This window comes from Nitrospirota bacterium, from assembly GCA_030684575.1.
GTDB lineage: Bacteria > Nitrospirota > Nitrospiria > Nitrospirales > Nitrospiraceae > Palsa-1315.
Map to the genome: position 1 here is coordinate 169,044 of JAUXVD010000008.1, position 57,671 is coordinate 226,714.

Here is a 57,671-nt window from a genome sequence, read left to right on the forward strand (position 1 = left end):
CGTTGTCGGAGGCATGCTCTTCCGCTTTTCGCCTGATGGCTTCCCGTTCTGCCGGAGAGACGGCGGTCCATTCTTGCGTCAAGAGTTGTATGGTCGTGCTGGCTACCGAAAAATACTGATCGAGACTGCGCCGGACCGCCTCGATATCCTCAGGCTCACTGCGCCCGCTCCGTGAGACGCGCAGCCCCGCAGCCGCATACCGGTCTACGGCATGCTGAATTCTCGCGCGTTGTGCGGGCAGGGATTCCGTGATTCGCTCGAAGTCCTTCTGGCTGTTCGCTTCGAGCGCGCGGATAATGGTGTTCCGGTACCGCATGATGTCTGCGGAAATATGGGCAAGGTCGGTGGCCCCGAGTGTGTACTCGGTATACATAATGCGTAAATCCTGATCGACGCTGCTCAGGGCTTGCCCGCTGAGCCATCCCAGGCCGGCCACGAGGAAGCTGATCAATAGTTGTGAGGCGCTGGGACGAAATGATCGAAAAAATGTTGTCAGTCCCACTCTGTTCCCCTACTTAATCGAGAATGATTCGTCGATCGACGTGCGGTGTGAGATTCGGATCGTTCGACACAAAGATCACCGACCAAGGTTCGTCTTTTGAACAGAGCCGTCGCAAGACGGTCTCGCGCATGGCCGGCTGCATATTGTGGATGATGCCGTCAAAGATCAGAATTTGTGGACGGGCGAGAATCGCGCGTGCGAGTAAAATCCTCATGATATGAGTCGGGGTAAGAACTTTCCCGGGGGCTCGGACGTGGGTCTTGAGTCCCTGGGGGAATGCGTCGACGTCGTCTTCGAGCTCGGTAAAGCGCAACGCCCACCGGACGTCGCCGTACGGAATATAGGATCGTCCCAACAGGATGTTGTCCTCGATCGTGCCCTCGAACAGCGAGAGCTGGGAATCGATCATGAACCCTCGACAACGATTGATCGCCTGAAGATCGAGGTGTCGAAGGTCTACCCCGTTATAGCGAAGGACCCCGCCGGTTGGCGCTTCCAGTCCTGCCAAGACTCGTGCGAGTGCCGTTTTGGCTACCGCCGTACTGGCGTAGACGCCGATTTTTTCGCCGGGGGTGACTTCAAGGTTGAAGTGTTCGAAGATCGGTGGCAGCCCTGGGTGGATGACGGCGAGGTCTTTGCTGGTCACGCGAATGCCGTGAATGGTGGGATCCGGCAGTGGGACGGACAGGGTGGCGGAGGCTTGGTCTTTCGGAAGCGAGAAGAAAAAGTCGAGTTCGTTCAAACCGGTGAGGAAGTAATAAATATGTCCCATACGTTTGACGACGGCATCGAAACTCAGGAGGAGCCCGCTGACAACCACCTCGGCGGCTACCAGTTGCCCGAGCGTCAATTGGCCGATGGACAACAACCATCCGGCAGTGGCAAGGAGTCCGCTGTGGGCGATGGCTTGCCAGCCGACCGATGCCAGGTACTGGCGAATCAGAATGCCGAATCGAGTTTGTCTGGTTTCGACGTACGACTGGACTAGCTCATCGGTCCTTCCCGTCAGTAGCGCTTGACTATCCGCGGCTTTGAAGTGCAACAGATTAAACGAGATCTCCTGCAGCCAATGCAGGGTGTCGTATTTTGCATGGGACGTGTTGATGGTGGCCTTCAGCCCTCCATGCGACATAAGAAAAAAGACGACGGTAAACCCTGCCATGAGTAAGGCGTTATACAGCAGGAAGTAGGGATGATAAAAGACCAGGATGGTCATGCCGACCGTCCCGCCCACGATGACATTGATCAGGTCAACGAGGAGGACGGAGAGCGCCCGTTGGATAAAGACTGTCTCCACGAAGTAATTGGCATAGCGGGGCTTAAACCCTGAAATTTGCAGTTGGGGTAACTGTTGGGCCATCCCGAGGGCGACCCGAGCGAAGATCCGGCGCTCCAACACTTCGACGGAGTAGAACTGTAAGGCCCGAAACGCTCCGACGAACATGAGCCCGGCCACCATCACCCCCGCGAGGGTGACAATGGTGATGGGCTGAATGGCGAAGGCAAACGTGTTGACGAGCTCTTGGACTGTGAGAGGGACAATGAGAGAGAAGAGTCCGATGGCGAGTGAATAGGAGACGATCAGGGCGAGGATCCGCCGCTCCAAGCGGAAGAGGACGCCCAGGCATGCGAGCATCGATTGGAATAGATTCTGTTGGTGGCCGACCTGACTTTGCACGGAATCTGCCTTCTTCTTCGGCATGGTCCTGCCTCTCGTTGCACTGCGTGAGAGGGGCAGGACCATGCCGATATAAGGGAATACGCGCGTTATGCGCTCACGCTATCAAAGCAGTGAAAGAAAAGCCACTTCTTCTCAATCAATCTCTTGCGCGATAGGTCACGGGAGTCACAAACGGTGTGGTTCTAGCCCAGGCTCCGATGGCCCATTGGTACAAGGCCTGGGCCTTCTGATAGTCCGCCTTGGCGCGGATGACCTGGACTTCTGAGTCGACCGAATTCCGTTCGCGTAAATTGACGAAGAGGACACTGGTGGCTCCAAGGCTAAACCGGAAACGCTCCCCTTCTTCAAGGGTTTTGGCCAGGCGGAGGGATTCCGCCGCGGTCGCGACACGTTCCTTGGCACGTTCGAGAGCAGAGAGGGCATTATCGACGTCGATGAGCACTTGTTGCTCGCGGAATTGCTGCATGAAGACAAATCGATCTGCCTTGCCTTGCGCTTCCAGGACTTCGCCGCGGCTCTTTCGCTGGAGGATCGGAATCTTGAGTTCCAGTCCAAAGCGGTAGCCGAGCCCCAGCACGAACTTCTCCGGCGCACGGGCGGGCGCTGCCTCAGCATCCAGGCTGGGGAGGAGGTTGTTCTTGGCCAGCTCCAGATCGATGTTGTTGAGTTTAGCTTCGATGCCGATTTCCTTGACCTCCGGCCGATCGACTTTCGCTTGGAGTTTATGGGCAATGATCGTGTCAGGCGCCGGCACGAGCATCGCCGACGGAAAGTTCGGGGCTCGATCCAGAGGCGGCGGGACGGGCGCATTATTATCCCAGAGGAACATGGACAGCTTCAGCTGTTCTTGCTCTACCAGCCGCTGCACGGCGATGGCCACCTCGCGGCGGCGCTGCACTTCCTGATTGGCCTCGACCACGTCGAGCGGCGCGACGGCCCCTGCCTTGGCGCGGCCCTCGACCTGTCGATACCGGTCTTCGGCCACTCCTACGGCCCGGCGCTGCACCTCCGCAAGTTTTACTGCAGTGACCCAATCCCAAAACTGTGTGGCTGCGGCAAGAAACAGGTCCTGTCTCGTTTGAGAGATCTGCACCTCGGCCTTTGGGTCGGCCAGTTCGGATCGTTGGAGTTCGGCATTCTCGGGATTTACCATGAGGCCTCGAAGCAGCGGGATGAAGCCTCCGAGGAGGACTTGGTTGTTGCCTCCGCCGAATGAAAGATCGGGAATCTTGGCATTGCCGATGGCTTCACGGACTCCGGCACTGTAGCGGAAGCCCCAGGGGTGGCGGGCCTCGATAAGCGTGTCGTTGAATCCCACCGTTTGGGTGCCTTTGCCCGGGTTTGAACTGGAGATGAACCGCTCAAGCTCCGTATCGTTGATGAGGGTGGGCTCAAAGGCGCCTAGGGCCTTGAGCATTTTCCCTCGCGCCATGGTTTTCTCTGTACCGGCTCCCCTGAGGAGTGGGTGCGAACGATCGATCCAGGCGTGAATCTCATCGACGCTCAAGGGAATCGGCGGGAGCGATTTCGATTTCATCGGCTCTTCCGCAGAAGTGGGGAAGGGACAGAGCCCGATCGAACCCAGGAGCAGTACGACTGGAAGATAGTGACGGGAATGCATGAGACAGACTCCTTTCGTCAGATAGGCGAGGGACCGCTGCGAGGATTAGACCCAGCGCGGAAGGGCGATGTCGGTTGTGGTGCAGGCATATCGAGACGAGATACCACGTACTGCGTCGAGCTTATTTCGCACCTCGCCCTGCTTTTGGCAAGAGCGTGTCGATGAGGCTCGGTGGGCGTTCTTGATAATCCGGCGGGAAGAGATTGAAGCGCCGCCAGATCTCGTACCACAGGGGGACCCGGTTTAAGATGACCCATCCCATGGCTTTGGTCCCCTGGCGGACATGTTCTTGTGGAGGCCAGGCCCGATCGTCTGGATCCGGGACTACCCAGAAACGAAAGTTTCCCTTGCCGTCGTCGACTTGGTCGATGACCTTGATGACGCCACCATAGGTTCCTGCCATGATCTCCGGCCAAGCTGGGAGAGGAATAGCTGGAATCCCATAAAACAAGACGCGTACCTTCCGGCCTACGTTGAGCAGCGGGGCGTCCATTCCGTCAGCCACCATCTCAAGGGCTTTGTCGGCACTCGCCGGAGAAAGCATCACGAGTTTGTCCCCGGGGCGGACGGTCTCACCGGCACCGGCTTGAGCCATCTTTACCACGGTGCCATCGATCGGGGAGAGGACGTGCCCGGCGAGCCGGCGTTGTTCCGCGTTGGACATCCGCAGTGAGACATCGGCCAGTTGATCGGTGGCTTTTGCTGCTTCGCCGATAGAGGCCTCACGGGCCGCTTCTGCGTCGAGCAATCGTTGCAGGACTTCTGCGCTGACCTGGTCGCGGCCGAATCCGAGAGCCTTCATGGCCTGTTCTGCTCCCTTGAGGTTGGCTTGTGCTCCGCTCAGATCGGCTTTGGTGGCCAGCGCCGATTGAATGGTCAACTCGAGTTCGCGTTGCGACACGAGGCCCTGTTCCGCTAACTGTTTGTGCCGGTCCATATTCAACTCGGCTGTTGCGACCGCAATTTTTGCTGCTTCGACTTTCTGGTAGGCCTCCCGGACCTTATTCTCAGATTCGATCACGCGTGCCTGGGCGGACGGGACCGCGGACTTAACGAGGTTCTGCATCTCCTTGATCCGTTTATCCAATTGTTCGGCGCGGGCGAGCGCCGCCTTGCGACTTTGATCCAATGCCTTGCGTCGTTGGTCTAAGAAGGAGAGGAGGTCCGGAGACATGAAACTGGGGTCGTAGTCCTCCAACTCAAGAATGAGATCGCCTTGCTTGACGCGCACCCCCTCAAAGATGTGCCACTTCTTGATCCGTCCGGTAATCTGCGCTTCAATATACTGCGGACGTTCGGAGGGCGTATAGGCGGAGAGTTGTCCGCTGACGGTAATCGTCTGAGTCCAAGGCACGAAGGCGATGATCAAGAGAAACAGGAGTACGAGTTTGATGGCGAGGCGCGAAGAAAATCGAAGCCGCTCGGGGATTTGGACCGCTTCCCAGGACTGAAGTTTTCTGGAGGTCGCAAGTTCGTCGATGCCGATCTCATCCAGGCCGGTGCCCCGCCTGACGAGGGAGCGAACTTTGTTTCGCAAATCCTGTGTGAAGCGTGCCACCGATTTCTCCTCGACAGAGGCAGAGAAACTTCTATCACGGCTCCATCATAGTGGAAAGCCGATCACCCGGTCAATTTCTCTACGGGAATCGGCTTGTGCTGGTAGGGCCTGCTTGACCATCCTTCAGAGAGTCGATAAGGTGGGGGCTCCGTTGAAAGCCACAAGTCAGAGACCCATGAGAGAAAGGCCCGTGCGACTATGCCTCGTCTCAGTAGAGGACCCCAACGACTATTGCAACTAAAAACGGTGGATCGCTCGCATCCCTTGGTCGGGGTGTTGGGCGGAAGTAAATCCGATTTTCCGATTTTAGAGAAGGCCGTGGCGATGCTGACGGATCTGGGGGTTCCAAGCGAACTCCTGGTTGTCTCGGCGCACCGGACTCCGGATCGCTTGTTCGCCTATGCAGAACAGGCTCCCGACCGGGGGATCGAAGTGATTATTGCCGGAGCCGGCGGGGCGGCCCATCTCCCCGGGATGCTGGCTGCGAAGACGCATCTGCCGGTCATTGGAGTGCCGATCCCGACGGAGAATCTTCGCGGACTGGACTCCCTCCTCTCCATCGTACAGATGCCACGAGGGATCCCCGTCGCCACCGTGGCGATCGGCGGGGCGGAGAATGCCGGTTTGCTGGCGGCGCAAATCTTGGCAGGCCGGTATCCAGCGATTGCCGACCGTGTGAAGTTATTCCGTCAAACACAGACGGACAGCGTACTCCAGTCTCCTGAGGCGAAGGGCCTGGTGGTCAACACGAAAGGCTCAGGCCGCCCGAGTCGCCGGCCGTGAAGGCAGAGGTCGTCGAGCCAGGCTCCGTTCTCGGTGTTCTGGGCGGCGGACAATTGGGCGCCATGTTCACCATGGCCGCTCGCCGTCTTGGTTATCAGGTCGCCGTGTGGGACCCCGATCCAGAGGCGCCTGCCCATCGTTTTGCCACACACAACTTTTCAGTACCCTTTCACGATCAGCCCAGTCTTGTGCGGTTTGCCGACCTGGTCAGCGCCGTGACCTATGAATGGGAAAATATTCCTGCGGAACTCTGTCGTGCGTTGGAGCAGCGGAAACCGGTTCGTCCGTCGAGTGCCGTCCTAAACGTGATTCAGGATCGCCTCGAACAAAAGGGGTTCTTGGCCTCCAACGGATTCCCCGTTCCTTCGTTTGCCACCCTGACAGCACCCGATCAATTAGCGGCAACCGTCCGACAGGTTGGCTATCCCGCATTCTGTAAGACGGCGACGGCCGGTTATGACGGCAAAGGCCAGTGGCGCATTGGTCAGGAGTCCGATGTGCAGGAGGTGGAGCGGGCATTATTGGAATCCGTCCGCCCCGGCATGCGGTGGATCGTGGAGTCGTATGTGCCGTTTGAACGTGAACTCTCGATCCTGGTGGTCCGTGGATCGGATGGGCAGAGTTGTACCTATCCGTTGGCTGAGAATGCACATGAAGAGGGGATACTTCGGACCACCATGGTGCCGGCGTTGACCTCTCTCATTCTGGCCGAACGAGCGGCCGCTCTTGCACGTCAGGTCGTGGATCGTCTGGAAGGGGTCGGGGTCTTCTGCCTCGAATTATTTCAGCTGCCTAGCGGAGAACTGCTCATCAACGAAATCGCGCCTCGGCCCCATAACTCCGGCCACTATACGCTTGATGCCTGCAGTGTGTCTCAGTTTGAGCAACAGGTTCGTACGGCGAGTGGGATGCCGCTTGGTGAAGTGCGTTTGCTGAGCCCTGCCGTTATGGTGAATCTCATCGGGAATGATGTCGCGGCGATTACACATGGATCAGGCTGTCGAGCCTTGCTGGGTATCCCAGGTGCGGTGCTCCACCTCTATGGTAAACGTGAGATTCGTTCCCGTCGCAAAATGGGACATGTCACGTTTCTCGGCGAGACCGTCGGTCTTGCGCTCGATCGTGCGAAACCATTTCGTGACGGCCTGGCGAACGGTTTCCTCCCCTCAGCATAAACACCTTCATGGATCAGTCTGGTTCCTATCCGGCATCAACCGAGAGGATGCTGTCGGGTGAGCCAACATTATCGGCCTCGGTAATCAGGCAACGCCAATCTGAGAGCCGCTTTCTGGCCATCAGGTACCGTTCTATTTTGTGACTTGCTGTAGGGGGATGGATAAAATGGTCCACCTTCTCAGTGCGTCGTTACTGGGAATGGCGGGGTTCTCCTCTGTTGGGGTATCGGTACGGGACTTGCTCCACTCTGAACTGGTTGCAGGAAAACGATGTTGGCACGAGAGGCCACGACCGGTGGACTCGCTCAGCATCCTGTGAGTCTTTGGTATCCCAACAGGAGATGATGCAGATGAGCAGTTGCGCGGTTCCTTCTGAAAATCGTGCTGAGCCGCTGTTGGATGACTCGCGGTACGAGAGTGCAATTTCACGTCCACGATATGTCGTGCTTCAGTCGCTGGTTGGGGTCATGTTGGCCTACCAGCTATTATCAGGAGGAGAGCTTTTCGCAAGCCATGTGACGAGCGAAGTGATGGTCGGCGGGTTGGCGGCGATGGTGCTGTGTCTGTTGTTGGTGCCGCTCTCAATTCTACAGGCTTCATGGTTCAGCGGAGCGCTGATCGGGATCGATACGCTGTTCGTCACTGCGACAATCTACCTGTCCGGTAATGCTCGCTCGGATCTCTATCTGTCGTATTTCCTGCTCATGCTCATTGCCGCTTCGGTGCGGCGGCTCTCCCACGTGATCGCCTTTTCCCTGCTGCTCTGTGCCGGATATGGATTCACCCTCTATCAAGGGGTCGTCCAAACTGGTTCATTGACGGTCGGGCATCTGATGGGGGTGCCGGTATTATTGGTGATGGCAACATTCTACGGACTCGCGTTGCAAACAATTGGGACTGAACGGCAACAGAAGTCATTCTTGATGGAGAGTATCGAGACCTTGAAAGAAACTGAGCAGGCCTTGCAGGGTTCGCGTGACCAGTTGGAGGCCCGTATCAAGGCGCTCAAGGGGGATCTCTCACGAGCGAATGAGCAAGTCCGGCAGGAGCAGCAAGAGCGGCAAGGTCTGGAGACGCAATTACTTGAAGCGCAGAAGATGGAGGCGATCGGTCGAGTTGCCGGTGGGATTGCCAGCGAACTCAATCATCTGGTGTCCGTGATCGGGCGGCAGACGGGCGTTGTCCTCTCCTCTCTCAAGGCGGGCGACCCGCTGTATCGGCCGGTCGATGACATCTTTCGGAGTGGAGGCCGGGCAGCAGCCCTGACGGCGCAATTGTCCGGACTGGGCCTCCATGACGGCCACTTTCGGCAGGTGCTGTCGGTCAAGGCCGTGCTGGAGGAGATTCGTGGGGTGATCAGAGGGTTGCTGCCTGCGTCGATTGAGCTGGATCTAGTCATCGACCATGCACCGATGGATGTCGAGGTTGACCGTGAAGGACTCGAACAGGTTCTGCTGCATCTTGCGGTCAATGCGCGGGAAGCCATGTCACAGGGAGGCCGGCTTCGGATTGAAGCGAAGCCTCTGTCCAGTGGGCATGAGACTGTATCGGTGAGTGGTGAGGGGAGGCATCAGTCCAAGGTGCTGATTCAAGTGAGCGATACGGGAAGCGGGATGAGTCTCGAGACCCAGTCGCACATGTTTGAGCCCTTCTTCTCCACAAAAGAAATGAATGTGGGACTTGGACTCACCGCAGTCTATGGCATCGTGAAACAAAGTGCAGGCCAGGTCGAGGTGGTGAGTCAGCCAGGCCAAGGCACCGTGGTGCGGGTGGTGTTGCCCCGTGCCCCACAGGGTCGGCCGCTCGCGCCATCGCTTCAGCCTCAGGTTTCCGCCAAAGGCCAGGAGACGGTGCTCTTGGTGGATGCAAATGAAATTGACCGCAAGCTCGCACTCTCCACGCTATTGCGGCATCGCTATCAGGTTTTGGAGGCGAGCTCGTCCGTTGAAGCGTTGCTGCTCACGCAGCAACATCCTGGATCCGTCCATGTGACCGTGAGCGATCTCATCATGCCGGAGATTGGTGGGCGTGACTTAGCCACACGGTTGCTGGCGCAACATCCGATGATGAAACCGCTCTTCGTCTCTGGTTATGATGATCAGGCGATGGTATCGCATCGACTCAACCCGAAATACCTCTTGCGGCGCCCCTATCGACAAACTGGGTTGGTGGAAAAGGTGCGTGAACTGCTCGATGCATGAGTGATGGGTGGTTTCTTGGCTCTGTTTGGCTCATCCGGTTTTTCTGGTTGGTTCCGTTCAACCAAATAAACCAGGCTAGTTCTCTCACCCGCTTCTGTCGCTTGCGCCAAAGAAGGGTACGTTCGGGCGCTTGAACAGACCGATCAGCGCCATTCCAGCGAGAAATCCGCCGATATGGGCGAAGAAGGCCACACCTCCACCTGTGCTGCCGATGCTCATTCCGCCACTGAAGAGTTGCATCACAAACCACATGCCGAGGACGAAACCAGCCGCCACCTTCGTGAGACCCAGGCCCGGTATCAACACCAGCACGCGGGCTCGCGGGAACAACAACACATAGGCGCCTAAGACACCGGAAATGGCGCCGCTGGCTCCGACCATAGGAACAGTTGAAGACGGATCGGTTACGGCGTGACTCAAGGCGGCGAGGATTCCGCATGTCAGGTAGAACAGCGCGTATTTCGTATGCCCCATGACGTCTTCGATGTTGTTCCCGAAGACCCAGAGGTAGAGCATATTGCCGATGAGGTGCATCCAGCCGCCGTGGAGAAACATGCTCGTGATCAACGTGGCATAGGGGGGGATGGCCACACTCGTTTCGGAGAGGCCTGCCTGTCCGAACACAAGCGCCGGGATCGCTCCGTACTGGAAGACGAAGGTATTGTCAGGGCCGACAGGAAGGCTGATCTGATAGAGAAAGACGAAGACGCAGGCCGCGATAGAAGTAACTGTGACCACCGGCGTCAGCTCGGTCGGGTTATCGTCGTGCAGAGGGATCACGGTGCCCTTATTGCGAGGGAGGGCGGCGACGGTCGATGACCGATCGGGGCAGTGCTGGATTATCCGGCAAGGTGCCATCGGGGCCCAGCAGGACTGAGAACCCGGCTGCATGGGTATGGCCGCCACCGCCGAAGGACGCGGCAATGGCTCCCACATCCGCCCCGTCTTCTCTCGAGCGCATGCTGTAATAGCGGCGTCCGTCGCGATCGTGCCACATGACGCAGAACGGATGTTCCGCAGACAGGCGTTCACCGATCTGACTGGTCAGGACTGCGCTTTGGACTGACGGGACGACGGCTCCGTGAAAGTCGATCAACATCGCCTGCGCCGCGAGTTTGCTCACGAGTTCGTTTTCATAACGGAGGATGGCTCGACCCTCCTGTTCCAACTCCTTCTGCTTAAAGTTACTCCAGAGCTGGTAGTCGAACGGGTACGACGCCACAGCGGCGCTGATTTCTCGACTGGAAGGGAGCGCCCAGGTCCAGAGGTCTTTGTCTTGAATATAGTTGAGGAGCCAAGGCGCCGGTCGGTCGTGAGCCCATTCCCAGGCCAGGACCGCCCCCGATTTTTTCATGTCGAAATAGGCATAGGGAAGGCCGGTCAGGGCCTTCTCTGCGGTGATGTGATGATCGAGCACGAGGAGCGCCTGCGTCTGTGCGGCCATGATTACCAACGTCTCGCGGGCATAACTGAAATCCACGATGACGACCCGTTGGTCTTCTAGCCCTCCAGGCGGCGGGTTGCCGTGTTTAACGGGAATGAACCGAGCCCTGGGGAATTGATTCCAGATTGCCCAAGCGGCGCCGAATCCATCGGCGCATTCGGCGTGATACAGCACGACCGTGGGTGGCTCACTGAACGGGTGTTGTATACGGGATGCGATCATCGTGGCGAGCATAGCATGAGGCTTTGTCGAGACAAAAGCCTCTTTATGCCGTGCGATCAGAGATTGTTGAGATGGTCGATGAGCTGACGCAGCCGACTGGCGCTTCGGCGGTTGGAGATGAAGGTTAAACGAGATAAGTCCCTCAAGTCCGGTTCGTCGAGTTCTTCGGGAAGTGGACCGCGCAGCTCAAAGGTGCCCTCGGACAAAAGATCGCCGAATGTATCATGAAGGGCGGCCACCTGTTCGGGGGAGATGGCGGTTTGTAACCGCATGGTCAACAAGCGTCCTACATACCGGATGGAATGGAATCGGCGATAGAAGTGTTTGATCTCATCGATGGCCTCGTCCACGGATGTGGTGATTTTGAAGAGGCTGAGATCTTCAGGGTTGATCAGTTTACGAGCCAGCAGTTGGCGTGTGACGAAGCCGTACCAGTCGTCCCAATAGTCGCACCCGGGAGCCTGGAGGCAGACGATCGGCTGAGGGTCGCTCTTGCCGGTTTGGGCGAGGGTCAGAATCTCAAAGCCTTCGTCATGCGTGCCAAAGCCGCCAGGGAACAAGGCAATTGCATTGGCCTCTTTCTGAAAGATCAGTTTGCGCGTGAAGAAGTATTTGAAGGTGACGAGCTTGGGGTCATCGGCAATCGTGGCATTCGGGCCCTGCTCGAAGGGCAGCATGATGTTCACCCCGAAGCTGTTCTCGCGGCCGGCGCCTTCCTGACATGCCCGCATAATCCCGTCAGCCCCTCCGGTAATGACCATGAACCCTTCTTCGACGATCTGACGGGAAAATTGGAAGGCCATCTGATAGTTGGGGTCATCCGAGGCCGTGCGGGCCGATCCGAAGATGCTGATTTTGCGTCGATCACGGTAGTCATGAAAGACACGGAAGGCGTGGCGTAGCTCTTTGACGGCGCGGTTCACGATCTTGAGGTCCAAGGCATCCAGATGGGCATCGTGAAGCCGAAGCGTCCCGGCCAGGAGTTCCTTCATAATTGCGGCTTGCAGATCGTCTTCCGGGCTGTCGAGCAGGAGGCGAATCTGACCGAGCAACTCCTCGTTCGAAGGGAGGGCTCGGGAACGGGTCTGGGAGGTCTTCATTGGGTTATCCATGTGTGGTACTGGCTCCATCCTCGGTCGAGAAAAAATACTACCAGGAGATTCTTGGTTGGTCAAAAGAATGGAGGATATTTGTGAGGTCAGGAACGATCGAGGGAGGGCGGCATGGTCTGAAGCGCCCAGGCCCTGATGCGTGAGAGGTCGGACGACGAGAGATCCGTGAATTGAATATCGACATGCCAGGTACGGGAGCCGCTCGCGGTCTCAGCTGGTTCTGCTTCGAGACTCTCGCTGGCCAGCACTTTTCCTCGAATCGTCAGGGGCGTGTTTTGACCGGAAATGGAAAACGCCAGTACGACGTTCGTTTTTGGTATGAGCTTCGTCGCCGATTCGACTAATGCGCCGACATGGTTCAGTTGGATGATCATGGCATTATAGTTGAGCCCCTGAGCCGATGCGCGTCCGACCACACTCACCACTGAGTGAATTTTCGTGCGGCGCCGGGCCGGCGTGAGCATGAGGTCTTGTGCCGTAAGGACCCCAACCGGTTGGTTCTGTTTGGTGACGATCAAGAGCGATGTCCCTGTCGCCATCATGAGGACCGAGGCGTCTGCTAAGGCCTGGTCGTATTCGATGAATTGCACCGGGCGTGTCATGATCGCCCGGACTTCGATATCGTGCGGTTCGAGCCCTTGCGCGACAACTTTCTTGACGATATCGGTCGGCGTCATCAGCCCGAACTGCGCGTCGGTATCCTTCACCAGCAGGCAGGGGGCCTGTTCTCGTTCAAGTAGCAGCGCCGCCTCGCTGACGGAAATATCCCCGGGAATTTGCACGACTCCTGGCGTCATCATATGGGCAATCACAGTTGATAAAGGATTGGTTGTCTTGGCAGATGTATCATTGGTGTCCGACATGGGTTCGAGACCATCCTCGATTCGTCCTTGCACGATTCGTGAGGGTTTCGCCCCCGGCGACGTACGTCAAAGTATAGCAGACGGCGCGCCTTCGTTTGTGGCAAGGGCTTTCCTTGTCAAACAAGGGGTTGAGCGAATAGACTAGGAGAATTGTTCAGGCAGCACAAGGGTGGATTGATGGTCGATCACGATTTGGTTTTTCAGGACTTTCACTGCCGACTCAGGCCGATCTCTCCGCTGGGGATGGGGCTGTCGGTCGACGTCTACTCCCCCGATGTGTTCGAGCTGGCGACACAGCTCAAGGAGCGAGGCCTCCGGCCTGGCTATCTCGAAGTTTTTAAAGCGACCACGACTGCCCTGGCAACGGTTCGACAGGCGCTGCCGGAGATGTCGCTGGCCTACCATGGGGAAGGCCTCTGGATCACGCAGCCGGATGTTCAGGCCTCTCCATTTTTTCAGCAGGATGTCGGCGAGATGGTCACGCAGCTCAATAGCATTCAGAGTCTCTGGCTGAATCATGAATGTGCCATGAAGCAAATGGCAGGCTACTCCTTTGGCACCTATGTGCCGCCACTCTATACGCCGCTGAGCGCCGAAGTGGTGGCCGACAATATTGCGACGATTCAGGCGGCGATGGATCGACAGGGGCGCCGGGCAGACGGGACCGCGCCACTGTTTCTGTTGGAAATGCCGCCGCTCACATATTTTTCCCCTGGCACGGTCCCTATCCCTCATTTTTTCCGGCTCGTCACCGCGCGAGTGCCCTGCGGTCTCGTGTTGGATATCGGGCACCTCTGGACGGTCTATCGCTATACGGCTGCCCGTCGACGAACGTCCCTCGCTCAATTCGTGAAGGAGTTCCTCGACGAATTTCCTCTGGAGCGGGTGGTCGAGATCCACGTGGCCGGGCTGGCCTGCCATGAGTCAAGTGATGGGGCTGAGCGGGGGGAGGGGCTTCCTGAATGGATCGACGCCCATGCTGCGCCGATTCCCTCAGTCCTCTTCACCATGCTCGACCAGGTTCTGGCCCATCCGAACCTCGTGAGCCTCAGGGCGGTGGCGCTTGAAGTGGATACGAAGCCGATCGAGATGATCGTGGAGGAATATGCGGAGGCCGTTCGGCGTTTCTCACCCGTCGTTCAGCAGGCGATGGCCCGAGGAATGGCAGCGGCATGGCCGATGGACGGGATGCGTCCTTCATGTTCAGTTCCGAAGCCGATGCACGAGTCTGACCGACAACAGTTGCGTGACGACTATGCGCGTTATGCGCAAATCATCTCAGGGAAAATTCCCGCTACGGGTCAGGAATGGCAGGCGGTGGCCGCGGATCAGGCAGGGCTCACATCCTATCGGATGTCCTATCTACCCCACGAGATCCTCCATTGGGGAGGAGACCTCGTCGAGATGTTTCCCCAGACCTGTAAGCTCCTCGCGGAGCGGGGTGTCTGCCTCACCGAGTTTGTGTCCTTCTGGTTTCGCGCGCCACGCCCGATCACGCAGTCCTACGATTTCTTTCTCCTGAAGATCGACCGGTTCCTCGAATTTGTGACGGAGTCTGCGCCGGACGTAGGGATCGCTGCTCAACAGGAAGGCGATCAGTTACGACTGGCCTATGCGCAGGCGAATGAAGTCGGAGAACGGGTGCTGGAGATGGAGCCATCCGTATGAGTTTTTGGCAATCGCTCACGGGACCGGTGATCGGGATGGCGCCCATGGACGGGGTCACCGATGCCACGTTTCGCCATACCGTGGCGATACATGGCCATGCAGACGTCTCCTTCACGGAGTTCACGCATGTGCATGACGTCTGCCGTGGGCCGGAGTTTTTGCTGGATTCCCTCATCTATAACGAGGCGGAGCGACCGATCGTCGCGCAGCTCTATGGGAAAGACCCGGACCTCTTTTATCAGGCTGCCCATGCAGTCTGTGAGTTGGGGTTCGACGGATTGGATATCAACATGGGCTGTCCCTCGCGCAGTGTCGCCTCATCCGGCTCAGGCGCGGGGCTGATTCGAACGCCGGACGTGGCCCATGCGATCATGCAGGCCGCTCGACGAGGGATTGCCGATTGGGCGGCCGGACAGACCCTGGAGGGTGCGGGACTCAAGCAGAGTCGAGTGGCGGCCTTCGAGCGGATGAACGAGCAGCGGCAGAACGCTCGCCCGCTTGTCCGCCGGACGATTCCGTTATCCGTCAAGACACGCCTCGGCTACGATGTCGTCGTCGTCGATCGTTGGATCGAACATCTCCTCATGGAGCAGCCAGCCGTGATCTCCCTGCATGGACGTACCCTGGAGCAAATGTATCGAGGGGAAGCAGATTGGGCTGCCATTGCGCGGGCGGCAGAGATTGCGCGGGGCAGCGGGACCCTGCTGTTTGGAAACGGCGACGTGCATAGTCTCCAGGACGTGGTCCGTCGTGTCCGGGATACCGGGGTCGATGGGGTGTTGGTTGGGCGCGCCGTGCTCGGGGCCCCCTGGTTTTTTCGGCAGAAAGAGGACGCGCGAATGTTGCTTCAGCAGCAGCTGCCTGGCCGGGGGCCTGAGCCGGTGGTGCCGCCACTCGACGTGCGGTTCGAGATGTTGCTCGATCATGCCAGACGGTTCGAAGCGGTGAGCGGGACGGGGCAGTTTCGGCGGATGCGTAAACACCTGGGGTGGTACTGCAAAGGGTTCCCTCATGCCGCCTCACTCCGGGCCAACATGGTCCGAGTCTCGTCGGTCGTCGATGTGGAGCAAGTGCTCGCTGATTTTCGCATGACCTGTATGAGTCTTGAGGAAGGCCCTGAGCAGATCTCGCTCGAACCCCTAGCCTCCATTGAGTCCTCTTCGGCGTTGTAAATGTCACTCATCCTGGCTTCAACCTCACCGCGCCGTCGCGAGTTGCTCGCATTGCTGGGCGTCCCCTTCCACGTCGCGAGCCCATCGTTCGAGGAGTTGCTGGTGTCCGGTCTCACCGCGATCGAGCAGGTGCAGTCTTTCGCGCAGGGTAAAGCGCAGTCGGTCGCGAGGCTCGCGCCAGAAGAGATCGTGTTGGGGAGCGATACGGTCATCGAGCTGGATCATCACGTGCTCGGGAAGCCGGCTGACCTTGTGGAGGCCCGAGCGATGCTCAGGCGCCTGGCCGGCCGTGACCATCGAGTCCTCACGGCGGTTGCGCTGGTCTGTTCAGCTCCTGCGATGGACGTGGTCGCACTCTCCGCAGCGGTCGTCCGGATGAAGCCCTTCGATGAACGACTGCATGAGCACTATCTGGGGACCAGAGAAAGTTTGGGGAAGGCCGGCGCCTATTCGATTCAGGGAGCAGGCGGAGACCTGATCGATTCCATTGCTGGCGATTTTCCCACCGTGGTTGGCCTGCCGCTTCGTCTGGTTGCCCAGTTGCTGGCGCAAGCCGGCGTCAGCCTGCCGGTCGATCTTGAGGAACTGTATGCTGCCAAGCCCTACGCCAACTGGGCTCGCTTCTCGGTCTGATTGCAAAGGAGTAGGGGTTTCCGTACAATACCGCCCCATCATTTGTTGTCTTGTTTACGGAGGACGTTATGAGCGTGCGATGCCTGACATCAGTGGCGCAGGTTGGAGTCGTTGTCACCTGTGTTGTCGTGGGTCTGCTGACGGTCGTCGGTCCCCAGACGGCCCTGGCGATCGATGTGAAATTATCCGCGGAAGAGGCGCAGAAGGCCTTGGAAGCCGGGCGGGCGCCGATGGAGAAGGCCAATAGCCCGGAGGACGTCAAGAAAGTTCTTCAGCAAGCTTCCCTGGTGACGCGAGTGGGTGCCGATCCAGAGAAAGATTCCTGTGGAGCCAGTGCCATCCTCAGGACCAAGCGGTATCGCCTGGAAGCCTTTGGCCGGCAGGAAGCGGCCGAGTCTAAGAAGCGAAAGATGGATGTGCGTATGCCCGACGAATTCATCAAGAAAGTCGTGGACATGCCCAATATGGAAATCGAAGTGCAGCTCTGTGGCGATGACGAGTATTTTGCAGAAGGTGCCTTGATCGAGTTGCAACAGGGCTCCAAGAAGATCAAGCCCATCGATATCACCAAAGCCGAACGTGGCCGAAAGAATGAAGGCAGTGGACCGGCCTACCGCTCGCGCTTTACGGCATCGTTCGCGTATGAAAAGTTTGATCCCCAGGCAGCGTCCCTGTTCGTCGTGAATCTTCAGGATGGAAAAGAGGCGAGAATCGCCGCTGATTTCTCCAAGGTAAAGTAGCGCAGCCTTTTCAATCCTGCCCCTGACAGCGAGTCTATACCGCTGTCAGGGGCCTGTTCTTCCATCCCCGTTCAGTCAGCCGTTGGTCCCACCCTTGCATTTTCATTCCTGTACGTTGGCAAAGCCGGTGCAATCGTTGGAACATTGGGGCGTTTGTCCCCAAAGGTTGGGCTGTGCCTGTCGCATTTCGCGACGGGAGGCTTGACCATACTTGGTCAAAGGGCTAGCGTCTGATTTCCTGTCAGCAGAGAAGGAGTGCAGCATGACCGAAGAGTGGGGTGCGATTCTCGTCGTCGATGACGATGCGGAAATGCGAGAACTTGTCCATGATGTTCTCAAGGACCGTGGGCATCAGATCACGATGGCGGGGAGCGGACCGGAGGCTCTCAAGCTGTTGGAGGAAAAAGACCACGCGGTCGTGCTGACGGATTTGCGGATGAAAGGGATGCTGGGGACGGAGTTGCTCACGGAGATCAGGCGCCTCTACCCGGACATCGGGGTCATACTCATGACCGCGTTCGGGTCGGTGGACACCGCGGTGGAGGCCATGAAGCGGGGCGCCAGCGACTACTTGACCAAGCCGGTGAAAAACGAGGAGTTGGTTCGTGTGGTCGAGCGCGCGATTCGCGAAGCGGCGTTACGACGGGAAGTGAATCGGCTCCGGCGGGAAGTGCACAAGGAGTATAGCTTCCATCAGATTATCGGCAAGAGCAAGCCGATGCAGGAGGTGTTTGACCTGATCCGGCGCGTGGCCGACAGTCCCACGAATTTATTGATCACCGGCGAGAGCGGAACCGGCAAAGAATTAGTGGCCAAGGCCATCCATTATAATAGCGACCGCAAGGATGCGCCGTTCATTCCCGTCAACTGCGCCGCCATCCCGGAACAGCTGCTCGAAAGCGAGCTGTTCGGCCATATGCGTGGCTCATTCACGGATGCCAAGGTGGATAAGCGGGGCCTCTTTGAAGAGGCGCAAAAGGGGACGCTGTTCCTCGACGAGATCAGCGAACTGCCATTGATGCTGCAGGCCAAGATTTTGCGCGCGATCCAGGAGAAAGAAATCCGTCGTGTGGGGGCGAACAAGCCGATCGCGGTGGATGTCCGCATCATTGCGGCGACGAATCTCAACCTGACGGAAGAGGTCAAGGCGAAACATTTCCGGGAGGATTTGTATTACCGGCTGAATGTGATCGAACTACGCCTTCCCCCCTTGCGTGAGCGTCGCGAAGATATCCCGTTGCTCGTGGATGCGTTCATGAAGAAGTGTGCCGCGTCCCGCGGGAAACAGATACAGGGCGTGAGCGAGTCTGCGCTGGCCATGCTGGTGGATTATGCCTGGCCGGGCAATGTGCGTGAATTGGAAAATGTGATCGAACGGGCCGTCACGCTCAGCCGGAGCGAACAGATTGTCCCGGACGACCTGCCGGTGACGCTTCAGGGCGCCCGTGGCGACCGGAGACTCCTCGATGATGCGGCTGAACGGACCCTCCCGCTGGACCAAGTGGAGAAAGAATACATTCTCAAGATCCTCGAGAAGACCGGCGGCAATAAATACCAGGCCGCGCAAGTACTCGGGATCGATCGCAAGACGCTCTATCGGAAGTTGGGCGAGATCGAAGGGAAGACGCCGGCGTGAGTCCAGAGTCGTTCGATAACGAGCAGCAGTTTCGTCTTATTGTGGAGGCCGCTCCCAATGGGATGTTGCTCGTTGATGAGCGTGGAGCGATCATGATGGTGAATGCCTCTGCGCTTCACCAATTCGGCTATGAGAGAGGCGAGTTACTCGGCCAGTCGGTCGAGATACTCATTCCAGGACCGTTTCGAACCGATCATCGGCAGCACCATGCCGGGTTCATGAAGGCCCCCCAGGCTCGATCGATGGGGGGGCAGCGCGAGTTGTTCGGTTTGCGGAAGGACGGGAGCGAGTTTGCGGTGGAAATCGGGCTTACGCCTATTCAGACGGCCAAGGGGATGGGGGTGGTGGCGTCGGTCGTGGATATTTCAGAGCGCAAACGTCTGGAGGTGCAACTCCGGCGGGCTGAGCGGTTGGCGGAATTGGGCACATTGGCGTCCGGTATGGCGCATGAAATCGGGACGCCGATGAACGTGATCCTCGGACGTGCGGAATACCTGCTCCAACGCGCAGCCGATGACGGGATGAAGAAGGGCCTGACCACCATCATCACGCAGGTCGAGCGCATCACCAAGGTGATGAACCAACTCCTGGCCTTTGCCCGGAGGAGGACGCCGGAACGGCGGGCCGTCGATCTTGCCAAGATCGTGGACGATAGCCTGGAAATGTTCCAGGAACGGATCGCCCACAGTCACATCGCGGTCGACACGACGATTGAATCGTCGTTGCCCTTTGTCCATGCCGATCAAGACCAGCTCATCCAGGTGCTCATCAATCTCGTGATGAACAGTCTCCATGCCATGCCGGAGGGAGGGCGTCTCAGGCTGGGTCTCGCGCATGAAGGCGAGTTCGTGCGCCTTGAGGTTGCCGATACCGGACATGGCATGCCGGAGGAGATCCGCGCAAAAATCTTCGATCCTTTCTTCACCACCAAAGATTTTGGAAAGGGGACCGGCTTGGGTCTCACGGTGGTGAAAGGCATCATCGAGGAACATGGCGGGACCATTACCCTGGAGAGTGCCGTCGAAAAGGGGACAACCTTTACCATCCGACTCCCTATTGACCAGGCTCAGTCTGCTGGTACGCCTCCATCAATACAATAGGCCCCTCATAGAAAGGCGATTGCCGGTGATCCCTCTCTGTCGCGATCTGCGACAGGAGCGGGATGGTGCCTGTCCCAATTCTCGCCAGCTCCAACTGCTTTCCCCACCACGAGTCGCGCATCCCCATAATAATTTCAAACGGATTAGCGCACTTACGGATTCCATGGCCGGACGACCGCTCGGAGGCGAGCTGGCATAGGTTGTGAATTCTTGTCTTTCACGCAAGCCAATGGGGTGAGTGGCAGAGGGGGTACGTGATGTTGCAGGAACGGGCGCCAGTCGTCCTACTCATTGCCGAAGACGATCAGGACATGCGAAGTCTGTTGTGCGATGAGTTGTGGGATCTGGGGGTCTCTATCCGGGAAGCGGCCGATGGAGATGAGGCGCTTCGGTCGGTGCTGGATGCTCGTCCGACATTGATTCTCACGGATCTCCGTATGCCGGCAGGGGGGTTAGATTATATTGCCAGGCTCAGGACCTTTGCTCCCGGGGTCCCGATTGTGCTGCTCACGTCGTTTGGCGATCCCAAGACGAAAGCCGATGCCTTGGCCATCGGCGTCGAGGCCTATTTTGACAAGCCGGTTCGCCTCAGCGAACTCAAGGGAACCGTCCGGCGTCTCTTAGGCCCGGCATTGCATGGGGAAATAGATTGAGACCTTGTATCCTAGCGACTCTTTAGTTTGTGAGAGGTGTGAGATGGCCGGATCTCAACGAGCCCCTTCATCTGTACCCATCCTGACCGATCCCATCCTTGCCGCTCGACTGGAAGCCATCAAGCAGTTAGCCGGTGGGTTTTCCGATCGAGTGGCGGTGTTGGATCGTGATTTCAACGTGATTTACGCGAACGAATCGGCATGGTCTGAAGACGTATCGACGTCATCGGGCCGTTCAGCCAAGTGTTATCAGGCTTTTGCTCACCGGAGCGATCCCTGTGGCACCTGCCCGGCGACCAAGATGTACGAATCGCCTGAGGTCCGGTCCGTGGCCTGTGCCTCCGGCGGGGACGGCACGGCCTGCGGGATGCATCAGGCATTTCCGCTTGTGTCAAGCAGCGGAGCGGTCGAGTCGGTACTGGTGCTGTTTAAGGCCTTGCCGAAAGCCGAGGTGCAGACGAACGGTGCACATGCAGCCGCGAAGCAGGGGACGAAGCTGGGCGAGTTGATCGGCTCGAGCGCGCCGATGCGAGAAGTACTCGAGATGATCCGGCTCGTGGCGGACAGTTGCGCCACCGTGTTGATTCAGGGGGAGAGCGGTACCGGCAAGGAACTGGTGGCGAAAACGATTCACCTGACCAGCTATCGACGGGACAAGCCGTTCGTCGTGGTCGATTGCGGTTCGTTGCCGGAAACGCTGTTGGAGAGTGAGCTGTTCGGCCATGTGAGGGGCTCCTTCACCGGCGCACATGCGGCCAAACGTGGACTCTTCGAAGAGGCGGATGGCGGGACGATCTTCCTGGATGAAATCGCCGATACCACTGCCACGTTTCAAGCCAAGCTGCTGCGGGTGCTTCAGGAGGGGGAGATCAAGCGGGTCGGCGGCAATCAACCGATCAAAATCGATGTGCGAGTCGTGTCGGCGACGAACAAGGATTTGGTCGAACTCGTCAAAGCCAAGACCTTTCGGCAAGACCTCTACTATCGGCTTGCCGTGCTGCCCCTGTCTCTTCCTCCACTCCGTCTCCGGCAGGAAGATATCCCGCTCCTGGTGCAGCACTTCGTGGCGGCGTCCTGCAGACGCCACCGGCAGCCGGTCCGGCAGGTCTCGCCGGATGTGATGCAGGCGCTGATTCAGGCCACATGGCCCGGCAACGTGCGGGAACTTCAACATTATATAGAGCGGGCCGTCGTCACGACCACGGGTCCCACGTTGAAGTGTACGGACATTGTGGCAATGGGATCGGACCCGGCAGCGCACGATCTCCGTACCGTTGCCCGCGAGGCGACCCGCCAGGCTGAGCATACGCGGATTCTTCAAGCGCTCCAGCAAACAGGGAATAATCGTGCGCAGGCTGCCAAGCTCCTCAAGATCAGCCGGGCGAGCCTCTATAACAAGCTCCGTAGTTATGGAGTGGGTGAAATCTGACGTGAGCAAAGTGGTCCATACGACCACATGCTATTCCCCGCCTGTTGGTGTTCCTCGACCCTGCCACTGCTGACTCAGTACGCCTTCTTTCTTGTGCCGCCAATCCATCTTGCGTCTCCCATTTCTCTTCGCCGAGGCTCTCGCGTCTGCCCGTTTCCGCCCCACATTTCCATCTCAGCTGTCCAATAGATTGGACAGTCCATCTATTTGAATTTGCAGCATTTGCAATTACTGCACGATGAGACTGTCTAGTTTCATAGAAGATTATTTGGGCGACGGGATGTGCGGCACAGAGCCGTCATGTGTGAATCGTCAAGCCTGGAGCGGATTAGCTGCTCATCCTTCCTGATTGCTCTGTTGAGGCATGCAAGCTGCGTATACGTAGCGTTGCTGGTGGAGGTCTGGGTGATTAGGACCGGCCTCCGAATGACCCTTTCCTCCGTAAGGAGGACCCTTCACCAGCACCTAACGAAGGCCAAGAGACGTGAAGTGGAAGACATCTGTCGATCCGGTGAATTTCCAACATTCAACAGATCGTAGATCGACCGATTCCGGAATTGTTTCACAAACGACGAGTGTTGGATTCAACCATCCGCCTGGTGAGGCGGGCATTAAGAGGGGAGGCCGTACTATGAGGGGTGATGTGTTTCAACCAACGCGCAAGCGGCGCCGTACGGGGTTAGCACTGATGCTGCAAAGCGTCTTGCTGGCCGGCAGTCTGGTGGCAACACCGGGGCTGTTTGCGGCGGGAGCAGGAGAGGAACCCCATCAGGGGCATGCCACTCCGGTCGCCATGCCGGGATGGACTCAGCAGTTGAAGGGCCAGACCGTGGTGGAGAACGCCATGGAGGGCCGTGCCGGTAATGCAGAAAAGATGGAGATGCAGCACCACCGCCTGATGGAGAAGCTCGAGCAGCAGGCGCAGAAAGATGCCAAGGCGCAGCAGACGTCCGGTGCCTTCAACGAGATGTCGATGATGCACCAGTACATGGGGCAGGACGGCAGCAGCTTCTTGCTCATGTCGGATGGGACTAAGGGCGAGCCGGTGATGACCTCGGGCGGGAAGTGCCCGGCCGGTGCGCCGGTGAAGAAGTATGACGTGGCGATGGTCAACATCGAGATCACGTTGAACCGTTGGCTCGATTTCTATCCAGGCTACATGTATGTGCTGGCCCAGGATGTCGACAAAGTGCGGGCCGAAGAAGCCAAGAACAAAGCCGCGCGTGACAAGGATGGCTTCGATCCAGGCGCGGTGACCACCGGGTTACAGGGCGACATGATTCAGCCCCTGGTGCTTCGCGTCAACCAGGGCGACTGCATGAAAATGACTCTCCGCAACCAGATGGAAGGTGAGGACGGCAGTCTGTTCATCAGTGCCTCCAGCATGATCGTCAGCGCGACCGGCAAGCCGGCCACGACGACGAATCCTGAGTCCATCGTGGCTCCTGGCAAGTCGCAGGAGTTCGAGTGGTACATCCATCCCCAGATGCAGGAGGGGGTGCGGCAGTTTCACTCCTACAGCCATGACCGTGAGTTGACCGTGCTGGGTCTGTTCGGCGCCCTCATTGTGGAGCCGAAGGGGTCGAGCTACGTCGATGCGTTGGGGACTGGTCCCGATAAGCCGGTCACGAGCGGCTGGCAAGTGAACATCGACAACGGGTCCGGACCGGACTTCCGCGAGTTCGTGTTGTTCTATCACGAGATCGGCGATGAAGCCTTCCGTCCGTTGAACAAGAAGGGCGACTTCCTCCCGCAGCGCGATCCGCTGACCGATGCCTATCGTCCGGGTGGCCGTGCGATCAACTATCGCAGCGAGCCCTTCGGTATCGATGAAATGCATCTGCAGCACGAGTATTTCGGCTTCGAAGATGAGTCGATGGCCTACAGCGCCTATACGTTCGGCGATACGCCGACCACGATTGCCCGCGGCTATCTGGGCGATCCGGTCAAGTGGCGGTTGGTGCATGGTGGATCGGAAGTGTTCCATTCCCACCATCCTCACAGTGGAACGATCCGCTGGCAGCGCAGCCCGCGTGCCGATCAGGAAGAACATTGGTACAAGGGGCAGGATGGTCCGGTGAAGTATCCGGTCGTGCGGACCAAGTCCGATCGCGTGGACGTGGAAGTCATCGGGCCGTCAGAAGCCTTGGACCTCGAACCGGAATGCGGGGGCGGTGGCTGCCAGCATCTGGCCGGAGAGTTCCTGTATCACTGCCATGTCGCGCACCATTATGTGGCGGGCATGTGGGGGTACGGACGTTTCTACAATACGTTGCAAGTCGGCGCGGCCCACACGGACACGATGCCTGACTTGGCGGAATTGCCGGACCGGAAGGGCCGGATGAAGCAGGGCGTGTCGTCCGATAAGCTGATCGGGACGACCGTCGATTGGTTCGGGAAGGTGTTCAAGATCGTCGACAAGAGCCAGAAGACCAACTGGAAGTCCGATCCCGTCATTGTGAACGTCAAGGATTGGGTCGAGATGTTTGTGCCGGCCGCTGGTCAGCCAGGCCACACGAACGATGAGAAGGCCCAGATCCTGTCTTACGATTCCACCGTGTGGGATTGGAAGTGGGACGGCAACATCGCCAGGGGCGAGCGCGAAAGCACCGCCAAGAATCCGAAGTACCCGGCGGCAGCCAAGTGGGATGACAGCACCAGACCGGCCATCCTGTTTGACCCGACCACGGCCAAGATGTCCTGGCCGCTGTTCAAACCGCACTTCGGCAAGCGGGTGCCGTTCTCTTCGAACCATAGTGGTGCGCCATGGCTGGAGCCGATTCACCAGGATGAAAATGGTGAGCGGACCTCAGAGCCGGCCAAGCCGGGCGAGCAGGGCCGTTGGAGCCTCTGCCCCGATAATGCCAATCGCAAGCATTACAACATCCATTTCGTCCGTATGCCGATTACCCTGGCGAAGGCGCAGGGGAAAGAGCCGGCGATGGTCGACAAGGACGGTCTGATCTACGTGCTCCATGAAGAGGAGAACCTGACCAGAGCGAACGACGACCTCAAGCTTCCGGCGGTCATTCGCGCTAACGTGTATGACTGTGTGGACTTGTTGTTGACGAGCGAGTGGGACGACGACGATTACACGAATTTCCAGTCGTCCAAGATCAACATCCATCCCCACTTCTTCCAGTTCGACACGGGGAATTCGGATGGGGTCATCTCCGGGTTCGAGTATGAAATGTCGGTTCGTCCGTTCACCATGTGGGGCAAGAAGACCAAGCATGGGTTGCCGGCGCCGATGGTCGGGAAGTTGACGGGTGCCGCGAAGGCAGGTGCCAAGTCCATCAAGATTCAGATGGCGCCGGGCGCCACGCCCTTCCACCTGAACACCGAAGTCATGGTGGGCATGGATTGTCTGGAGAAGGGCCACGATGCCACGGCGTCACTGCCGCGGGACAAGAGCTGTCAGGAAGTGGTCCGCATCAAGAGCATCAAGGGTGATGAACTGACATTCTTCACCGGATTGAAGCAGAACCATCCGGCGGGCGATCTCGTGTCGCCGGAGTTCGTGCGGTACCGGTGGTGGGTGGACGTCGATATGGGGACCGTGTTCTGGCATGATCATGCGTTCGGCGCGACGACCTGGCCGCATGGCGGGTTCGGCGTGACGATCGTGGAGCCGTTCGGGTCCACCTATCACGATCCGAAGAACGGCAAGTTGGTGTATAGCGGTCCGATTGCCGATATTCACAGCAACGAGCCGATTGGTGCCGGAGTCAGCGGCAGCTTCCGTGAGTTAATGGTGTCGATCCATGACACCGTTCCGCACACGGTGAACACCATTGAAGCGGGTAATCCTCCGGGACAGCCCATTGAAGTGGCGTTGGAAGCCGGTAAGACCATTTCGTTCCAGATGCCGGATAAGATTCTGGCCTCTCCGAACAAGTACATCAACGGCGGGACGCATACGACCGGTAGCGGGTTCAACTTCCGCGCAGCTCCGTTTGCGCAACGTCTGTCCAACAATCCGGATACGTCCAAGCTGTTCAACAGCGCGATCCATGGCGATCCTGGTACGCCGCTTTTGCGGGCGTACACAGGGGACACCATGGTGTTCCGTCTGTTGCACCAGCTCATGAACGAATCCCATGTCTGGACCATTTCCGGCCATACCTTCCTCACGGAACGGTATGCGGCGGATGCCAATCGGAAGAACTCGATTCACGTCGGGATCGCCGAACGGTATGACCTCGTGAGCAAAGCGGGCGGATTCCAGGGCATGCCGGGCGACTACATTCACTTCAACGGCAGAACGTCACACTTCGCCGAAGGTGGATGGGGCATCCTGCGCGTGCTCGATAAAGAAGTGGCGGACCTGAAGCCATTGCCCAGAGGAACCAATCCTCTCGGGATTCCGGCCACGCCGAGTTCCGTCTGTCCGTCCGATGCCCCGGTGAAGAATTTCAACGTCGTGTCCTTGGACCGTCCGTTGAAGCTCCACCCGAAGGCGCCGGATACGATCGAGGTCGATTTCGAGCGCAAGATCGAAATGACCGTGCCGGAAGGCAAGATCTTCGCGCTGGAAGAAGAAGCGACCACGGTGGCAGGCAATGTGATGCCCAGTCCGCTCACGTTGCGCGCCAATCTTGGCGACTGCATCAAGGTCCATCTGAAGAACAAGATGAAGGCGAGCCGGGCGTCATTCTTTGCGCCGGGCCTGGCGTTCGATCCAAGAGACAGCCAGGGCCTGAACGTCGGGAACAATCCTGGCGATCAGACGATTGCCCCGGGCGAGAGCCGCACCTACACCTACTACGCGCATCCTTCCAACAAGGAAACGACGTCGCTGGTGTGGGACGGTGGCAACATCGTCGTCAATCCGAGGAATGGATTGTACGGAGCGGTGGTCATCGGGCCGAAGGGCTCCCAGTATCGGGACCCTGTCACCGGAGCCGATATCTCGCAGAAGAATTCATGGAGAGCTGACGTCATCGTGGACGCCAGCCTGCCGGAGAACGTCGGCAAGCGGAACTACCGTGACGTGGCCCTCTTCTTCCAGGACGAGGACAACATCATCGGCACCGCGTTCATGCCCTATGTGCAAAACGTCGCCGGGTTGACGTCGGTCAACTATCGCGCGGAACCCTATAAGTTCCGTGAGGAGCAAGGCTGCTCGCTGGGCAAGATTTTCCAGCCCTGCGTGGTGGACAAGCCCGAAGATCCGGTCACGCCTCTGATCGAGGCGCATGCCGGTGACGCGATTCGCATCCATGTGATCGGCGCGAACAGCGAACAGAACGGGATGTTCGGAGTCGAAGGCCACGAGTGGCCGATCGAGCCCTACATGCCCGGTGCCGACATGATCAGCGTGGTGGAGTACGCCGGGTCTGAGATCCTCGATGTCTTTATCCGCGGCGGTGCGGGCGGCCCGTATCGTCAGGTGGGTGACTTCGTGTGGTCCAATGCGCGGCTGCCCTATACGCAGTCCGGACAATGGGGCTACCTCCGTGTGTTGCCGGCCGGCGACTCACGGATCCAACCGCTGAGCGCTCAAGGAATGGGCGCCAAGCGTGCGGATGTGGAGCCAGAGCCTCGTGCTATTCCGACGGCGATGAAGTAGTCGCGAGCGGAATAGTCTCGGTCGAGACGGGGGAGCTGCGCGTACCGTGTGGCTCCCCCGTTTTCTTAGAACGATTGCGTCGGCGCATTGCGCGGCATGGTTGCAGAGCGGTCGTCCGCAGGGACGATGGGGAAGGACCCAGGTGCCGGTCACGTATGTCGTGCTGAATCAGGGATCGCTGGTGCTGGAGTTGTGGACGGGAGTGGTCGCCCATGAGGAAGTCCTCACCCATGAGCGCCAGCATGTGAGCGATGCCTCCATCGCGCGCGGCGTATTCGTTCTCGTCGATGCCACAGGCGCATCGTTCGAGACAACCACGGAATCGGTGCATGAGGTCACCGATCTCTATCGACGATCGATAGAGAAATTGAGAGTGGGGAAAGCGGCGCTTCTGGTGAATGAAGCGACCTACGATCGCGCGCGAATATATGAGAAGCAATCAAGAGACCATGGCCTGCGGGTCATCCTCTTCAACTCGCTGGATGTGGCCTCTGCATGGGTGGGGGTTGACGTCACGAGGGCGCGTGAAGCCTTCGAGCAGCTCCGATCCTGTATCCCTGGAGTGGGAGCGGTTACACCGCCTACGTAACGGTGAGAGAGGCCGGCTTGCTGATGAGGTATGAGGCGATAGGCATGAGACGATGGAGTGAAATCTGTCAGACGTGGCGGCTGGTCATGCTGTTCTTATTCGCCGCGTGCCTTGCGCCACTCGCCTCTTGGCCCGATATCTCGTACGCCGATCATTTGTCTCCCAAACACGACCCCTGGGCGCAACCCTGGGAGCTGGAACGGTTGGCGCTGCTGGAGATTCCCGAGGGGATGGTTCCTGTGCCGGGAGGACCGTTCTTGATGGGTAGCGATCCCAAGGTGGATCGCGCGGCTGGACCTCAGGAGCAGCCGCAGCGGCCCGTCTCCCTCAATGCCTTCGAGATCGACCGGTATGAAGTCACCAACGTGCATTATCTTCGATTCGTGTTGGCGACTGGAGCGGCCTGGCCGGAGTTTTGGATGCAGGATCCCTTTCTCGAAAAGATGGCGTCACATCCGGTCATTGGCGTGAGTTGGGAAGAAGCCACGGCCTATTGCCGGTGGGTGGGAAAACGTCTGCCGACCGAAGCCGAATGGGAAAAGGCCGCGCGTGGTGAGGATGGTCGCATGTTCCCCTGGGGGAACGAACCGGCCGGGTGGCTGAAAAGTAATATCGCCCATTCGGGATCGAAACGAGGCTTTAAGTATCCGCCGCTGGCCAATGTAAACCGGTATGACAAGGGTGTCAGCCCCTACGGTGTCCATCAAATGGCCGGTAACGTCAGTGAGTGGGTGTCGGATTGGTTCGACCCCGAGTACTACCGGAGCAGCCTGCCGGACAATCCGACGGGACCGGCGACCGGCGAACTCAAAGTGTTCCGTGGCGGTTCCTGGAACGAAGATCCGGAGGTCGCGCGATCCGCAGGCCGTAATGGCGGCACGCCGGACCGCAGAAGTTATTTGACGGGATTGCGATGTGCGAAATCAGCAGTAGGCAAGGGGCTTGAGGCGAAAGGCGAGAGGGGGGAGTCCGATCCCCTCTTGCCGCTGGCCTCGCGCCGCTAGCCTGTAACAGAGGAGACCGGATGATGAATGTGGCGGGAATGGAACGATTGGTGACAGTCAATCGGGTGGTGAATGCGATCATCGCCTTGGTAGTGGCCCTGGTGATCGCAACCGTCGCCTGGGGGCTCGATACGCAGGATGTGACGATGGAGTGGACCGAGGCGGGTAAGAAGCTTGCGGCAGAACGGGTGGCCACATGGAAACCCAAGGATGAGATGGTCCTAGTGCCGGCCGGTGAGTTTGTGATGGGCAGCGACAAGAAGACGGACCGGCTCGCCTATCGCGGCGAGATTCCGCAGCGGCGCGTTTATCTGGATGCCTTCGAGATCGGCAAGTACGAAGTGACGGCGCTGGAATATCTCAAGTTCGTGCTTGCGACGAATCGCCCGCCACAAGTGGACTGGCGGTATGAGGGCGGAAATTTCCAAGAGGCGATGGCGCACCATCCCATTATGCATGTGTCCTGGTATGACGCCGATGCCTACTGCAAGTGGAATGGGAAGCGGTTGCCGACCGAAGCGGAATGGGAGAAAGCGGCGCGGGGAGTGGACGGGCGTCTCTTCCCTTGGGGCAAAGAATATGCGGGGCCGAGCCGGGCGAATTTCGGAAGAACCGGCCTGTCCGGTCCGGTGCGGGATCGTCCGGAGCGGCTCTTGCTCTATCCCCCGATCATTTCTGTCGATAAATATGAAAATGCCGTGAGTCCCTTCGGCCTCTATCAGACGATCGGGAACGTGTCTGAATGGGTGTCCGATTGGTACGACCAGGACTACTACGCCACGGCGCCGGATCGAAACCCCAAAGGCCCTGAGGTCGGTACGCAGAAAGCCTTCCGTGGCGGCGGATGGATGGACAGCACGACGACGATGCGGGTCGCGATGCGGAACGGGACCGATCCTAATACGAAGATCAATTGGATGGGATTTCGCTGCGCCAAGTCTGTCGGTGAAAGACAACAGCTTTCAGCGATCAGCGGTCAGCATGAGAAATCTTGAAAGTTGGCGGCTGACAGATACGACCGTGATGGGAAAGACGGATGGTAAAGGGCTTAATCACCAGGCTGATGTCTCGGAGCGGCGAGGTGTTCACAGATGTGTATCGTAATGATGGTCGAAGCAACGACAGTACGGCTGGCTACTATATCGGAGGAGGCTTGGATCTCCTGATGCACTGGGATTTCTTGGGGATCAAAGGCTTGTCGTTGCTGGGAGAACTCGGGGTGGAGTTCAAGAGATGGAATTCCAACACCGTCACGCAAGCTGTACCGACTGTGGTTGGCGAGGCAGCAGGGATCAATAAAGTTTAAATGACCATGCTGACAATGAATATCGCTCCGAAGCTCAAGTTCATGGAGGGGAACAAATTCCGGCCCTGGATCATTCCTGTCGGTTTGGACTTTCACGTGATCAGCTCACCCGATGAGCCTTAGAGGAATTCAGAGTCATGTTGCATCTCGTCATCCATATTCCGTATCGGGTCGACGAGGATAGCGTAAGAGCGTTGAGCTTGGCCCAACAGGCTCCGAGCTTTACGATGCAATGGGTCGATGCCCAGAAGGTGGCGATGGGGACGTTCCCGTCGCTGCCGTCCGGCATCGACCTGGCGGTTCAGCTCGTGGGCGAAATGGTCAGACTGTCCGGGGCCTGGGCGAGCATCAACTCCGAGCGAATGTCCAGTGTAACCAAGCTCTGGCAGCGACTGAACTGTTATCGCGACAGTCTGATTGCGCGGGATCGCGAGCGGTATTGTCAGCAGAAAACCGCCTTCTTCAATACCCTGGTGGGGTGTGAAGGGCATCGGTGTCCTGTCCCGTGCCAGTTTATTTGCACACCCTGTATGCGCATGAATCAGGACCAGTCCCCTGTCGATGGAGAAGACCGCTTTGCGGTCGCGACGGAGCTGGCGGAAATCGCCTGGTGCCCGAACCTTAGCCTATCGGAGCCAAGCAATCAGGCCGGACGTCCACTTCTCACCATTGAACCCAGAACGACGGGCAGGTGATTGGTGGAGTGGTTGCGGCGATGATCGTTCTCCTGGTCTGGCTTCACGTGCTGGCGGCGGTCACCTGGATCGGCGGAACGATTTTCTTGTCGGTCGTGCTCGTGCCGGTGCTTCGAGGTGAGATTTTTGTCTCACAGAGATCGCTGTTCTTTCGGACCACGGCTCGTCGATTTCGCTCGGTAGTGTGGAGCGCGATTGCCGTTCTCCTTCTCACGGGACCTCTATTGCTGCATCAGCGGGGGATTTCGATTGCAGACCCATCAGGATGGCCGATGGTCCTGGCTGCCAAGCTGGGGCTCGTGGCGATCCTTCTTGTGTTGACGCTGACCCACGATCTCATGGTCGGGCCTCGCGTCGGGAGAATCCTCCGACTTCCCGCCGAGAGCCGAAGTACGTTCGAGCAGGCTCTGGTGTTGTGGGCTCCCTGGCTCGCGCGATTCTCTCTCGTTCTTGCTCTGGCTATCCTGTTTGCCGCGGTCGCGCTTGTCAGGTGGTAAGCAGGGGCAGAATCTGGCGGATGACGGTCCTGGTCAGTGGCGCTGGCAGAAGTTCTCACATCTTGCTCGAGCAAGATGTCCGACGTCGAACTCGGGAAGGGGCCTAAATCTCAGAATCAGGGCAACCGATCAAGCGGAAGTCCGATGCAGCCATCTGTACTTCCGATGCCAACCTCAGCACCGCGTATGCTGGCTGGTCGAAACATAGGCCAGAATGTCCGCACCACACTTCATCTGGGAGGCTGTGGCATCGGGGATCGCCACCTTGAAAAGATCTTCAATCTCGAAGAGCAAAGTCAGTTTATCGAGAGAGTCGAGCCCCAGGTCTTCTAGCGGTGTCTCCATCGAAAACTCGGCCAGGGGCGTTCGGGGCAGTCTCGCGGACACCTTGCCTTTAATCATCTGGATCAACTTGGCAGGGACGGTTTTCATCTGGTCCTCCATGTACGAACATGGCGAGGTCCCGAAGTGGATTGGAGGCTCGCAACGCATCATCGAATATTCCTAGTACCGGTGCCCGAGGGCCTGTGCAACGGCAGTGGTCTCTTTGCCAGCCCCTGCCGGGGGTGAGGCCGCACGTTCACTGCGGCCATCGATCGACTTGGACTGAAATCGTGTCGTCCCGCGCGTGAGAGGCTTTGTGCCCTGCGACGCGCCAAACGAGTCTGCAAAGAGAGTCGGGGCGTAGCCTTGCAGCATCATGTGTTCGACGAATCCGTCAAGACGTGGGATGTTCTCCGGCGTCATGCCTTTCATGTTCCATTTGGACATGTTGCGCGGGAAGGACTGCCGATGTGCCTGCACGAATTCGTAGGGGTGGCAATAGAACACCAGCCGTGAAGCCTGTCGGGTAATCCGGCGGACCATCCACTTCATCACCGGCAGGCCGAGCACCCGGAGCGTGGCCATATTGATAGGGAACAGGAATGCTGAGGGGGCTATCTCAATGATCGAACTGTCTCCAGGCAGGCGAAGATGGCTTGACGAAAGACGATAGGGCTCACTCGGAGCACGAAAGTATTTCAGATAATGCACCCGGCCGAACCCGCAATCGAATCGCCTGGCCGGCACAGATGAATCGTAGCGGTATCCCTCGTCTTCGAGCGCACGCAAGGTCGTTTCGCCGATCCACAAGCTCGGGGCGCGGAACACGATGGGGCGAATCCCTGCGGCCTTCTCCACGGCGTCCGTGGCTAATCGGATCCAGGCTCGCTGCTGGTCGTAACTGGCCGATCTGAAATCTTCATCTTGCTCGAGGCCACCGTGCTCCCACCCATGCGTGCCGAGTTCGTGCCCTCGCCGCCGGCATTCTCTGACCAGGTCTGGATAGGTTTCTGCAAACCGCCCGGCTACAAAAATTGTGGCCTTTAGTTTCCATCGATCGCAGAAATCCAATAACCCCTCCAGTCCGACCTCGGACCCGGGGACCCAGTCTACATCGATGGTAAAGTGCCATTGCTGGCAGAATTGTGCGCGCAGGGGGTGAAGACGTAGCGATCCATCCGAAGGCTCAGAGGAAAATCGCGCCGGAGCCCGTTGGACAGGTTGTTTTTCCAGTACTTGAATATTTTTGTGCATCTCGGTTTCCGGTTTCTCTGACGTGTTCTTCGCCTTCGTATTCACTGCACTCATCGTGGCTCGCATCGTATCCACCTCAGTGTGCCTCCGTTCAGATGCGCGTCTGCTTCTTCGTCCGGTCTTCCTTGACCTTCTCTGCCGCCTGCAGGGATTCCCTCCCGACGTCCTCGGCGGACATCAGGCACGTCTGTCGCCGGTTACGCCGACAGACGAGGAGGATTTCATCCACGTTCGCGGCGTCGATCAGACCAGAGGCCCAGGCAAGGCGGGGCTGTAAGAATAGCCCGATGGGGAGAAAGATTCCGTTGTACCAACGCATGGCCTGAGCCCGTTTGTGTGTCATGCCCCACACGGCGAAGTCCAGGAGCCAGCCGTTCCGGGGTTGCATGCCGAACAGGGCGCTTTGTTCGAGCGCCAAGGCATGTTCTTCGAGGATGGCGAGGAGGTGGCGAGGGTCATAACGTCGAGCATGACCGACGAGGGTGTCGAAGCTTGTCCAGCGGTCTGGATGCAGGGGCACCGAGAAGATGACCGTCGCATCGTCTTTCGCTACCCGGCTGAGCTCGCGGAAGGCCTGCCGGTCATCCTCGATGTGTTCGACGATGTCGAAGGCGCAGACGAGGTCAAAGCTGCAATCTGGAAAGGGCAGGGCGGTAATTTCCCCGTGCATCGCGTGACCGCCGCAGGCCTTCAGACCGGAGAGCGCCGGACGGCTGATGTCGACAAAGGACGTGCCCAGGATCGGGAGTCTCGGGCGCAGGCCTGGGCCGATTTCGAGTCTCGCCGGTGCCGAGGCGGCGAGCGAGGCGAGCCGCGGCCAGGTGTTGAAGCGGTGCGGCAGAACGACATGGCTTCCTGACCAGAGTCCGTCGTAGAAGTTCTGGTTGACGGTCGCAACGGTCGGGCGCGTCGCCTCCTGTACCGGGCTGATCTGCGTGGAGCCGCCATTGGCCGAGCCCGCGGTCTCCGCGCTACCCTGTCGACTCTGTCTAGGCTCTCTTGAAGCGATCTGGCTCATAGTGGGACACCATAGGTTCGTGGAGACGGTCGGAAGATTGCGACAGCGTTCGATTCATGTCAATGGACGATCCTTGGGCCAGAACGCCCTCGATCTCCAGCAATAACTCGCGTCGGCACATCTCTCCTTGAAGATAGAGAATCTGAGCATGGGACGGCAGCCGGTTTTTGAGGACGTTGTGGATCGCCGAGACATGCTCCGGGTGCCTGACATATATCTTGAAGAGGGCCTGTCCTGACCATTGTCCGCGAGCGATTCCATGAAGCCGTTCCGTCTGTGTGAGTAGTGCATTCAGGTTGTAGAGTATTTCAAGGGTCTGCTTGTGAGGCTCTCCGATGTGAGCACTGATATGCCCGACCACGCTTGCCGTCCCGGCGATGAGCAGATTGGCCCCGGAGAGGGAGGGGCGAAGGGTGGCTCTCGCGAACGACGGGCTACATGGGCCGTACAAAGGAGGGTACTCGTATGCGCGCACCTGGCGTGGATTCTCGATATGCGTTCCTGGAAGTTTGGCTGCCAGAAAGTGGATGTTCAGCGGGCCGGACAGGGTCCCGACGGCTGTCCCCGCAGGCAGGGTGCGAGGGAAGCCCGAAAGGCCTTCGGCCAAGGCTTGATAGCGGCCGGCGCAAAATTGTTGGTACCGTTCCAGCCCGTTGGATTCACGGTTGATGTGGGGGAAGTAATTCCACATCCGCAACAGATGGGGGTAGCCCAGGGCACGGGCTTGGGCGAGTAGGCGTCGATAGGCGCTGTAGGTCACGGTATTCAACTGCGTACCGGCATGTTCTTCTATGTGCAACGCCCCAAAGAGCACCTCATCGCTCATGGCGCAGTGGATGTCCTCCGCCTGATGATAGGTGACCGGCTGGGGGCTCGTCCATATCTCGGCCATCGGAGGCCCGTTCAATTTCGGCAGATCGAGGTAGACAATCGGGCAGGCACCGGCGCCACAGGGCTCCCCGTGATTCCGGTCATGACGGACGATACCCAGGACGTGAGAGAGCGAGGTCTTCAGACGTGATTCGAGCCGAGCAATCTCCACATATTCCACGCAAAACGCACGAGCCGTGGATACTAGAGCAGATGGAGCGGACGTGACCGGTGGCCACTCAACGACTCGTTCCGCCACACATTGGTTTGACTTGGTTCGGTTCACAACCCGATCTCCACTTGTAGTCGACGTCTGCAAGGCGACCGTTGAAATCACCGAGTCACGCGTGACCTCGGTCACCTCTCAGGGTGAATGCCTCTGATTCGTCGGTTTCACGAGCGAATAGCTAGATCCCTTCGCGACAGGACGCCTCCCTCGAGGGGCGAGGACCCCATTGGGGAGGCATCCGTGAAGCCAGGGCTCGTTCGGTATGACGCTATGCTACGGAAGCAGCGCATCTCCCGCGACGTTCGTGTACACCGGGGTGAAAATGAACCCCAAGCCCGGGATGAGATACCACATGACCGACGTGTCAGATTGTACGATTCGCACCTTCGTGGCACCGGCTTTTTTCGCTTCATCGGCGAATGCCTGGACGGTCGCGTTGAGTGTGGCGTCTCCCACGATCGGTTTGCTCATGAACAGGTTGATTGCATAGTTCCTCGTGTTGATGTGCGTCAGCTTGTCGCCGTCAACTCCTTTAATACCGCGTAAATCACTTGCGGTATCGGTAATGGAGCAACCGGCGCCAACTCCCATGACTAACACGAGCATCGCCATAGCGGAATATCTCATAGTTTCCTCCTGTGGATGGACATATGCCTACGCATATGTAAGTTCTGATCGAGTCTATCTAGTGAGTAGCCGGCAATCTGTTCACAATTGCTCACATTCGAATATTTCATGCAGGGAACGGCTTCGAGGTTGCTTGCTCATAATGAACGACGCTTCGGTGAATTCGACGTCCATTTACTTTGGCGCGCTCGGCTGAAACGCGACGTCCGTGACCTTGTTTTCCTGGTCCACTAAGAGTATGGCGGCATCGCCTTTGGACAGCGCCGTCAACCTCGGCTGAACGAGCGAACGTACCTTGTACGAGTGCTCTTTGCCGTCCTCGGTCCGAATGACAATGATATTGTTCTTCAATGGCTTCAGGATCTTGCCTGTGACCTGTTTGAGGTTACCCTTGAGAGGAGACTTCTGCTGCCCGAGATCCGCCGCCCGATGTACTGACTCCACGCTTCCCATCGTCACGTCGACGATCTTATCCAATTCGTCGATGAGAAAAATAACGTCTGCTCCGACGGGAATAGAGGCCACCTTACTTTTCGCGACCGGTCGGATGAGGTGAGACTCTTCTTTCCCATCTGTCGTACGAATCACCGCCTTATCGTGTCCGGTCGGCATCGGTTCGGCGAGCCGCCCGTGAACCACACGATGGTGACTGGCCTCACCGGCTTTGTGAACGTCCACCAGCAGATTCTGATCGTTGATCGTGATCTCGATCAGATCTCCTACTTTCAGTTCCGGCAATCCCTTATCCTTCCGCACGTTCATGGGGATATATCGAGGCTGTCCTTCACCGATATTGATTTTGGCCTGGTCGCTTCTGATTTCCTCTACCGTGCCGAGAAGAACACGGTTCTCGGAAAGCAGCTGAGGATCAGTTCCCGGTACTTCAGATGCAGCATTCGCAGCGGGGGCCGTTGCGATGAGCCACAGGGTGAGGACTGCTAGCCGCCAGATAGTAAGTTGTGTCATGAGTGCTCCTTTAGATTCCGCATGATTGCGTGAACGTGAATGCTCTTCGGTCCCTTGCACTATTGGGGGGAATCACCAATGCGCCGAGCATGCTGTCCCCCTGATCTCTCTGAATCGGCGTTCCGCGGCTGAACACAGATTCCGATTTCGATGTTACGCGTCTCGATCGGGAGGCGTCTGATCAATAGTGCTCAGATGTGAGGGATTGACTCAGCCTGAGAGGACGGGGGAAGTCTCTGTCTGGATGGAAACGTGAACAGGCGTGGAGCCCCAACTATTGCGGCGGTGCTTGGAGAAATTCTGCGATCCGACGTCGACCCTCTGGGCCGGTCACTAACTCCATATGTCCCACCCGCAAGTGTTGAGTGGTGAGATGGAGGGCATTCTCGTAGGCCGCAGGCAGGGTGGCAGACTTTAGGGTGACCGACCCATCTCCATCCTCATTCACGATGTCCGTGTCGAGATCGGGCAGACGCGTCTTGAACTGATCGGTATCGAACAGGACATTGTCCTGGTCCTGTCCGGCCTCCTCCGGTATCCAGACTCCTCGCGCCAGCGTGCGCTGTCCCTCTGCAGCGAGATAGAGGACAGGGATCGGTCGATCGTTCGGCGTGGCGAGGGGAGCATGGAGCCGATCCAGGAATCGTTGCGATCGATCCAACCAGTAGGAAGTATAGGTCTCCCGACGCTTGACGGTCTGGGCCGGCGAGGGCGTTGTACCTTTCAGCAATCCCCATCTCTGCTCGCGCCAATTGGCCGCTGTGCGAATTTGTCCCGCGACGGGTTGTTGCGCAAGCGTCAGCAAGACATCCGCCTCCGACAGCGGGAGCATATAGTAGGAGGTAGGAAACGATGCCATCGCCTGTTGATGCAAGATCGAGCGATTGAGACCGATCAGCCTTCCATACTGCATGTTACGAAAGGCCCACATCGACCCCAGATACGGCACACCTGCCATGACGACCTTCTCGACGTGCCTCGCGCCTTCCCAGGTTTCAACGGCCTTGTCAGGCTCTTGATCGCCGTATCGAAGATAGTAACTGACGATTAAGCCGCCCATGCTATGGGCGACGAGAGCGATATGCGTCGTGCCTTCGGACTGGAGACGCCCGATCTCTGTGCGCAAGAGCCGAACGGCATCCATGAGATCCAGCCGCCAGTCGTAATTCAAGGAAGAGACCGACAGTTGCCCGTTGTGCAGCTGGCCCAGCTCATCGAGGAGAGGGCGATACAACTTGAACGAGTAGAGCCAGGGGATCACCGTGACTTCATCGAGGATCCCGTTCGGACGGAGGGCCATCCCGTCGAGCTCCAGCTCGGGCAATGGAAGCGTCAGCGATTCGTCCCCTCCGAGGGCTTGCGATGCGGTGACCCAGAGGAGGTTCCCATTATCGACGCGCGCGAGCTTGGTCCCATAATAGCCAGCCACCACGATGACGGCAGAGTGTGGCCTCAGCTTGGGGTCCAGCTGAGTGGGCGGTGTCCCACAGGCCGTGAAGGCAAATATGAAGAGAGAGGCGGCCGCGGCATGCCACGTCATGGTATTTCAACCGATCAGGCTCGATGGTCGTATCCGCTCGTTATTTCTTGTGGGTCCCTGTTGACTTGTCTGTCGCGCTTTCCCCCTCTTCGGGGCGCGGCAGATTATAATACTCGTAGACCGTGACGATCCATTCCCGATTCGACATGTCGGGCCACTGATCTTTGGAGAAACCAGGGGCATGTTTGAGGTCCTTCTTGCTCACGTCGAGGACGAGGTAATTTTGGTTATCGCTTAAGTGCATCGCTTCCCACGGTATGGCAAAATATTTGTCTCCGATTCCCAAAAACCCGCCAAAGTCCAGCACGACATATTCAATGTCCCCTTCCAGCGGGTCAATGACGAGGTCTTTGATATCCCCGAGTTTCTTGCCTTCGGTATCTTGGACCTTGGCCCCGATCAGATTACTGGCCTTCAGCACGCCGCTCTTGTCGCGCGCGGCGATCGAGGGATTGAGGGTGAAGGTGGTACAGAGAGCCACTGCGGCGAACGCGACCCACAACTTTGTCATCATCTTCTTCCTTCTGAACAATGTTCTTCTTCCGCAGTTCCCATTCGAGGGGAATGATCGGTCATGACATCAAAGCACGCGTAGAAATGCCACCAGGTCCTGCTTCTCTGCCGCCGTCAATTGAGTCCCCAGCACCAGGCTGAAGAACTCGACGGTATCCTCCAGGGTAAGCAACCGCCCATCGTGCAAGTAGGGGGGCGAATCCTTGATGCCGCGCAAGGGAAAGGTTTTGATGGGGCCATCGGCGCTCGCCATGCGTCCATTAATCATCCGCGGCTTGTAAAAACGCTCTACCCTTAAATTGTGCATGGAGTTGTCCGTGTAATAGGGCGCCTGATGGCAACCAGCACATGCCGCTTTACCGAAGAATAGGTTCTGCCCTCGCGTCTCAGACGCGGTGGATTTTTTGAGGTTTAACTTCCCGTCAATGCCCAGCTTAGGCGCTGGGGGAAAGTCCAGGAGCTCCTGAAATTCCGCCATGAAGTGCACCTGGCTGCCCCGCTCGAGAATGTTGACGCCTTTTTTGGTGGCGATGACGGGGTCGCCGTCGAAGTAGGCAGCGCGTTGCTCAAATTCCGTGAAGTCTTCCACGCTTTTCAGCGCCCGTTGCGAGCCGAACAGCCGCTGAATGTGCAGGCCGCGCAACGTCGGGGTATCGAGTCGATGGCGGAACTCCTGCGGGCGGACATCTCCTGCCAAATGGGTGCTGGCATTCGTATGACCGTTCGCATGACAGTCGAAGCAGGCCACACCACGGCTTGGACGCAGGGTACGGCGATCTTCAGTCTGGTTGAACTGTTGCTGCGGGAATGCGGTGACGAGCAGGCGAAGGCCTTCGAGCTGTTTCGGATTCAGGATCCCGTTGAAGGTTTCATAATAGTTGTCGAGGGTGATCAATTTACCGTGAGACAGGTCACCAAGATCCGCCCTGGTCGTGAGATAGATGGGAGCAGGGAACTCAGGCAGGAAATGGTCCGGCAGATCAAATCCCAGGTCGAAGCGAGTGAGATCACGGCCCTCTTGCTTCTGAACCTCCTGGATATGGAACGTGGGAAATACCATCCCTCCTTCAGGATGGTTAGGATGAGGAAGAGGAAAGAATCCAGCCGGAAACGAATCCTTTTCACGGATCTCTTCGGGGCTCATGGCCTGAAGCGTTTCCCAGGTCGTCCCCTGCTGAAGTTTGACTCGTATCCCTTCCTGGACCGGCTTGCCGCGTGGCATCGCGGCGTCTTTGGCCGGGCGATTCGAGAGGTCGTAGCGCTCGTTGAGCAGATTTATCTGCCGCTTCATGATCTCAGGCTTCGCGGCGTTCATGCGCGCAATGACGACCGCTACGTCCTCCTTGAGATCGACGGGAGCATAACTCGTCCCTCTCGGGGGTAACTCTTGAGCGGATGGAGCGCCGGCAGCGAGAAGGACGGTCGCGAACATGCCCACGAGCACCCATTGCCGGTTTGGTTGATATGTCACGTGTACCCTCTCGTTACGACCTGAAGAATGGTGATCGACCCCTTCTACGGACGAATGGCACATTCGTTAGGGCGCGTCGAGTGCAGGCGCAGGCAATAGCGCGACATCAGAGGCGATTTTTTCAAATAGTTTCACGGTGTGCACCCTCTCCTTCATCCTCTCCACCAGACCGGTGTACGAGTGATCTCGGATAATACGGCTGAACTGTGTTCGGTAGTTCCTCACGATGCTGGCGTTGTCAATAGCCACATCGTACACGATCCATTCCCCGGTGTGGTTATCTAACCGGAAATCTAACGAGGTGTTTACTTTTGGCCCAATCAAGTTGGTCCTGACCTCGGCAAAGTTTCCCTCGCGGCGTTCGAAGAGATAGAAGACTTGTTCGTCGTAATATTGGTCAATCTTGTTGGCAACCGCGTCTCGTATCAATTCAACGAACAGACGGACGAACTCCTCTCGCTCCAGGGCGCTGAGTTTCGCCCAAGGAGCCCCTAGAGAGCGTTGGGCCATGAGGGTATAGTTTACGCGGTGTCTGATGACCTGCTCGATTTGTTGGCGGCGTTCCTCGGAGCGGCCGGGCTGCTTCAATGTTTCATCCCCAAGGATCGCGAGCACATCGATGATGGAGTGTTTCACCGACTCGGTAGGGGAGTATTCGGTCGGCGTCACCCGTGTGGGCCCATTCACGATGGCGGCCATCGCCGGTTGTCGGCTCAGCCGATGATGGTTCGATTTCCCGACGATCGTTGACCCATTGGGAGATTCCATCGAGGCGCAACCTGTGACTGCGGTCACCATTCCAAGAACAACGAACCAAGCCGAGAATTGTGAATACATGGCAGACCTCTGTGTTGGGTGGGTACAATCTGCGTGTTTGCCGCCGTTCTCAAGCCTACGACTCCGGAGGGGTGATGATCTGGTCAAAATAGCTCAGATTGGTAGAACAGAGTCAGCCTGCTTGGCTCTGCTCCGCGCCACGGCTATGGAAAGCCGCATGTGCGTGCTGGGATGGTAATCCATGAGGTCGCCTTCCAGAATCTGCTCGTAAAGATGCAGCCGCGCGAACGCGAGGCGCCTATTCATGCTAGCTAACGCTTAGGGCGAAGGAATTGCCTCCTCCTCTGATTTTGTCGACAGACGGGGGCTCACAAGCTCTATGCGCATGATCGGCCCCATGAGTTGCAAGGGCCCTTCGAATTGCACGAAGCTCGGCACCTCATCGGCCAGGATCCAGCAGTCATAGTGGAAATGGGCCGGGAGCTTACCGACGGCCTTGCCGATGAACTTCCGGATCATTCCCATATCGGGCTTGAAGGCGTAGTGCAGTGCTTTTCGCGATACTTCGCCCACCTGCACGGTACGCTCCCCCATGAGAAGAAGATCCAGTTTGATGGCCTCTGGCCCTGGCGTAAAGGCAAGAAGATGCACCGTGTCGCTGGCGCCTTTCGGCAGATTCAGCAGCATCGTGACGAGCATGCCGTTGTAGGTATCGTTCGGCAGCGCAAACTTCCCGGTCAGCACCTGTTCTTGTGCATCTTTTCTCGCTTTGGATCGAACCTTGTAGGTGCCCGTGCTCCGGTCTGCTGAGACGTCGAGCTGCTCTGGAAAGGACGGGCCCTGCTGGACCAGGTGGTAACGGATCATGGTAAACACATGCTGTTGCGAGAAGGCGACGTGCTCATCGTGCAGAGAGCCGTCTTTGAACCGGAGCACCAGCCGGCTCTCAACCAGGTCACCTTCTTTGACGACTTGAGTCATCTCGCCCTGGCCGATGGTCTCACCAGCAAGCGACCGCACGAGAAGGAATCCATGTGTCACGCCTTCTGAAAATCGCACCGAGACCGGCGCGGCATCTGCCGGACTGGATAGGAGCGCGGTGATCGCCATGATGACCGCCAACCAGGTTCGAGTCTCACGATGACCCATCATGGTGATCAGCCTGCACGACGGAGTGAGGAGTGGCGCCTTCATTTTCTCAGCAACTCAGCCAAGGGCTGGAGCTCTTCTATGTGTTCGGAGACGACTTTCACGATGCACATGATGGGAATAGCGAGCAGCAGGCCCCATGCCCCCCAGAGCCATCCCCAGAAGAGCAGCGCGATAAAGACCGACACGGCATTCATGCTCGCGAATTTTCCCGTCATCCAGGTGACGACAAATATGCCGACGAAGGTGGCGATCGCCAGCGAACTAGCCGACACCAATAGCACCATCCAGAACGAATCAAATTGCAGGAAGGCCGCCATTCCCGTCATGACTGCGATCAAGGCCGGTCCCAGGTAGGGAATGACGTGCAGTCCGCCAGCAGCAATCGCCCATCCGCCGGCATTCTCCAAGCCGATCCACCGGAATGCGGTCCAGGTCAGGAGTGCCAGGAGCACGTTGGAGACCAGCAGCGTGAACATGTACCGCTGAATGGACGAGTTGATATCGTCGAGGAGGTGCACCGTGATTTTCTTGTCCGATAACGATGGCCCAACCAGATGCACCAGCTTGTGTTTGAAGGTGTCGTCGGCCAGTAACAGAAAGAAGACTAAAATAAGCACCATGGTTGATTGGCCGATGAAGGTGACCAGTTTCATGGAGCCTGCTTTTAGAAAGTCGCCAAGCTTGAATACGGGCTGGTCAATAACGAGATGTGTCGCGGCCTGCTTGGGTGACGAGTGGATATCCCCCGCCTGGCTGGTGGCGTTATCGAATTCTCGCGCGGCAGCTTGCACGTTCTGCATGGTGTTGGGCTGGCCCCCCCGTTTTGGGAGAAGCGCAGCAGACAATTTGCTCGCCGCCACAGGTAACTGATCAAGGATAGTCTGTGCCTGGTCCCGTAGTGAGAATGCCACGAACGCGCTCCCACAGAGGATTGTCAGCATCACGAGGCTCGTCCCCAGCATCCGAGGGATCTTGATCCGCTCCAGCCACACCACGAGGGGATTGAGGGTGTACGCAATGAAGATGCCGAGCAGGAGCGGTACGAAAAACTTTTCTGCCCACTGCAACGCAAATACCACGACGACGGCCGTCACAATGGTCAATGCCAGGCCTCGCACGTTCAGCGACACGCGGGTGGTGAGGTGAGCAGGGTCCGGCAGGGGTTGCGGTTCAGGCGTCACGTCTGTTGCAGCATTCACGTCGAGAGCGTTCATTGCGATTGACCCTTACCATGCAGCCTTCTGGGTTTAGACTGACGGCGCGCGGGCGCGCACAAAGATCTCGCGACATCATGCCTGGAGGATCGAAGGAGGTCCGGTCAAAACTGCTCAGATAAGGAAAATTTGCTGAGGCCGGCGCGGTGTGCGGCCGCTACGCGATGGGCGGCGAGAAGAGGTGGATCCGATGCCGTTCTATCTTATTCGAACGACCTGTCGAGAGCGGCGGGGGATGTGAGCGCCGCCGGGCCCGTCCGATCCATTTTCTTTCGCGCGCTTGCTTGATGGACTGTTAGTGTTCGACGATCCTGGAAGAGGGTGTCAGGGTCTGGAAGAGCCGCTGCCTCAGAACCGCTAAGCGCTGAAATTCGCTCCGGTTCGGCTTCTGTCCTGTGGCGTGACCTGCGTGAGCGCCTCGTACCATCTGTAGGTCATGGGCCGCTTTCCGTTCGTCTTGATGGGTTTTCGGCTCTGCAGGCTCCCAGAGGTCCACCCGCGAGCCGGATATTTCAAAGTGCTGGAGCGCATTGAAGACCCGCTCGACGTCTTCGCAGCGGGCCATGTGCACGATCCCGAGGCCGAGAGCATGTCCGCATTCATCCCTCAGGACTTGGGCTAACAGGACTGTTCCAAACGGGATGAAGGCCTGGCGAAGCTTAGCATTGGTACAAAAGTAGGACAGCCCGCTGACATGGATGTGAGTACCCATATCGAACCCTCCCGGTGAGAAAACAGGTCATCACGCACAATTATAGTATGCATAGGAGGTTCAGGCTGTCTGGTCACAATCGCTCAATATGTCTTCGTATCCGACTCCGCGCGGGTTGATGCTTGCGTGCGCTCCTTGCGAGTTGTAGATGCCTGACTTGCGGTCGCTGTCGTCCTGCTTCCTAGAGACGGTGCAACAGTTTGTGCAGGGCTTGCCAGTGCCTGCCGATGGTCGACGCGATCTAGAATGATCAAAATGCACGAGTCCTCGTATGAATTCCGGTCCGCGACTCCGAATCCTCGAATATTGATCGTGCGTGGCACATTGAATACAGGTTCTTCTAACTCGAAGGATTCCCAGATCTGGGCCGCGCTGCGTTGGTCCAATGTCGTTTCGATCCGAGTCCTGGTTTCCTGAATCCATGCCCAAAGGATATCGTGAGCGGGGCTGGTCTCCGTCGAAGCAAGGGGGCCCATCAGCTCCAAGGCCCGGCGATTGATATAGCGTAACTGCTGCCTGCGCGAGAAGATCAGAATGCCCGGTTCCGAGCGCACAGTGGTCGCAGTTGCGCCAGGCCAGGAGGAGTACAACTCTTGTAGTATTTGACGTATACAGGATTCAGTACATTCTCGTATCGTCGACCTGCAGGTCGTCATTGAGTGTCCCCTCGAGTCAGGGTTAGCGTTCGAGGCGATCGCAGGTCACGATGCCTTCATGCTGTTGTCATCTATGGGTTGATGGCTCAACGGAGCCATAGCGCTCCGCGTGAGATCGTGCGAATACGCCGCTTGCCTTCCTGGTCCCTCTGTGAGGCACCGCCCGTTTTGGCGTCAGAGGGTGAAGGCGATTTTCACGCGTGACGGCGTCCCCGATATCCCCGCAATTAATGCATCGCGTGGCCATGTATATGTGGCCGGTTTCCAATCTCAGGTCGTCGAATGTTTCACGGACAAGCAGTCCGCTGCAGCGTTGGCAGCGCATAAGTCCTCCTTCTACTGTCTTTGTGGCTTAGGATAAAATGCCCCTCACGATCCTGGTTCGCCCCGCCTCATTGATGACTAGTGACGCGGCGATGTCCTGAACGACATCCATGTACTACGTCATCCTGGCTCTGTAGCGAGGAGCCAGCAAGAGAGCTGTCCGGTGCTATCTCAGGCAACAGGTTGCTCCCACATGGGAGACCGCGCCATGGGCTGCTCCCACGCTCCATATTCGACCAGGGATCGGGCGCAGGCCTCGCACAAATGCGGTCCTAGTATGTGCCGCGTGTGGCACACCTCTACATCCGATGAACCACATTCACTGCAGCAGACCAGGTCAATGCAGGGAGAGTCTTGTGGAAAACGGGCTACTCGACAGGTCATGGTCTCGCCTCCTTCTGTTCTCAGATAGATGGGGAGTGTGAACAGCAGTATGCCTGGAAGGCCGAGAGAGGTCTGGTCACAATTGCACAGTTTTGAAAATCGATACCGAAGCCACGTAGGACCGAATCCCGATATGCCGGTGGAGGGCTGGTGAGCATGTTGTGTCGTTGTGCCAGCAGGAATTATGCAGAATGCGGATGTGCGTAATAGTGCCAAAAGATGAGGTCGAGGATGATGAAGGCTAAGACAACGCTGAGGATGCCGGATAGGGTAAGATTCAACCACGGCTGCACCATCAGGAGCGGGAGCAGGCTTTCCAGGACCTGGTCGAGACCAGGAGCATGGCCCCCCGAGGCCAGTCCAAGCCGTCGCTTGATGAAGCTCGTCAGACTATCACCCAGCAACGCCCCCAGAGAAAACACGAGCCCCGTTGTCGAATCGAGACCTTCGATCCATGCGCAGGCGATCGTGATCGGGATCGAAAAGAGGAAGCCGCGCCAGGTTTTTGAGGGCCCCAAGAGGGGGCGTCCATCTAGAAACCGCAACCCGCAATCCAATGGAGAGGCAAAGCGGTTTCTCAACAGCCGTTGCCCGATGATGGGCGCCAGATTCGCCACGATGATTAAGATCAGCAACTTGAGGTATATCAGTTCCAGGTGAAGCCTCCCATGAAGTCGTGAGTCGCAGTTACTGCGTGAGACGCGTGATCATTCCCGTCGTTGCATTCACGGCGATGCGTTCGCCGTCTTTCAGGAGGTGCGTAACGCCGAGGACATTGGCGATGGCGGGGAGGCCGTATTCGCGGGCGATGATCGCTCCATGGGACAATGTACCGCCCATCTCCACGATGAGCCCGGCTGCAAGCCCCATGAGCGGCGCGATGCCGGGATCAATCACCGATGCCACCAGGATATCTCCCCGTTTCACGTTCTTGAGATCGTCGGGCGTCCGCACCAGACAGACGGGTCCTTCGACGTAGCCGGCGCTGATAGGGAGACCTCGGAGCGAACCTACCGCGCTGACGATGTCGTCGAGCACTCGTTCATCGTCTCCGATGACTGTGTCCAACACCTGTTGCGCGGCATGACCCTCCCGCTCCTTGCGGCGCCTGTCCACCAGGCCCTTCCAGTCGTTCATTGAGCCGGATGTGGCCTCCGTGATTTCATCGAGCCTCAGGAAGAAAATATCGTTGCGTGAGTGTAAGCGGTCGCGTGCCGCCAATGTCCCGCCGACGCTCGTTGCAACCAGTCGAGCGGTGGCAATGAACTGCATGAGGGCATGCCGATTGGCTTCTCGTAATTCCAGATAACGACAGAGCCGTCGGTGCCACCAGCGCCACACCGCCCATTCATGCCAGCGCCAGCCGAATCCGCTACGGAGTCGACGCAGCGCCTCCTGTCTGGCGGACTCTTGCTCACGGCGAATCTCGCAGGCAGGTCTGGCCGGCGGGGTCAGCAGATGTCCCCTGATGACTCCAAGGACGTATTCAGGGATCTCCGCAAAGCGCGGCGACATGATGTCGGATTCGCCGACTGCCCGATGTCCGTATTCCGATAGGTAGGCCTCGAAGGATCGAAGAAATTGCGTGCCGGCCAGTGCGGCGCGGAACGGCTCGGGTGTCCACGGTTCTGCAAGTAGAAAGTCCCGAACCACCGGCTCGCGTCCGGCTGCCTCGGCCAGCTCCGTTAAGAGGAGAATTTGTTTGGCGCTGATGATGGTCCCAACTCCTTGCAACGTCTGGTTCAGGAGCGACCGCCATGTCGCCCCCAGCCGCCGTTCGAGGAGCAGTTTCATCACATAGAACCCCTGAGACACTCCGCTGAAGATCGCGAAGGTCAGATCTCCATTCGTGCGAAGGTGCCGACCCAACTCTTCTTCCCATGCCGATAGCTCGACCTCCGTGAGCTCTCGTAGTGGTTCGTCCTTGCACCGTGCTCCTAGCTGTCGCATTTCCTGGAACCACTTGGGCGCTCGCCTGGCTGCACGCCGGATCTTCCATTCCATGAGGATGGCGACTCTCCACCAAGGAAGCCGTGTCACCGCGCGCGGGGCTGGAGATGTTCCACCACCCATCTGTTCGGCAAGCAGGGCGGGGTCGCCCCCCAGTTGCGCCATGACAGACTGGAACAGGGTTACGTTGATGAACGGACGGCCCCTGATCACCCGGACTGACGAACATCCCTGCGGGATGCAGCATCCCAACTCGCGGTAGCAGCGCACGATGTGGGTCTCCATAAACCCATGCAGGAGCGAGAGGCCGAGGGGACTCGGTAATTCCGGCAGGGTTTCCTTGAAGTTTGCTCGGGACCAGACGATCGGCGTGGAGTCCTGCCACTCGCTTCGTGCCGGGATCGGCCTGGCCTGCAAGAGCCAGAGCCCTTGCGTATCGTCCGCCCATTCGATATCCACGGGTGTCCCGACCGCTCCCTCCACTTTTTTCACCAGCCTCGCCAATGCGAGAACTTCACGCTCCTCTAGTACGGATCTTCTCTGATCCCGTTCGGGTACAGGCTGATCCGTCAGACCCCACGGCATGGCGAGCCTGACCTTCGTCTTTTCGGCAATGTCTTGCTGGGTTAGTATCAGGGAAGCCGGATCTTTCCCGATCTCCACGACGTACTGATCCGGCCTAGTCAGGCCGCTCACCAGTGGTTCGGCCAGCCCGAACACGGCATTGATCATGATCTGGTCGGTCCGGCCGGAGAGGGGATGTCTGGAGTAGGCGACTCCGGCCGTGCGAGGAGAGAGGAGCGGCTGCAGGATGACTGCCATGGCGGGAGCGGGACGCGGTTTCGGCAGACGTTCCCGATAGGTAAAAGCAAAGGCTGTCCATTGCGAAGCCCAACAGCTGAGGATCGCCGCGGCGATCGAGTGGCGTGGCACTCCCAAGACCGTACGATAGATACCCGCACAAGTTGCGTCCGTCGCGTCTTCATCGGAGGCGGAGGATCGCACCGCCCAGAGTATGCCGCCTGTCGATCTGTCTTCTCTCGCGAACTCGTGCTCCAGCCTGGAAAGTTGTGCCTCAATCGTGTCGAGCATGGACCGAGGCAGGACCAGTGCCGAGATCGTTCTTCGGCAATGCTTCAGCAATGGCTCGCGTTGCACCCCCGGCACGAGTCCGATGCGATTCCAGCGCTCCAATGAGTTCAGCCCCCCCGCTTGCAACGTGTCACGATAGGCCTGCGTCGTCACGCAGAGGCCGGGAGGAACCCGGAATCCCTGTGCGATCAGCCGGGCGAGCCCCGCGGCTTTTCCGCCGACGAGCGCCGGATCGGTGCATGACTCCAAGGGGAGGATCAGCGGTGAAGACGGCACAGATTGTGTGATGGCCAGCCTCGCTTCATCAGTGGAACGTACAGACAGGACGCTGACATCGCCCGCACGATTTCACCCGTGCAGGGCATGTCGTGGTTAGCCCGCTGCGACGGAAGAGGGTGAATCGGTCAGGAACGCGCCTTCTTTCCGTTGTACGGTGGGATGCAGCCACTCCGGCACATACCGCTCGACATCAGAAGCCCAGGCCGTCGCGTCTTCCTCGATGGAGGTAAACAGATCGCCCAGCGTGGCGACCATGTCGTGCGTCAGTGCGAGATATTCCTGTCCGCGATCCCGGAGGGCTTCCGGCGAACTCACCCCGGTCGCGAACATCCGTTCCAGGGTGCGGCATCCGAAGCCGTGGTGCGCTTCTTCCTGTTGCAACAGCATGCGTCGTAGGCGCTCGAAGGGCGCGTTGCGTTTCGCCAGTCCCTCTTCGATGCGTTCGAGGATTGCCTGACCCAGCCCTTCAAGAATGATTTGTTCCGCCATCAGGGTTTCGGCAAGGTCTCCCCGTCCGATGGCCTCTTCAATCAACGTCCGATACCGCTCCATCGGCGGCAGCAAGGGGCCGGTGCCCAAGTGGCGTGGGGCCAGCCAGGCGATAGCCCCTTGAAAGACGAACGCATGATAGGACTCTTGCCGGGACTGATTGAGGAGGAATCGGCGCATGCCAGGGTCCGGCACGAGCTGAGCCTGCGCCTTGGCACAGTCGCTGGCGAGATATTCTCCATCTCGAAGGAATTGGAGAAGACGGGCGGTCGGCGCTTTCTGGTCAGGATGAATAAACATGTCGATTTCCTCCAAGTCGCGAAGATCCAGGTTGGACCGGACAGTCGTGTGTTTGTGAGTTTCAGGATAACGTCTGACAGCTAGTGAGAGTCTGCCAGCAAGACAGAACCTGGTCTGGTCAAAACTGCTCAGCTTGGACGAATAGACAGGGCCGCAGGGCGGCCCCCTCAGTAGTACCTGAGAGACGCGTACCGGCATGCCGATGTGAGAAGGAAGAGGACTCCATATTATGAGCAGTAGTGAACAGACAATATGGGAGGTGATTGATAATTTAGAGCAGGGCTGATTACAGCGCCTAATGAGACTAGGTTCATCACATTCTGAATGGGAGGTCACACGTGAGCACCATACTACTCGTCATTCTGATCCTGCTCCTTATCGGCGTCTTGCCGACCTGGCCTCACAGCGCGAATTGGGGATACGGACCCAGCGGTGGACTCAGCTTGGTCCTCGTGGTGCTGCTCATCCTGTTGCTGACGGGTCGGCTGTAACGGCTACAGTGCCATTGTAATAGGGCGTGAAGGGAGCTCACGAGAGCAGAGGGAGAACTCGTATGATCCGAATTCCACACATGCTGATGGTGTTGGCTGTCTTCAGTTTGGTCACCATCGGTTGTCAATCGAATCCCCAGACCACAGGGCACTACATCGATGATGCGGGCATCACGACGGCGGTGAAGGCGCATCTGGCCACAGACGGCCCGCTCAAGACGATGACACAGATCAGCGTCAAGACCGTCGAGAACATCGTCTATCTCACCGGCGTAGCGGCAACTCCGCACGATAAGAATCGAGCGGAGGAGATCGCGCGTCAAGTGGAGGGGGTGCAATCGGTGGTGAATAACATCACCGTTCAGCCGTAGCGTTCGTCAGCGTTCAGTTCCGACTACTCACGTCAGCATTCTTCGGGGCGCATCGCCGGGCTAGTCTTTCCGAGAACGACTGGGTGCTCGCTGTCATGCTGAATGGCCTTACCTCGGAGATGAACGAGGACTGGCACGAGTTGTTCTACGCACAATCAAGCCAGTTTGAGCTGCTGCCGCATTATTCCTGAATTGAAGGTGCCTGCCCGCGCAGATCGTCTTCCCCGAATCAAAACAACATCCGCTGCTCGCTCCGCGCGTTGCCGAAAACGGCGAGTGAGGCGAGGTCCTATCGTATCATTGCCCTGACGATGTAGCGGGAGCCCGCGTCAGTTGCTTCATGCATACGTTCTACATTGCCCTCCTCAACATCGTCCTTCACGACTACGCTCCCTGTGATTATCGGTGGCTTCGTTCAGTGCAGGCGCAATTGTGAATGCCTTGAATAATATTTTTCAGACCTGATCAGTATTGACCAGCCTGGAATTGATCTACAGGTCAGACTCTAATCAGAGTTGAAGTAATTACAGCAAGCGGTACTGGCTGCGCTGGTGCGGTGAAAGGTTCTGATTCGTTGTTTACAGGTTCTAACCGATTCAAGGAGGTGTTCCCATGAGACAGATCAAGAAGATTGGCGCATTCGCGGGTGGGTGCATGGTGGTGCTGGCATTGGTGGCCTGCTCGTCGGCGACGAGCGCACCGAAGATCGACGCGAGCGTGAAGCATTTACAAAAAGAGAATGCGTTTTATGACCGGAACGTCAACGCAGCCTATAACCATGCGCGCGCCGCCGAGGTCGCAGGGGGGCAGGGCAATAACGGCCTGCTCGTGCACCATGCACAAATCGCCTTGGGACAGGCGCACGAGGCCCAGCGGACGGGCAGCAATACGCCTCTGGATGAGGCCGTCATGTCGCTCAGGAAATCGGTGGAAGAAGGCCAGAAAAATAACACGCAGGATGCGATGGAGTCTGCGAAAGATGCTCGCGAGAAGCTCTCGCATGCGGCCGACGTGCGCATCGTCGAAAGCGCCAATAAGGTCTCCTAGGCGGCTGTACGCGGAGAGGTGGCAGGCGGAAAGCTGGATCGGCAAGCAGTCCGGAAACCCTGGACTAGTGTCTGTCCACTGCTCCGCCGGCCTGTGGAAGTCGTGAATTCATATGACCCAATCAAGGAGGATGCAGCATGAACGCCGATCAACTCAAAGGAAAATGGATGCAGTTCAAAGGCGAACTGAAACAGCAGTACGGCAAGTTCACCGATGACGACCTGACGCAGATCGAAGGCAACTACGATACGTTCGTCGGTAAAGTGCAGGAGCGGTATGGCGACAAGAAGGACGAACTCATGAAGTGGGCGGACCAATGGCACCAGAAGCCGACGCCGGACGCCACGAAGATCAAGACGCATTAAGGGGAAGTCATCAAGACAAGAGCCCCAGATCACTGGGCAATTTCACATTTCATTTAGGGAGAAGATGATGAACACACGCTATGTATTGACACTTTGCACGGTCCTGGTTGTCGGTGGGGTATTCATCACCGGAGCGGTCACCGCTGCGGACAAGTCCACGGAGAAGACTCCGATCAATGATACGTGGATTACGGCGAAGACGAAGATCGCACTGGCGGCCGATGGCCGGGTCAAGGGGCGGCAGATCGATGTCGAGACCACGCAAGGCGTCGTGATGCTCCGCGGTAAAGTCGATTCGGAATCGGCCAAGCAGGCGGCGGGGGACGTCACCAAAATGCTCGATGGCGTCAAGACGGTGAAGAACGACCTCGAGGTGGTGGCCCCGTCCAAGCAGGCAGCAGTCGAGGAGAAGGACGAGGCTGTCACCGCACGGGTGAAGGAACACTTCGCGAAGGACGCCCATCTGAAGAAAGCCGAGATTGCGGTGCAGACGAATGCAGGCGTGGTCTCGTTGACCGGCGAAGTCAAGGACCTCATGACCAGTGCCAATGCATCCTGGACTGCGTGGTTCGTGTCGGGCGTGAAGTCCGTGAAGAATGATCTCACAGTGAAAGAGAAGGCCTAAGGCATTGTGAAATGCCCGACCTGTGTCGTTCGAAACGACCGAATCAGTGCTATCGGATACATCACCATTTCGTGCAAGGAGGTTTCGTCATGAACAAGCTCATCGGGTTGTTTGTATGTGTAATGGCCATCGGTGTCGGCGCGGCATCCCTTTCATTCGCAGCTGATGACATGGCGGTGCACAGCAGCCAGACAATCAGCGGGGATCTGCTGAAAATCGACGGGGAATTTTACGTGGTGAAGGAAATGTCCGGCAAGGAAATCCGCCTGCATGTCGACAAGACTACGACCACGGATGGCTCCATCAATGTCGGCGAAAAAATCGAGGTCCAGGCCACGGAAAAGAACCACGCCGTGTCTATTCGACATGTACAGCCTAAAAAGTAGGTCGAAGGTAGAAATTTAAGCGTAGAGAGTGGGCCGGTCTGTAGGACTGGCCCACTGGACTCAAGAAGGGTTGGCCTGCTCGTCATGAGAGGGGGCCAACAGCGGGAGGATTGTCTTATGCGCACCATGACGTTGAAGGGGCTTGTGGGGGCATTGGTTCTGGCAGGCGTCGGGCTCGTGACGACTGCCTGTAACACGTCCAAAGCCACGGTGGATACGTTCGCCAAGTTTACCTCGAGCACGAGTCCTGGGGAGATGTTCGATGCCGATGGTTACGTCAAGCAAAGCCAAAAGGCGCGTCTGTTTACCGCGGTCGCGTTCGAGAACCTCGAACAGGACATTGCACGCGGGAATGGAGAATATCTCGCATCGTTGGGCGTGTTGCTGAATATTTCAGCCGCAGATCAGGAGGAGTTTCGAACGCGCGCTCAGAGCGCATATCCCCGCCTCTTCGCGTCCGATGGGCGGACAGCGGAAAGCCTATTGGCTATGCTGACTCGCCAAAGAGAGGACGGTCGAACAGACCGACCATAAAAGGGCTACGTGTCCCTGCCCGTACGTTCATCTTTATTTCTAAGCTCAAGGAGGCCGCTATGTTGTTATTCAAAATGTTCATCGTGGGTGGATTGATCGTCATAGGCGCATTGTCTGCGGAGGCTGCGGACATGGAGCTGCAGCTCGTCGATAAGAACTGTTGGATCGAGGTGTTCGATGACACGAAGTACGATGCCGATGACCCGCATGTCAAATTGCAGGGTCCCAAAGAGTACGCCTCTTTGAAAAATCTGAGCGGCAGGGATTGGGCAAACGATATTCAGAGTGTCATTGTGGGATCGAGCGCCTCGGTGCTTGCCTATAAAGATAAGGATTTCAGGGGTGCAGAGATCGCCTTCGCGCCGGGGCAGCGCATTCCGGACCTGTCCAATCTGGATATGTCGAACGACATTGAATCGATGAAGATTACCTGCGCGAAGTAGCCGTCCGTCGGAGCAGGCTCGGGATGAGCACTGCCGGTGCTCATCCCGAGCCTGTCCTGCTGATCAACCTGGCCGGCAGGGTGGCCGGGTCCCTGGCCGTGCCGTCTTGTGTTGCGTCTTCGATCGGTCAGGTTCCTGGCATACAGCTCTCTCTCATGCCAGGCTCGGCGGGCGAGCTGCGCCGGTATTCCCAGGATCAACGGTCCAAGGGGAGCCGGGGAGCGATGCAGCCACTGCATACTCCAGTTTCTCGCCAGCGCTCGATCTTCTGATTCGCATTGAACGTCGACAGACATATTGGCCTTGAGACCGTCGACTCCAACCGACCGCGGCCTTACGTCGGAAGCCCCGAAGCGAGGCATCCGCCTCCTCCACCCTGATTGCGAATTGGTTCGCAAGACCTCACCTGGACGAAAGAGGCCTCACCGATGAAGGTACGCGGCAAGATCAATCTCAGTAGCTTGCTCCATCTGAGAGCGAGCTTTCCTGAAAACGATTTGGCAGAAAAATACGCCGGCGGCGAGCCTCCGCTGCGTTCGGAGCTCTTCAGCGCCGATCAAATGGAGCAGCACGGCAAGATTCTGGCTGGTCAGCACCAGGTAAGTCCGGGACAGGCTCCGGACCAGTTGCTGGGCAGGCTGGCTGAGAATGAAGACGTGCTGATCGGCGTGCGCGATCTGTTGGCCGAAGCGGTCAAGGCGAACCGCCGGATTACGCCGGCGGGGGAATGGCTGCTCGATAATTTCTATCTCATCGAAGAGCAGATTCGCACGGCGAAGAGACACTTGCCCAGGGGATACAGCCGTGAGCTGCCGCGCTTACTGGATGGCTCATCGGTCGGACTTCCACGCGTGTATGCCATCGCGCTTGAAACGATCTCGCATGGCGACGGACGAGTCGATCCGGGTAGCCTCAGTCGTTTCGTGGCCGCCTACCAGACGATGACCAGCCTCACCTTAGGCGAATTATGGGCCATCCCGATCATGCTCCGCCTGGCCCTGATCGAGAATCTCCGGCGCGCGGCCACGCGTATCGCCGCGCATAGGATCGACCGCAATCGCGCCGACTACTGGGCGGATCAAATGATGGAGATCGCCGAACAGGATCCCAAAAATCTGATTCTGGTGACGGCGGACATGGCGCGGTCGAGCCCGCCAATGGCGAGTGCGTTTGTCGCGGAGTTCGCGCGGCGGTTGCAGGGACAGAGCCCCGCATTGGCATTGCCCCTCACCTGGATCGAGCAGCAGCTCTCCGAGTCCGGTCTGACGATTGAACAGTCGGTGCAATCGGAAAACCAACAGCAGGCCGTCGATCAGGTCTCCATCAGCAACAGCATCGGCAGTCTCCGGTTTCTGGGCGCGATGGACTGGCGCAGGTTCGTCGAGACGATGAGCGTGGTCGAGCAGACGCTGCGAGAGGATCCCGCCGCCGCCTACGGCAAGATGGATTTTGCGACCCGCGATCGGTACCGCCATGTGGTCGAGAAAATGGCGAGGAGCAGCCGGCTCTCTGAACCTGAAGTGGCGCGCCACGCGATCCTTCTTGCGCAACAGCGCGCGAGCGGGCAGGGCGGCGACAGTCGAGAAACCCATGTTGGATTCTACCTGATCGACAAGGGGGTGCCAGAGCTCGAACGAATGGCAGAGGTGCGCCTCTCCACCTGTGAGGCGCTTCAGCATGCGAGCAGCCGGTGTCCGTTGCTCCTGTATGTCGGCACGATTGCGTTGATGACGGGGGGCTTCACCGGCGGCTTGCTGGCGCTGGCGGATGCCGAGGAGATGGCGTGGTGGTTACTCGCGTTGGTCGGTCTCCTGTCCCTGCTCGGTACCAGTCAATTGGCGGTGGCGCTGGCGAACTGGCTGACGACAAGGCTAGTGACACCACATGCGCTGCCGCGACTGGATCTCACCGGCGGCATCCCCCAGGAGTTGCGCACGCTGGTCGTGGTTCCGACGATGCTGAGCAGTCTTGAACATATCGATGCGCTGGCCGAAGCGCTCGAAGTCCGGTTTCTGGCCAATCGAGACGAACACCTCTATTTCGGTCTGTTGACCGATTTTCGAGACGCGTATGAGGAAACATGTCCGGAAGATGAGCCCCTGTTGCGGCTGGCCCGGAAGAGAGTCGACGCGCTGAATGAAAAGTACCGGGAGGTGACGCGCGATGCGTTTTTTCTGTTTCATCGCCCCCGCCGGTGGAATCCCGGGGAGCGGATCTGGATGGGATATGAGCGGAAGCGAGGTAAGCTTGCCGACTTAAACCAACTGCTTCGCGGTGGCTCACGGGATCGCTTCTCACTGATCGTCGGTGAGACGGCCGTGCTGTCGAACGTGCAATACGTCATCACCCTCGATACGGATACACAACTACCGCGCGATGCGGCGCGGCAGTTTGTGGGCGCGATGGCGCATCCGCTGAATCGTGCGCGATACGACGAACAGCAGCAGCGGGTCTGCGAAGGGTACGGGATTCTGCAGCCACGCGTCGCCGTGAGCCTCCCGGGCACGAGCCGGTCGTACTATGCACAACTCCACGGGAGTGAGCCGGGTATCGATCCCTATACACGCGCCGTCTCCGATGTCTACCAGGACCTGTTCGGCGAAGGCTCGTTCATCGGCAAGGGGATCTATGAGGTCGACGCGTTCGAACGCGCCCTCGCAGACCGCTATCCCGAGAACCGGATCCTCAGCCACGATCTGCTGGAAGGGTGCTACGCGCGATCTGGGCTGTTGAGCGATGTGCATTTATACGAGGAGAATCCCCCTTGCTACCGCGTGGATATGAGCCGCCGGCACCGCTGGATCCGTGGAGATTGGCAACTTGCGGGGTGGCTCCTGCCGCGCGTTCCCGGCCCCGGAGGGCGGCGTCAGAAGAATCCGCTCTCCGGACTGTCTCGATGGAAGCTCTTCGATAACCTCCGGCGAAGTCTCGTCCCGTCGGCATTGACCCTCCTGTTGCTGCTCGGCTGGACGGTCGTATCTCCGTTCTGGTTGTGGACCCTGTCGGTGATCGGCATCGTCCTGATTCCTCCTCTACTCGCCACGATTCTCGATCTGTTTCAGAAGCCGGAGGATCTGTTGCCGGAGCAGCATGCCGCCACCGCGCTCCGCACGGCCGGCCGCCACGTCCTTCAGACGGTCTTGACGATCGCGTTCCTTCCCTACGAGGCGTTCGTCAGTGTGGATGCGATTGTGCGCACGGTCTTGCGAATGGCGGTCACGCAGACACGACTGCTGGAATGGAGCCCGTCAAGTCACCCGGATCTCGATCGCCGCACAGACCTCGTCGCCTACTGTCGGACGATGTGGTTCGGACCCGTTCTTGCCATGGCCGCAGTGCTGTACCTGGCGCTGTCGGAGCCGGGCGTCTTCGGTGTCGCGATGCCCATCTTGATTCTCTGGTTCACCTCCCC

Annotated in this window: 52 protein-coding genes (2 of these 52 cut by a window edge); 28 read left to right on the forward strand and 24 right to left on the reverse strand. The window is 58.2% G+C overall.

All coding sequences use genetic code 11. The annotated features are described in order from the left end of the window. From Q8N00_03965 to Q8N00_03980, 4 genes are all read right to left on the reverse strand, one after another. Positions 1 to 502, reverse strand: partial view of an MCP four helix bundle domain-containing protein gene (locus tag Q8N00_03965; GenBank protein MDP2381937.1) — the 5' portion only. It extends 293 nt beyond the left edge of the window; the window shows 502 of its 795 coding nt (coding positions 1-502); its start codon is at positions 500 to 502; its stop codon lies off the left edge, out of view. A 13-nt stretch (positions 503 to 515) separates the two neighbouring features. Further along, the gene (locus Q8N00_03970; GenBank protein ID MDP2381938.1) at positions 516 to 2,204 is read right to left on the reverse strand and encodes an ATP-binding cassette domain-containing protein; all 1,689 of its coding nucleotides are present in this window, start codon (positions 2,202 to 2,204) and stop codon (positions 516 to 518) included. Between the two features lie 115 nt (positions 2,205 to 2,319). Further along, positions 2,320 to 3,804 carry a TolC family protein gene (locus Q8N00_03975; GenBank protein ID MDP2381939.1) on the reverse strand — a complete coding sequence of 495 codons (1,485 nt, stop codon included), beginning with the start codon at positions 3,802 to 3,804 and terminating at the stop codon, positions 2,320 to 2,322. A gap of 121 nt (positions 3,805 to 3,925) precedes the next feature. Continuing rightward, entirely contained in the window at positions 3,926 to 5,362 is a 1,437-nt protein-coding gene (locus Q8N00_03980; protein MDP2381940.1) for a biotin/lipoyl-binding protein, read from the reverse strand. A 231-nt stretch (positions 5,363 to 5,593) separates the two neighbouring features. Here Q8N00_03980 and purE point away from each other — a divergent pair, with 231 nt between their 5' ends. The 3 genes from purE to Q8N00_03995 all read left to right on the forward strand — a co-directional run bounded on the left by purE (position 5,594) and on the right by Q8N00_03995 (position 9,521). Beyond that, on the forward strand, positions 5,594 to 6,145 hold the full coding sequence (gene purE / locus Q8N00_03985; protein MDP2381941.1) for a 5-(carboxyamino)imidazole ribonucleotide mutase: 552 nt from the start codon (positions 5,594 to 5,596) through the stop codon (positions 6,143 to 6,145). Then, complete coding sequence (locus Q8N00_03990) at positions 6,142 to 7,320, forward strand: 5-(carboxyamino)imidazole ribonucleotide synthase (GenBank protein ID MDP2381942.1); 1,179 nt, start codon at positions 6,142 to 6,144, stop codon at positions 7,318 to 7,320. Before purE ends, Q8N00_03990 begins: the two co-directional genes overlap by 4 nt. Positions 7,321 to 7,670: 350 nt before the next feature. After that, positions 7,671 to 9,521, forward strand: a complete 1,851-nt coding sequence (locus tag Q8N00_03995) for an ATP-binding protein (protein MDP2381943.1) — start codon at positions 7,671 to 7,673, stop codon at positions 9,519 to 9,521. Positions 9,522 to 9,605: 84 nt separating this feature from the next. On the opposite strand, the gene Q8N00_04000 is transcribed toward Q8N00_03995, so the two are convergent. The 4 genes from Q8N00_04000 to Q8N00_04015 all read right to left on the reverse strand — a co-directional run bounded on the left by Q8N00_04000 (position 9,606) and on the right by Q8N00_04015 (position 13,099). Beyond that, a complete protein-coding gene (locus Q8N00_04000) occupies positions 9,606 to 10,301 on the reverse strand; it encodes a rhomboid family intramembrane serine protease (protein ID MDP2381944.1) in 696 nt (231 codons plus the stop codon). A gap of 7 nt (positions 10,302 to 10,308) precedes the next feature. After that, entirely contained in the window at positions 10,309 to 11,199 is an 891-nt protein-coding gene (locus tag Q8N00_04005; protein MDP2381945.1) for a hypothetical protein, read from the reverse strand. Between the two features lie 44 nt (positions 11,200 to 11,243). After that, positions 11,244 to 12,299 (reverse strand): LOG family protein, encoded by a 1,056-nt coding sequence (locus Q8N00_04010; GenBank protein MDP2381946.1) that lies wholly within the window; start codon positions 12,297 to 12,299, stop codon positions 11,244 to 11,246. A gap of 86 nt (positions 12,300 to 12,385) precedes the next feature. Further along, a complete protein-coding gene (locus Q8N00_04015; protein MDP2381947.1) occupies positions 12,386 to 13,099 on the reverse strand; it encodes a CBS domain-containing protein in 714 nt (237 codons plus the stop codon). A gap of 240 nt (positions 13,100 to 13,339) precedes the next feature. On the opposite strand from Q8N00_04015, the gene Q8N00_04020 reads away from it, so the two are divergent. The 16 genes from Q8N00_04020 (at position 13,340) to Q8N00_04095 (ending at position 31,856) form a co-directional block, all read left to right on the forward strand. Beyond that, a complete protein-coding gene (locus tag Q8N00_04020; GenBank protein ID MDP2381948.1) occupies positions 13,340 to 14,830 on the forward strand; it encodes a DUF692 family protein in 1,491 nt (496 codons plus the stop codon). Further along, positions 14,827 to 16,002, forward strand: a complete 1,176-nt coding sequence (locus Q8N00_04025; protein ID MDP2381949.1) for a tRNA-dihydrouridine synthase — start codon at positions 14,827 to 14,829, stop codon at positions 16,000 to 16,002. The genes Q8N00_04020 and Q8N00_04025 overlap by 4 nt, the downstream gene beginning before the upstream one ends. Next, positions 16,003 to 16,635, forward strand: a complete 633-nt coding sequence (locus Q8N00_04030) for a Maf family protein (protein MDP2381950.1) — start codon at positions 16,003 to 16,005, stop codon at positions 16,633 to 16,635. Positions 16,636 to 16,703: 68 nt separating this feature from the next. After that, the gene (locus Q8N00_04035) at positions 16,704 to 17,375 is read left to right on the forward strand and encodes a hypothetical protein (protein ID MDP2381951.1); all 672 of its coding nucleotides are present in this window, start codon (positions 16,704 to 16,706) and stop codon (positions 17,373 to 17,375) included. Between the two features lie 262 nt (positions 17,376 to 17,637). Continuing rightward, complete coding sequence (locus tag Q8N00_04040; protein ID MDP2381952.1) at positions 17,638 to 19,011, forward strand: sigma-54 dependent transcriptional regulator; 1,374 nt, start codon at positions 17,638 to 17,640, stop codon at positions 19,009 to 19,011. Next, positions 19,008 to 20,111, forward strand: a complete 1,104-nt coding sequence (locus Q8N00_04045) for a PAS domain S-box protein (GenBank protein ID MDP2381953.1) — start codon at positions 19,008 to 19,010, stop codon at positions 20,109 to 20,111. Before Q8N00_04040 ends, Q8N00_04045 begins: the two co-directional genes overlap by 4 nt. Positions 20,112 to 20,368: 257 nt before the next feature. Then, positions 20,369 to 20,764 carry a response regulator gene (locus Q8N00_04050; protein ID MDP2381954.1) on the forward strand — a complete coding sequence of 132 codons (396 nt, stop codon included), beginning with the start codon at positions 20,369 to 20,371 and terminating at the stop codon, positions 20,762 to 20,764. 43 nt (positions 20,765 to 20,807) lie between these two features. After that, positions 20,808 to 22,193 (forward strand): sigma-54 dependent transcriptional regulator, encoded by a 1,386-nt coding sequence (locus tag Q8N00_04055; GenBank protein ID MDP2381955.1) that lies wholly within the window; start codon positions 20,808 to 20,810, stop codon positions 22,191 to 22,193. Positions 22,194 to 22,836: 643 nt separating this feature from the next. Further along, entirely contained in the window at positions 22,837 to 27,765 is a 4,929-nt protein-coding gene (locus Q8N00_04060) for a hypothetical protein (GenBank protein ID MDP2381956.1), read from the forward strand. A 46-nt stretch (positions 27,766 to 27,811) separates the two neighbouring features. Then, positions 27,812 to 28,354: a hypothetical protein gene (locus Q8N00_04065; GenBank protein ID MDP2381957.1), complete on the forward strand. Its 543-nt coding sequence runs from the start codon at positions 27,812 to 27,814 to the stop codon at positions 28,352 to 28,354. A gap of 44 nt (positions 28,355 to 28,398) precedes the next feature. Then, positions 28,399 to 29,358 (forward strand): formylglycine-generating enzyme family protein, encoded by a 960-nt coding sequence (locus Q8N00_04070; GenBank protein MDP2381958.1) that lies wholly within the window; start codon positions 28,399 to 28,401, stop codon positions 29,356 to 29,358. A 20-nt stretch (positions 29,359 to 29,378) separates the two neighbouring features. Further along, positions 29,379 to 30,353 carry an SUMF1/EgtB/PvdO family nonheme iron enzyme gene (locus Q8N00_04075; GenBank protein ID MDP2381959.1) on the forward strand — a complete coding sequence of 325 codons (975 nt, stop codon included), beginning with the start codon at positions 29,379 to 29,381 and terminating at the stop codon, positions 30,351 to 30,353. Between the two features lie 41 nt (positions 30,354 to 30,394). Continuing rightward, a complete protein-coding gene (locus Q8N00_04080; protein MDP2381960.1) occupies positions 30,395 to 30,664 on the forward strand; it encodes a hypothetical protein in 270 nt (89 codons plus the stop codon). Further along, on the forward strand, positions 30,665 to 30,787 hold the full coding sequence (locus Q8N00_04085; protein ID MDP2381961.1) for a hypothetical protein: 123 nt from the start codon (positions 30,665 to 30,667) through the stop codon (positions 30,785 to 30,787). 14 nt (positions 30,788 to 30,801) lie between these two features. Further along, the gene (locus Q8N00_04090) at positions 30,802 to 31,359 is read left to right on the forward strand and encodes a hypothetical protein (protein MDP2381962.1); all 558 of its coding nucleotides are present in this window, start codon (positions 30,802 to 30,804) and stop codon (positions 31,357 to 31,359) included. 20 nt (positions 31,360 to 31,379) lie between these two features. Next, a complete protein-coding gene (locus Q8N00_04095; GenBank protein MDP2381963.1) occupies positions 31,380 to 31,856 on the forward strand; it encodes a hypothetical protein in 477 nt (158 codons plus the stop codon). Between the two features lie 174 nt (positions 31,857 to 32,030). Here Q8N00_04095 and Q8N00_04100 read toward each other — a convergent pair whose 3' ends face one another. The 16 genes from Q8N00_04100 to Q8N00_04175 all read right to left on the reverse strand — a co-directional run bounded on the left by Q8N00_04100 (position 32,031) and on the right by Q8N00_04175 (position 49,997). Then, entirely contained in the window at positions 32,031 to 32,288 is a 258-nt protein-coding gene (locus Q8N00_04100; protein ID MDP2381964.1) for a phosphopantetheine-binding protein, read from the reverse strand. A gap of 72 nt (positions 32,289 to 32,360) precedes the next feature. After that, on the reverse strand, positions 32,361 to 33,500 hold the full coding sequence (locus Q8N00_04105; protein ID MDP2381965.1) for a polysaccharide deacetylase family protein: 1,140 nt from the start codon (positions 33,498 to 33,500) through the stop codon (positions 32,361 to 32,363). A gap of 25 nt (positions 33,501 to 33,525) precedes the next feature. After that, entirely contained in the window at positions 33,526 to 34,452 is a 927-nt protein-coding gene (locus Q8N00_04110) for a class I SAM-dependent methyltransferase (protein ID MDP2381966.1), read from the reverse strand. After that, entirely contained in the window at positions 34,424 to 35,608 is a 1,185-nt protein-coding gene (locus Q8N00_04115; protein ID MDP2381967.1) for a hypothetical protein, read from the reverse strand. The genes Q8N00_04110 and Q8N00_04115 overlap by 29 nt, the downstream gene beginning before the upstream one ends. Positions 35,609 to 35,824: 216 nt before the next feature. Then, positions 35,825 to 36,178, reverse strand: a complete 354-nt coding sequence (locus Q8N00_04120) for a hypothetical protein (protein ID MDP2381968.1) — start codon at positions 36,176 to 36,178, stop codon at positions 35,825 to 35,827. Between the two features lie 174 nt (positions 36,179 to 36,352). Next, positions 36,353 to 37,144, reverse strand: coding sequence for a hypothetical protein (locus Q8N00_04125; GenBank protein MDP2381969.1), 792 nt, complete (start codon positions 37,142 to 37,144; stop codon positions 36,353 to 36,355). A gap of 274 nt (positions 37,145 to 37,418) precedes the next feature. Beyond that, positions 37,419 to 38,684: a hypothetical protein gene (locus Q8N00_04130; protein MDP2381970.1), complete on the reverse strand. Its 1,266-nt coding sequence runs from the start codon at positions 38,682 to 38,684 to the stop codon at positions 37,419 to 37,421. A gap of 40 nt (positions 38,685 to 38,724) precedes the next feature. Further along, entirely contained in the window at positions 38,725 to 39,198 is a 474-nt protein-coding gene (locus tag Q8N00_04135; GenBank protein ID MDP2381971.1) for a PRC-barrel domain-containing protein, read from the reverse strand. 66 nt (positions 39,199 to 39,264) lie between these two features. Continuing rightward, a complete protein-coding gene (locus Q8N00_04140) occupies positions 39,265 to 40,629 on the reverse strand; it encodes a cytochrome B6 (protein ID MDP2381972.1) in 1,365 nt (454 codons plus the stop codon). A gap of 105 nt (positions 40,630 to 40,734) precedes the next feature. Then, positions 40,735 to 41,436, reverse strand: coding sequence for an ABC transporter substrate-binding protein (locus tag Q8N00_04145; GenBank protein ID MDP2381973.1), 702 nt, complete (start codon positions 41,434 to 41,436; stop codon positions 40,735 to 40,737). A 327-nt stretch (positions 41,437 to 41,763) separates the two neighbouring features. Further along, a complete protein-coding gene (locus tag Q8N00_04150) occupies positions 41,764 to 42,597 on the reverse strand; it encodes a hypothetical protein (GenBank protein ID MDP2381974.1) in 834 nt (277 codons plus the stop codon). 38 nt (positions 42,598 to 42,635) lie between these two features. Continuing rightward, the gene (locus Q8N00_04155) at positions 42,636 to 43,811 is read right to left on the reverse strand and encodes an AI-2E family transporter (GenBank protein MDP2381975.1); all 1,176 of its coding nucleotides are present in this window, start codon (positions 43,809 to 43,811) and stop codon (positions 42,636 to 42,638) included. Between the two features lie 295 nt (positions 43,812 to 44,106). After that, on the reverse strand, positions 44,107 to 44,523 hold the full coding sequence (locus Q8N00_04160; GenBank protein MDP2381976.1) for an RNA-binding protein: 417 nt from the start codon (positions 44,521 to 44,523) through the stop codon (positions 44,107 to 44,109). A 1,546-nt stretch (positions 44,524 to 46,069) separates the two neighbouring features. Beyond that, positions 46,070 to 46,522, reverse strand: a complete 453-nt coding sequence (locus tag Q8N00_04165) for a CDP-archaeol synthase (protein ID MDP2381977.1) — start codon at positions 46,520 to 46,522, stop codon at positions 46,070 to 46,072. A gap of 52 nt (positions 46,523 to 46,574) precedes the next feature. Further along, positions 46,575 to 49,178: a PEP/pyruvate-binding domain-containing protein gene (locus Q8N00_04170; protein ID MDP2381978.1), complete on the reverse strand. Its 2,604-nt coding sequence runs from the start codon at positions 49,176 to 49,178 to the stop codon at positions 46,575 to 46,577. A 123-nt stretch (positions 49,179 to 49,301) separates the two neighbouring features. Beyond that, the gene (locus Q8N00_04175) at positions 49,302 to 49,997 is read right to left on the reverse strand and encodes a hypothetical protein (protein ID MDP2381979.1); all 696 of its coding nucleotides are present in this window, start codon (positions 49,995 to 49,997) and stop codon (positions 49,302 to 49,304) included. 338 nt (positions 49,998 to 50,335) lie between these two features. On the opposite strand from Q8N00_04175, the gene Q8N00_04180 reads away from it, so the two are divergent. From Q8N00_04180 to Q8N00_04220, 9 genes are all read left to right on the forward strand, one after another. Then, on the forward strand, positions 50,336 to 50,488 hold the full coding sequence (locus Q8N00_04180) for a DUF3309 family protein (GenBank protein MDP2381980.1): 153 nt from the start codon (positions 50,336 to 50,338) through the stop codon (positions 50,486 to 50,488). 62 nt (positions 50,489 to 50,550) lie between these two features. After that, positions 50,551 to 50,859, forward strand: coding sequence for a BON domain-containing protein (locus Q8N00_04185; protein MDP2381981.1), 309 nt, complete (start codon positions 50,551 to 50,553; stop codon positions 50,857 to 50,859). A 612-nt stretch (positions 50,860 to 51,471) separates the two neighbouring features. Further along, positions 51,472 to 51,906, forward strand: coding sequence for a small metal-binding protein SmbP (smbP, locus tag Q8N00_04190; protein ID MDP2381982.1), 435 nt, complete (start codon positions 51,472 to 51,474; stop codon positions 51,904 to 51,906). Between the two features lie 137 nt (positions 51,907 to 52,043). Continuing rightward, a complete protein-coding gene (locus Q8N00_04195; GenBank protein ID MDP2381983.1) occupies positions 52,044 to 52,271 on the forward strand; it encodes a CsbD family protein in 228 nt (75 codons plus the stop codon). Between the two features lie 64 nt (positions 52,272 to 52,335). Continuing rightward, complete coding sequence (locus tag Q8N00_04200; protein ID MDP2381984.1) at positions 52,336 to 52,896, forward strand: BON domain-containing protein; 561 nt, start codon at positions 52,336 to 52,338, stop codon at positions 52,894 to 52,896. 89 nt (positions 52,897 to 52,985) lie between these two features. Next, complete coding sequence (locus Q8N00_04205) at positions 52,986 to 53,282, forward strand: hypothetical protein (GenBank protein ID MDP2381985.1); 297 nt, start codon at positions 52,986 to 52,988, stop codon at positions 53,280 to 53,282. A 117-nt stretch (positions 53,283 to 53,399) separates the two neighbouring features. After that, positions 53,400 to 53,816: a DUF3015 family protein gene (locus tag Q8N00_04210; GenBank protein MDP2381986.1), complete on the forward strand. Its 417-nt coding sequence runs from the start codon at positions 53,400 to 53,402 to the stop codon at positions 53,814 to 53,816. A gap of 59 nt (positions 53,817 to 53,875) precedes the next feature. Then, the gene (locus Q8N00_04215) at positions 53,876 to 54,259 is read left to right on the forward strand and encodes a beta/gamma crystallin domain-containing protein (protein MDP2381987.1); all 384 of its coding nucleotides are present in this window, start codon (positions 53,876 to 53,878) and stop codon (positions 54,257 to 54,259) included. Positions 54,260 to 54,687: 428 nt separating this feature from the next. Continuing rightward, positions 54,688 to 57,671, forward strand: the 5' portion of a protein-coding gene (locus Q8N00_04220; protein MDP2381988.1) for a glucoamylase family protein. The gene runs 5,752 nt beyond the window's last position; the window shows 2,984 of its 8,736 coding nt (coding positions 1-2,984); the start codon lies at positions 54,688 to 54,690; the stop codon falls past the right edge of the window.

Coding starts and splice junctions, on each gene's coding strand:
- Q8N00_04125 (MDP2381969.1), bottom strand. CDS start 37,144: ATGACACAACTTACTATCTGGCGGCTAGCAGTCCTCACCCTGTGGCTC.
- Q8N00_04185 (MDP2381981.1), top strand. CDS start 50,551: ATGATCCGAATTCCACACATGCTGATGGTGTTGGCTGTCTTCAGTTTG.
- Q8N00_04195 (MDP2381983.1), top strand. CDS start 52,044: ATGAACGCCGATCAACTCAAAGGAAAATGGATGCAGTTCAAAGGCGAA.
- Q8N00_04095 (MDP2381963.1), top strand. CDS start 31,380: ATGATCGTTCTCCTGGTCTGGCTTCACGTGCTGGCGGCGGTCACCTGG.
- Q8N00_04155 (MDP2381975.1), bottom strand. CDS start 43,811: ATGAACGCTCTCGACGTGAATGCTGCAACAGACGTGACGCCTGAACCG.
- Q8N00_04005 (MDP2381945.1), bottom strand. CDS start 11,199: ATGCTCGCCACGATGATCGCATCCCGTATACAACACCCGTTCAGTGAG.
- Q8N00_04030 (MDP2381950.1), top strand. CDS start 16,003: ATGTCACTCATCCTGGCTTCAACCTCACCGCGCCGTCGCGAGTTGCTC.
- Q8N00_04145 (MDP2381973.1), bottom strand. CDS start 41,436: ATGGAATCTCCCAATGGGTCAACGATCGTCGGGAAATCGAACCATCAT.
- Q8N00_04020 (MDP2381948.1), top strand. CDS start 13,340: ATGGTCGATCACGATTTGGTTTTTCAGGACTTTCACTGCCGACTCAGG.
- Q8N00_04080 (MDP2381960.1), top strand. CDS start 30,395: ATGGTAAAGGGCTTAATCACCAGGCTGATGTCTCGGAGCGGCGAGGTG.
- smbP (MDP2381982.1), top strand. CDS start 51,472: ATGAGACAGATCAAGAAGATTGGCGCATTCGCGGGTGGGTGCATGGTG.
- Q8N00_04140 (MDP2381972.1), bottom strand. CDS start 40,629: ATGTTCGCGACCGTCCTTCTCGCTGCCGGCGCTCCATCCGCTCAAGAG.
- Q8N00_04015 (MDP2381947.1), bottom strand. CDS start 13,099: ATGATGACGCCAGGAGTCGTGCAAATTCCCGGGGATATTTCCGTCAGC.
- Q8N00_04210 (MDP2381986.1), top strand. CDS start 53,400: ATGCGCACCATGACGTTGAAGGGGCTTGTGGGGGCATTGGTTCTGGCA.
- Q8N00_04025 (MDP2381949.1), top strand. CDS start 14,827: ATGAGTTTTTGGCAATCGCTCACGGGACCGGTGATCGGGATGGCGCCC.
- Q8N00_04175 (MDP2381979.1), bottom strand. CDS start 49,997: ATGTTTATTCATCCTGACCAGAAAGCGCCGACCGCCCGTCTTCTCCAA.
- Q8N00_04130 (MDP2381970.1), bottom strand. CDS start 38,684: ATGACGTGGCATGCCGCGGCCGCCTCTCTCTTCATATTTGCCTTCACG.
- Q8N00_03975 (MDP2381939.1), bottom strand. CDS start 3,804: ATGCATTCCCGTCACTATCTTCCAGTCGTACTGCTCCTGGGTTCGATC.
- Q8N00_04135 (MDP2381971.1), bottom strand. CDS start 39,198: ATGATGACAAAGTTGTGGGTCGCGTTCGCCGCAGTGGCTCTCTGTACC.
- Q8N00_04055 (MDP2381955.1), top strand. CDS start 20,808: ATGGCCGGATCTCAACGAGCCCCTTCATCTGTACCCATCCTGACCGAT.
- Q8N00_04090 (MDP2381962.1), top strand. CDS start 30,802: ATGTTGCATCTCGTCATCCATATTCCGTATCGGGTCGACGAGGATAGC.
- Q8N00_04160 (MDP2381976.1), bottom strand. CDS start 44,523: ATGGGTACTCACATCCATGTCAGCGGGCTGTCCTACTTTTGTACCAAT.
- Q8N00_04050 (MDP2381954.1), top strand. CDS start 20,369: ATGTTGCAGGAACGGGCGCCAGTCGTCCTACTCATTGCCGAAGACGAT.
- Q8N00_04205 (MDP2381985.1), top strand. CDS start 52,986: ATGAACAAGCTCATCGGGTTGTTTGTATGTGTAATGGCCATCGGTGTC.
- Q8N00_04010 (MDP2381946.1), bottom strand. CDS start 12,299: ATGGATAACCCAATGAAGACCTCCCAGACCCGTTCCCGAGCCCTCCCT.
- Q8N00_04120 (MDP2381968.1), bottom strand. CDS start 36,178: ATGAGATATTCCGCTATGGCGATGCTCGTGTTAGTCATGGGAGTTGGC.
- Q8N00_04100 (MDP2381964.1), bottom strand. CDS start 32,288: ATGAAAACCGTCCCTGCCAAGTTGATCCAGATGATTAAAGGCAAGGTG.
- Q8N00_04070 (MDP2381958.1), top strand. CDS start 28,399: ATGAGACGATGGAGTGAAATCTGTCAGACGTGGCGGCTGGTCATGCTG.
- Q8N00_04040 (MDP2381952.1), top strand. CDS start 17,638: ATGACCGAAGAGTGGGGTGCGATTCTCGTCGTCGATGACGATGCGGAA.
- Q8N00_03970 (MDP2381938.1), bottom strand. CDS start 2,204: ATGCCGAAGAAGAAGGCAGATTCCGTGCAAAGTCAGGTCGGCCACCAA.
- Q8N00_04075 (MDP2381959.1), top strand. CDS start 29,379: ATGATGAATGTGGCGGGAATGGAACGATTGGTGACAGTCAATCGGGTG.
- Q8N00_04200 (MDP2381984.1), top strand. CDS start 52,336: ATGATGAACACACGCTATGTATTGACACTTTGCACGGTCCTGGTTGTC.
- Q8N00_04215 (MDP2381987.1), top strand. CDS start 53,876: ATGTTGTTATTCAAAATGTTCATCGTGGGTGGATTGATCGTCATAGGC.
- Q8N00_04105 (MDP2381965.1), bottom strand. CDS start 33,500: ATGCGAGCCACGATGAGTGCAGTGAATACGAAGGCGAAGAACACGTCA.
- Q8N00_04110 (MDP2381966.1), bottom strand. CDS start 34,452: ATGAGCCAGATCGCTTCAAGAGAGCCTAGACAGAGTCGACAGGGTAGC.
- Q8N00_04150 (MDP2381974.1), bottom strand. CDS start 42,597: ATGATGGGTCATCGTGAGACTCGAACCTGGTTGGCGGTCATCATGGCG.
- Q8N00_04085 (MDP2381961.1), top strand. CDS start 30,665: ATGACCATGCTGACAATGAATATCGCTCCGAAGCTCAAGTTCATGGAG.
- Q8N00_04035 (MDP2381951.1), top strand. CDS start 16,704: ATGAGCGTGCGATGCCTGACATCAGTGGCGCAGGTTGGAGTCGTTGTC.
- Q8N00_03995 (MDP2381943.1), top strand. CDS start 7,671: ATGAGCAGTTGCGCGGTTCCTTCTGAAAATCGTGCTGAGCCGCTGTTG.